General features: G+C 66.0%; 38 protein-coding genes (1 of these 38 cut by a window edge). 22 read left to right on the forward strand and 16 right to left on the reverse strand.

Annotated features, from left to right (window positions below):
• The 5 genes in view from sbnB to sbnA are tightly spaced (at most 11 nt apart) and all read right to left on the reverse strand, a layout consistent with a single transcriptional unit that may run on beyond the window.
• Positions 1-985, reverse strand: the 5' portion of a protein-coding gene (gene sbnB / locus ACMX2H_RS09225) for a 2,3-diaminopropionate biosynthesis protein SbnB (RefSeq protein ID WP_414960201.1). 83 nt of this gene lie to the left of the window's left edge; the window shows 985 of its 1,068 coding nt (coding positions 1-985); the start codon lies at positions 983-985; its stop codon lies off the left edge, out of view.
• Between the two features lie 11 nt (positions 986-996).
• Positions 997-1,989, reverse strand: coding sequence for a TauD/TfdA family dioxygenase (locus tag ACMX2H_RS09230; RefSeq protein WP_414960202.1), 993 nt, complete (start codon positions 1,987-1,989; stop codon positions 997-999).
• Entirely contained in the window at positions 1,989-4,604 is a 2,616-nt protein-coding gene (locus ACMX2H_RS09235; protein WP_414960203.1) for a non-ribosomal peptide synthetase, read from the reverse strand. Before ACMX2H_RS09235 ends, ACMX2H_RS09230 begins: the two co-directional genes overlap by 1 nt.
• On the reverse strand, positions 4,601-7,486 hold the full coding sequence (locus ACMX2H_RS09240) for a Pls/PosA family non-ribosomal peptide synthetase (RefSeq protein ID WP_414960204.1): 2,886 nt from the start codon (positions 7,484-7,486) through the stop codon (positions 4,601-4,603). Before ACMX2H_RS09240 ends, ACMX2H_RS09235 begins: the two co-directional genes overlap by 4 nt.
• The gene (gene sbnA, locus ACMX2H_RS09245) at positions 7,483-8,556 is read right to left on the reverse strand and encodes a 2,3-diaminopropionate biosynthesis protein SbnA (RefSeq protein ID WP_414960205.1); all 1,074 of its coding nucleotides are present in this window, start codon (positions 8,554-8,556) and stop codon (positions 7,483-7,485) included. The genes ACMX2H_RS09240 and sbnA overlap by 4 nt, the downstream gene beginning before the upstream one ends.
• Positions 8,557-8,913: 357 nt before the next feature.
• Between sbnA and ACMX2H_RS09250 the strand changes: the two genes are divergently transcribed.
• Positions 8,914-9,228 carry a PRC-barrel domain containing protein gene (locus ACMX2H_RS09250; protein ID WP_414960206.1) on the forward strand — a complete coding sequence of 105 codons (315 nt, stop codon included), beginning with the start codon at positions 8,914-8,916 and terminating at the stop codon, positions 9,226-9,228.
• 45 nt (positions 9,229-9,273) lie between these two features.
• Here ACMX2H_RS09250 and ACMX2H_RS09255 read toward each other — a convergent pair whose 3' ends face one another.
• Positions 9,274-10,389, reverse strand: a complete 1,116-nt coding sequence (locus ACMX2H_RS09255; protein WP_414960232.1) for a class I SAM-dependent methyltransferase — start codon at positions 10,387-10,389, stop codon at positions 9,274-9,276.
• A gap of 55 nt (positions 10,390-10,444) precedes the next feature.
• Positions 10,445-11,128 carry an IMPACT family protein gene (locus ACMX2H_RS09260; RefSeq protein WP_414960233.1) on the reverse strand — a complete coding sequence of 228 codons (684 nt, stop codon included), beginning with the start codon at positions 11,126-11,128 and terminating at the stop codon, positions 10,445-10,447.
• A 177-nt stretch (positions 11,129-11,305) separates the two neighbouring features.
• Between ACMX2H_RS09260 and ACMX2H_RS09265 the strand changes: the two genes are divergently transcribed.
• The gene (locus tag ACMX2H_RS09265) at positions 11,306-11,536 is read left to right on the forward strand and encodes a DUF6480 family protein (RefSeq protein WP_414960207.1); all 231 of its coding nucleotides are present in this window, start codon (positions 11,306-11,308) and stop codon (positions 11,534-11,536) included.
• Positions 11,537-11,782: 246 nt separating this feature from the next.
• Positions 11,783-12,994, forward strand: coding sequence for a dephospho-CoA kinase (coaE, locus tag ACMX2H_RS09270; protein ID WP_414960208.1), 1,212 nt, complete (start codon positions 11,783-11,785; stop codon positions 12,992-12,994).
• A gap of 16 nt (positions 12,995-13,010) precedes the next feature.
• Here the strand turns inward: coaE and ACMX2H_RS09275 are convergent, their stop codons facing one another.
• Positions 13,011-13,868 carry a VOC family protein gene (locus tag ACMX2H_RS09275; RefSeq protein WP_414960209.1) on the reverse strand — a complete coding sequence of 286 codons (858 nt, stop codon included), beginning with the start codon at positions 13,866-13,868 and terminating at the stop codon, positions 13,011-13,013.
• A gap of 161 nt (positions 13,869-14,029) precedes the next feature.
• Here ACMX2H_RS09275 and uvrB point away from each other — a divergent pair, with 161 nt between their 5' ends.
• The 3 genes from uvrB to ACMX2H_RS09290 all read left to right on the forward strand — a co-directional run bounded on the left by uvrB (position 14,030) and on the right by ACMX2H_RS09290 (position 18,834).
• Positions 14,030-16,126, forward strand: a complete 2,097-nt coding sequence (uvrB, locus tag ACMX2H_RS09280; RefSeq protein ID WP_414960210.1) for an excinuclease ABC subunit UvrB — start codon at positions 14,030-14,032, stop codon at positions 16,124-16,126.
• A 257-nt stretch (positions 16,127-16,383) separates the two neighbouring features.
• Positions 16,384-17,478 (forward strand): TerC family protein, encoded by a 1,095-nt coding sequence (locus tag ACMX2H_RS09285; RefSeq protein ID WP_414960211.1) that lies wholly within the window; start codon positions 16,384-16,386, stop codon positions 17,476-17,478.
• 39 nt (positions 17,479-17,517) lie between these two features.
• Positions 17,518-18,834, forward strand: coding sequence for an MFS transporter (locus ACMX2H_RS09290; protein ID WP_414960212.1), 1,317 nt, complete (start codon positions 17,518-17,520; stop codon positions 18,832-18,834).
• On the opposite strand, the gene ACMX2H_RS09295 is transcribed toward ACMX2H_RS09290, so the two are convergent.
• The 5 genes from ACMX2H_RS09295 to ACMX2H_RS09315 form a co-directional block, all read right to left on the reverse strand.
• Positions 18,831-20,087, reverse strand: coding sequence for an alpha/beta fold hydrolase (locus ACMX2H_RS09295; protein WP_414960234.1), 1,257 nt, complete (start codon positions 20,085-20,087; stop codon positions 18,831-18,833). The genes ACMX2H_RS09290 and ACMX2H_RS09295 overlap by 4 nt on opposite strands.
• A gap of 44 nt (positions 20,088-20,131) precedes the next feature.
• Positions 20,132-20,623: a GNAT family N-acetyltransferase gene (locus ACMX2H_RS09300; RefSeq protein ID WP_414960213.1), complete on the reverse strand. Its 492-nt coding sequence runs from the start codon at positions 20,621-20,623 to the stop codon at positions 20,132-20,134.
• A 58-nt stretch (positions 20,624-20,681) separates the two neighbouring features.
• Positions 20,682-21,860: a zinc-dependent alcohol dehydrogenase gene (locus tag ACMX2H_RS09305; RefSeq protein WP_414960214.1), complete on the reverse strand. Its 1,179-nt coding sequence runs from the start codon at positions 21,858-21,860 to the stop codon at positions 20,682-20,684.
• A gap of 47 nt (positions 21,861-21,907) precedes the next feature.
• Entirely contained in the window at positions 21,908-24,127 is a 2,220-nt protein-coding gene (locus ACMX2H_RS09310) for a catalase (protein WP_414960215.1), read from the reverse strand.
• Positions 24,128-24,314: 187 nt separating this feature from the next.
• The gene (locus ACMX2H_RS09315; protein ID WP_414960216.1) at positions 24,315-26,867 is read right to left on the reverse strand and encodes a DEAD/DEAH box helicase; all 2,553 of its coding nucleotides are present in this window, start codon (positions 26,865-26,867) and stop codon (positions 24,315-24,317) included.
• A 79-nt stretch (positions 26,868-26,946) separates the two neighbouring features.
• Here ACMX2H_RS09315 and ACMX2H_RS09320 point away from each other — a divergent pair, with 79 nt between their 5' ends.
• A complete protein-coding gene (locus ACMX2H_RS09320) occupies positions 26,947-27,723 on the forward strand; it encodes a trans-aconitate 2-methyltransferase (protein WP_414960217.1) in 777 nt (258 codons plus the stop codon).
• A 3-nt stretch (positions 27,724-27,726) separates the two neighbouring features.
• Here the strand turns inward: ACMX2H_RS09320 and ACMX2H_RS09325 are convergent, their stop codons facing one another.
• Together ACMX2H_RS09325 and ACMX2H_RS09330 are read right to left on the reverse strand one after the other, a co-directional pair.
• Positions 27,727-27,960 (reverse strand): hypothetical protein, encoded by a 234-nt coding sequence (locus ACMX2H_RS09325; RefSeq protein WP_414960218.1) that lies wholly within the window; start codon positions 27,958-27,960, stop codon positions 27,727-27,729.
• A 109-nt stretch (positions 27,961-28,069) separates the two neighbouring features.
• Complete coding sequence (locus ACMX2H_RS09330) at positions 28,070-28,966, reverse strand: glucose 1-dehydrogenase (RefSeq protein ID WP_136785251.1); 897 nt, start codon at positions 28,964-28,966, stop codon at positions 28,070-28,072.
• Positions 28,967-29,166: 200 nt separating this feature from the next.
• On the opposite strand from ACMX2H_RS09330, the gene ACMX2H_RS09335 reads away from it, so the two are divergent.
• From ACMX2H_RS09335 to ACMX2H_RS09365, 7 genes are all read left to right on the forward strand, one after another.
• On the forward strand, positions 29,167-29,877 hold the full coding sequence (locus tag ACMX2H_RS09335) for a PIG-L deacetylase family protein (RefSeq protein WP_414960219.1): 711 nt from the start codon (positions 29,167-29,169) through the stop codon (positions 29,875-29,877).
• Positions 29,878-29,996: 119 nt separating this feature from the next.
• Positions 29,997-30,215 (forward strand): CsbD family protein, encoded by a 219-nt coding sequence (locus ACMX2H_RS09340; protein WP_414960220.1) that lies wholly within the window; start codon positions 29,997-29,999, stop codon positions 30,213-30,215.
• Between the two features lie 278 nt (positions 30,216-30,493).
• Complete coding sequence (locus tag ACMX2H_RS09345; RefSeq protein WP_414960221.1) at positions 30,494-30,907, forward strand: CBS domain-containing protein; 414 nt, start codon at positions 30,494-30,496, stop codon at positions 30,905-30,907.
• A 12-nt stretch (positions 30,908-30,919) separates the two neighbouring features.
• A complete protein-coding gene (locus ACMX2H_RS09350) occupies positions 30,920-31,129 on the forward strand; it encodes a hypothetical protein (protein WP_414960222.1) in 210 nt (69 codons plus the stop codon).
• Positions 31,130-31,377: 248 nt separating this feature from the next.
• Complete coding sequence (locus ACMX2H_RS09355) at positions 31,378-31,668, forward strand: hypothetical protein (protein WP_414960223.1); 291 nt, start codon at positions 31,378-31,380, stop codon at positions 31,666-31,668.
• 246 nt (positions 31,669-31,914) lie between these two features.
• A complete protein-coding gene (locus tag ACMX2H_RS09360; RefSeq protein WP_414960224.1) occupies positions 31,915-32,358 on the forward strand; it encodes a hypothetical protein in 444 nt (147 codons plus the stop codon).
• A gap of 32 nt (positions 32,359-32,390) precedes the next feature.
• The gene (locus tag ACMX2H_RS09365) at positions 32,391-33,332 is read left to right on the forward strand and encodes a DNA topoisomerase IB (RefSeq protein WP_414960235.1); all 942 of its coding nucleotides are present in this window, start codon (positions 32,391-32,393) and stop codon (positions 33,330-33,332) included.
• A 79-nt stretch (positions 33,333-33,411) separates the two neighbouring features.
• Here the strand turns inward: ACMX2H_RS09365 and ACMX2H_RS09370 are convergent, their stop codons facing one another.
• On the reverse strand, positions 33,412-34,056 hold the full coding sequence (locus ACMX2H_RS09370; RefSeq protein ID WP_414960225.1) for an MBL fold metallo-hydrolase: 645 nt from the start codon (positions 34,054-34,056) through the stop codon (positions 33,412-33,414).
• Positions 34,057-34,155: 99 nt separating this feature from the next.
• Between ACMX2H_RS09370 and ACMX2H_RS09375 the strand changes: the two genes are divergently transcribed.
• The 8 genes from ACMX2H_RS09375 (at position 34,156) to whiA (ending at position 44,352) form a co-directional block, all read left to right on the forward strand.
• Entirely contained in the window at positions 34,156-34,539 is a 384-nt protein-coding gene (locus tag ACMX2H_RS09375; RefSeq protein ID WP_136785258.1) for a GntR family transcriptional regulator, read from the forward strand.
• A 277-nt stretch (positions 34,540-34,816) separates the two neighbouring features.
• Complete coding sequence (gene uvrA / locus ACMX2H_RS09380) at positions 34,817-37,663, forward strand: excinuclease ABC subunit UvrA (RefSeq protein ID WP_414960236.1); 2,847 nt, start codon at positions 34,817-34,819, stop codon at positions 37,661-37,663.
• 74 nt (positions 37,664-37,737) lie between these two features.
• A complete protein-coding gene (locus tag ACMX2H_RS09385) occupies positions 37,738-38,454 on the forward strand; it encodes an HAD hydrolase-like protein (protein ID WP_414960226.1) in 717 nt (238 codons plus the stop codon).
• On the forward strand, positions 38,451-39,116 hold the full coding sequence (locus ACMX2H_RS09390) for a lysophospholipid acyltransferase family protein (RefSeq protein WP_414960227.1): 666 nt from the start codon (positions 38,451-38,453) through the stop codon (positions 39,114-39,116). Before ACMX2H_RS09385 ends, ACMX2H_RS09390 begins: the two co-directional genes overlap by 4 nt.
• A 49-nt stretch (positions 39,117-39,165) precedes the next feature.
• Positions 39,166-41,364, forward strand: a complete 2,199-nt coding sequence (gene uvrC, locus ACMX2H_RS09395) for an excinuclease ABC subunit UvrC (protein ID WP_414960228.1) — start codon at positions 39,166-39,168, stop codon at positions 41,362-41,364.
• Positions 41,365-41,416: 52 nt separating this feature from the next.
• Positions 41,417-42,316: an RNase adapter RapZ gene (gene rapZ / locus ACMX2H_RS09400; RefSeq protein ID WP_414960237.1), complete on the forward strand. Its 900-nt coding sequence runs from the start codon at positions 41,417-41,419 to the stop codon at positions 42,314-42,316.
• Positions 42,316-43,356 (forward strand): gluconeogenesis factor YvcK family protein, encoded by a 1,041-nt coding sequence (locus ACMX2H_RS09405; RefSeq protein ID WP_414960229.1) that lies wholly within the window; start codon positions 42,316-42,318, stop codon positions 43,354-43,356. Before rapZ ends, ACMX2H_RS09405 begins: the two co-directional genes overlap by 1 nt.
• Positions 43,357-43,371: 15 nt before the next feature.
• Positions 43,372-44,352 carry a DNA-binding protein WhiA gene (gene whiA, locus ACMX2H_RS09410; RefSeq protein ID WP_136785264.1) on the forward strand — a complete coding sequence of 327 codons (981 nt, stop codon included), beginning with the start codon at positions 43,372-43,374 and terminating at the stop codon, positions 44,350-44,352.
• Positions 44,353-44,500: the final 148 nt, after the last annotated feature.

A 44,500-nucleotide genomic window follows, 5' to 3' on the forward strand; every position in this document is an offset into this window, starting at 1 on the left:
TGCCCACCGCCAGGTCCAGCACGCCCAATCCGAACGGAGAGAACACCACTGGGCGGTCGTCCGGCAGCGAGACTTTTCCATCCATGACGTCGGCCAGGGTCCCGTCCACGAAATCCCGGTTGCCGACTGCCTGCTCCGCGAGGTGGGCCGACGTCCCGGCCTTGAGGCAATGGTCCACGTCGTCGAGGATGTTGGTCGACGCCAGCAGGATCTCCGGCGCCAGATCACGCAGGGATACGTGAAGCACCAGCGGATTGTGCGCGAACCACGTGGTGTCGTGCACGTGCGGCTCCCCGGCCACAGTGGCGAACACGACAAGGTCGCTGTTTCTGATCAGCTGTTCGGGGCCCTCATGCACGGTCACCCGGGCCTGGGCGCCGCTGCGTTCAAGATACCCTTTGAAACCCTCCGCGCTTTCGCCCAAGAGGTCGAACACCCCGATCTCGTCGAAGGACCAGTCGGTCGCGTTCAGGAAGGTGTGGATGTACCGGGCGATGAGGCCGACGCCGAAGAAGCCGATGCGGCGGGGGCGCCCGCGTTCCCGGCTGAGCCAGTCCGCAGCGGCGGCAGCCGAAGCAGCCGTCCTGGAGGCGCTGATGATGGAGCTTTCCATGCATGCGAACGGGTATCCCGTTGCCCGATCGTTCAGGATGAGTACCGCCGAGGCACGTGGAATCCCCGATGCCACGTTGTCCGGGAAGCTGGAAACCCACTTGATGCCGTCAACCTCCACCTGACCGCCAACGGACGCGGGCAGGGCGATGATGCGGGAGGTGGGTCGGTCGGCGAAGCGCAGGAAGTAGGAGGGCGGGTTTACCGAGTCACCGGCAGCATGCACCCGATAGGTTTGCTCGACCAGCTCGACGACCTGTTTCTCCCGGCCCTGCAGCACCTGTTGCACCTGGGCGCCGGCAATGACCGCGAATGACGGCACGGTCTTCGGCTCTGCGGCCGCTGCGGCTGGGGGAGTAGCGATTTCTGTCATCGTGCACCGTCCTAGGTGTGGGTATCAAGATCGAATACGTTGCGCGGCTCGGCCATGCCGACCAGGATCTCACGCGGTCCCTCGTACGCCTCGCGGCTGTGGGCCATGCGGATGTTATCGACCAGCATCAGGTCCCCCGGTTCCCAGGGGGTGCGAAGGGTGTGGGCCTCGTAGATCTCGTTCAGCAGGGCGACGATGTCCTCGCCAATCGGGTCGCCGTTGCCAAACCGGGTGTTGAACGGCAGACCGTCTGGACCGTAGACGTCCACCAGGTATTCCCGCACCTCGGGCGCAATCGTCCATTCGTTCAGGAACGCGACCTGATTGAACCAACAGCGTTGGCCGGTCGCCGGGTGCCGGACCACTGCAGGGCGCCGTTGCCGGGTGCGCAGCTCCCCGTCTGGCTGCCACTCGAACTCGATCTCGTGCGCGCGGCAGTAGCTCTCGACGTCGGCGCGGTCGGAGACGCCGAACGCCTCCTCGTAGGTGGCTCCGATGTCCTCGTTGTAGCTGCGGGCGAGCAGCCACCCCTCGTCTTCGAAGCGCCGGACGATGTCCGGAGGGATGGCGTCGAGCACGGCGCTGGCGTCCGCCACGCCGGTCACCCCACCGACGCTGGGTGCCCGGAGGCAGGCGAAGAGCATCAGACCGGGGAACTCGAGCGCATAGCTGAGCTCCTGGTGCATGCACATCGGCTGGTTTGAGGGCCAGGTGAGGGATGAGTACACGCCATCCAGGTAGGGCTGCCGGGTGGCGAAAGCCTCCCGGTCCGGCATGAGGCCGCCAGATACCAGCCGCTGGAAGGCGCCGGCCACTTCAGCTGGATCACGCAGGCCCAGGCCGCGGACCAGTACTGCGCCGTGATCATCCACCGCTGCGCGCAGCGCCTCACGGTTCTGTTCGGCCCACAGCACGGGGTCGTGGCCGTAATCGACGGTGAGCATCGGAGTCCGGCCGGCCTGGCGTTCCACGTCGAACTGGATCCTGGGTGTTTGAGACGACATCAGAGGTCCTTTCCTTTCACGGGTAGCGGGTGGGAATGGCCAACCGGTCCTCCCACCGGGGCCGTTGGGTCTGGCTCCGCGGCGGCTCCTGCCGGCCGCGGGTCGGGCGAAACGGCAGCGTCCGTCAGGGATGAGGCCTCGAGCAGGGCCGCCATGTCGGACAGGACGGGCGACTGCATGATGTCCTTGATCGACACTGCGCGCTTGAGCAGGACGGCCAGCTTCACCGCGGACAGCGAGGTCCCGCCCAGGGCAAAGAACGAGTCCTGCGCGCCGATCCGTCCCGCCGGTAGGCCGAGCACCGTCGCCCATGCATCGGCGAGCCGCTGCTCGGTGGCCGAGAGGGCCTGCGCCGCGGTGCCGGCTTCGGGCACGACCTCCCGAGCCATCCGGGTCAAGGCCTTCCGGTCGATCTTTCCGTTGCCGGTCAGCGGCAGGCTCTCCTGCCACCGGAACGCCGACGGAACCATGTAGCCCGGGACCCGCGCGGCCAGCTCGCTGCGCATTTCATCGACCTCGAGCTGCCCGTTGCCGGAGTAGAACGCCACCAGGAACTTGGACTGTCCGGCGCCCTCACCGACGACGACGGCGCCGTCGCGGACGCCGGGAACCCGCAGCAGCGCGTTCTCGATGTCGCCGATCTCGATGCGGAACCCGGAAATCTTGACCTGGTTGTCCCGCCGGCCCAGATACTCCAGCTTTCCCTCCGGGGACCAGCGGCCGTAGTCGCCCGCCCGGTAGAGCCGCGCACCGTCCACGTAGGGGTCGGTGGAGTAGGCCAGGGCCGTTCGTTCCGGATCGTTGATGTAGCCGCGGCCCACGCACACTCCGGAGAAGGCGATCTCGCCCGGCGCTCCGAGCGGCACGAGCCGTTGCCGCTCGTCGAGGATGTGGATCCTGACGTTCGAAATCGGTGGACCCAGTGGCACTGAACTGCCCGCAGGCGCTGCGCTCATCACCTCGTGGTTGGTGTCGTCCGAGGTCTCCGTGAGTCCGTAGGCGTTGACCAGTTTGACGTCCGGCATCACGTCGAACCAGCGGCGGACCAGTTCACGTTTCAGGGCCTCCCCGGTCGCCGAGACGCAGCGGAGGTTCGGCAGGGCGCGGGGGTTGCCGGCCAAGTAGGCCACCACCGCGTCCAAATACGAGGGAACGACCTGGAAGACCGCGACCGCGCCCTGTTCCACCGTGTCGATGAACCGCTCGACGTCGAGGATGCGGTCCTGCGCGACAATGTGTGTGCGACCGCCCACGAGCAGTGCCGAGACCAGTTGCCACAGCGAGATGTCGAAGCATTGGGGGGCGCTCTGGGCGACGACGTCGCCGGCGCCGATCCCGAGGTCTTCGATTTTGGCGTACAGGTGGTTCACCATCCCGTCGTGCTCGCACATCGCGCCCTTCGGCTCCCCGGTGGATCCCGAGGTGAAATAGACGTAGGCGAGCTGGTCGGGACGAACCTCCAGGCCGGGGTCGTCGTTGGAGTGCCCCTCGGACTCGATGGTGTCGAAGAGAAGCCTGGTAACCGAGGGCAGTCCGCCGAGTGCTTGATCCAGCGTGCCGGTGCTGCCCTCCTCGGTCAGCACCATCCGGCTTCCGGCCCGGGTGAGTGTTCTGGCGATCCGGTCGGCAGGGAAGTGCGGTTCGATCGGCAGGTACGCGCCGCCGGCCTTGAAGACGCCGATGACGGCGGCCATCCACTCCAGATCCCGCTCGGCGACGACCGCCACAACGTCCTCCGCCTGCAGTCCGCGTGCCTGCAGGGCGTGGGCGATGTGGTTGGCCCGGGTGTTCAGCTCCGAGTATGTCCATTCGCGTGCGTCCTGGACAGCCGCAATGCGATCAGGATGTTGCCGGACGCGTTCCTCGAACAACTCATGGAAGCGCTGCCGGGGCCGGGGGCGTTCGGGCCCGGCGAGCTGCCCAAGCTGGAAGCGCTGCTCGTGGGCATCAACCACATCGGCATCGAAGGGATCCGCCTCCGGGTTTGCCACCAGGTGGCGGACCGCGGCGAGGTGGTAGCCGGCGATCCGGAGGGCCGCATCCTCGTTGATGACGTCGCGCCGATAGCGCAGGCGCAAGGTTGCGCCGCCTTCGGTATCGCGGAGTGAAATGCCCAAGACAATGCTCTCCGGCAGGTCGGGATCGTTGTCCCGGAGGGCATCGAATACCACCTCGTAGCCCGGGGTGGCCGCGTCATGGCCGGCCTGCCCGGGGCCGGTCTGCTCTGCCCCGGCCTGGATCTGCCGGCTGTGCGCCGCGGAGACAAGCGCCAGCCATGATCCTTGGCCCGGCTCCAGCTCGCACGGCCAGGTCCCTGAGGTGTCCCTCCAGCCGGTGGTGACCTCTGCCTCGCCGGACAGCGCCTGAAGCACCCTGGCGTGAGCCGCCAGCCAGATCGCCGCAGGGGTCACATCCAGCTCGCGGGACAGGGTCCGCACGGACTGGTGCAGGTCCTCGGGAACCGCCACCTCGATCCTTGCCTGACCCGGCTGGCGGTCCTGGGTCCACCGGGGAATCGCCGTCGGGACGGCACCAGCGGCAGCAGTCCGGTCGACATTCGGGGCCGGAGCCTGGCCAGCGGCGGTGCGGCAGGTCTGCGCAGTGGTGATGGTCATGAAACGGGCCTTTCCAGTGCGATGGGGGAGATGGCGGGGGTAGGGGCCTCTTCGGCCGGGTTGCCGCCCCACAAAGTGCCCCGAGGAAGCGTGGTCCCCTTCATCACGAAGGAGTCGGCAGCCACGACGGCACCGTCCTCAACGGTCACGCCGTAGTGGATAAAAGCTGCCACACCCAGCGTGACGTCGTCCCCGACCACGTTGTAGTCGGACTTGAACATCCCGTCCTCCTGGGAATGGGACTGGATGGTGGTGCCGTTGTTGAACGTGCAGCGGGAGCCGATCGTCACCAGGGACCGTTCGATGACCGCGAGGCCGTCGTCGTAGACCCGGGAGCCGATCCGTACGCCCAGCAGACGCCAGATCAGCGGCTTGAACGGCGTTCCGTTGAAGACAGCCAAGTACCGGCTCTGGGCCTGCAGCTTCCAGTACCGCTCGTGCCACCAGAAGTAGGGGTTGTAGATGGAGCACAACTGGGGCCGGAGCCCCCGGAACCCGGTCGCGAGATGTTGGAGGCCGATCGGGACCAGCACGCCGAGCACGAGCAGCACCACGAAGGACGCGCTGAGCGCCAGGAAACCGTATTGGTCGGTCAACTCGAGGCCGGCGAACATCACCAGCAGGGCCACCGAGGCGTTGAACCACCGTGCCAGCATCAGGAGCGCCATGGTGCGCAGGTTGTGACCGTTCTTGGCCGCTAAGTCGCGGCGGAGATCGGTGCGGCTCCTCTGCTCTTCGGGGAGGGTGTCCCGCAGCACAGAGCGGGGGATCTCGAACGCCGGCGATCCGAGCAGACCCACGTCTTGGCGCACCGGCCCGTCGACCGGGATCATGACTTTGGTCGCGAGCAGACAGTTGTCGCCGGTCTTGGCTTCGGCGGGGTACAGGACGGCGTTGCCCAGGAAGTTGCGGGCACCGATCGCCACCCCACTGAGCTTGAACGACGTCGCCGAGTATTCCGCGTTCATGAATGACACCCCGTCGGCGATCATCGTGCCGGAGCCGATGGTTGAAAGGAACGGGTTGTCGTGCTTAAACCCGGTACCAAAATTCGAGCCGGTCTGTTGCACCTGCGGCTGGCGGTACCCGATGGCCCGCACGTAGTTCACGACGTAGGAGCTGTCGCCGAACAACTGCCCGAGCATGGGACTGTTGGTCATTTTTGACACCGTCCGTGCTGCCGCGTCACGCAGGCCGAACAGCGGATAGACCCTGTTGGGCTTCAACACGAGTTGGAGCAGTTGCGGCAGGGTAGTGATGAGGACCAGCGCCACGATCGTTCCACCGATGACGCCCAGGCCGGCATAGGCGACGGCGTCTGCGTAGAAGATCCAGCCGCCGAACGCCCAGTCGTGCGTTCCTAGCAGCGCCGCCACGTTCGGGTCCGCCAGGATTACCAGCGTGATCACCAGTCCCCACATCGTCCGACCCAGCCCGATGGTGCCCACGAGTTGGGAGGCCGCGAACCATCCCCGGCGCCACGGCCGGTAGGGCGTCGGCTCAACGGTGGCGTAGTCCGCAGCCCCCGGCCGGCCCGGCGAACCGTGCCATCGCTCGCCGTCGGGCACGGATTGGCCGGTGTAGAGCGTGGACCGGTGGCCCAGTTGCGAGTGGTCGCCCATGGCCGTGTCGATGTCCAAGACGCTCCCCTCGCCGATGATCACGTCCTTGCCCAGCGTGACCCCGCCCACTTGGATGACGCCCCCGTGGGCACGGTATCCATTGAGCAAGGCGTCCTTGCGGATCACGGTCCCTTCGCCGATCGTCAGCAGGTCGGTGCAGATCGGCAGCCGGTTGGTCATGATCATCACGTTGCGGCCGACCTTCGCCCCCATGGCCCTTAGGTAGAAGGTGGTGAGCGGCGACCCGGCCATCAGCGAGAGCGGGGAGGTGCGCATCAGCGCCTTGACCAGCCAGAACCGGAAGTAGGCCAGGCTCCAGATGCGGATCTCCTTGGGCCGGAACCGCCCGATGAAAATCCACTTGGCAGCCACCGGCAGGATGCACATCACGACGAACGTGGCAGCGGTATAGGCGATTGAGCGCAGGTAAAGCTCCCAGAAGGGCGTTCCATGGCTTACCCAATCGTGGTTACCTGCCGCCGCGTCCGGGAACAACCATAGGTATCCGACGACCATGATGAAGCCGGCCAGCACACAATAGCCAAGGTAGACAAGCACCTGCAGGGCGCCGCAGGCGACATATTCCCAGGTCCGTGCGTCCATGGGAGGTGGTATCTCCGGCGCGGGGGCCAGGGTCGGCGGGGGCAGCGCCTCCTTGTCCTGCTGCGGGGGCACATGGAGTGCCATGGCCAGTGCGGAGATATTGGGGTTGCTGTAGATCTCCTTCATGGATATTGGCGGCAGGTCCGGCTGCTTGCGCACGCGGGCGCAGAACCGGGCCATGACCATCGAGTCGGCACCCAGGTCGTGGAAGAAGTCGGCGTCGGCCGGCACCTGCTCGATCTCCAGCACGCCGGCGAGGACCTCGGACAGCTGTTCCTGCAGTTGTGCCGCCGCTGACGTTTCTTCCGCCGGTGCCAGGGCTGCCGCCAGCGCCGAGATCGTTGGGTTCTGGTAGATGTCCTTGATCGAGACAGCCGGCAGGTCCGGCTGTTTGCGCACCCGGGCGCAGAACTGCGCCATCACCAAGGAGTCGGCGCCCAATTCGTAGAAGAAGTTGTGGTCCAGGGAAACATCGTCCTTCTTCACCACCGATGCGAGAAGATCCGCCAGCCGGCGCTCCAAAGCAGCACGCGCCACCTTGGCAGGCGCGGCTGCAGGACCGTTGTCCGCCGGCGCCTCGGGCGCCTCAGGAGCCGGGGGCTTCGTCGGAGGTCTGGAACGTGGAGCCCCCTGCAGGTCATGGACGGGCAGTTTCACTGCACAAAGCTCCTTAGTGAGGCGGTGGCAACGGGATCGGCCACGGGGGCCGGTGCCGTGAGCTGTGAACCTGACACAGAGCCGGACAATGGGTCCGGGGCCACCGACGCGTCAGCGGAGGCCAGCGCTTCGGCGCCGAAGTGGTCGAGCACCCAGTCGGGGTTGTAGACGGTTTCCAAGTACGGACGGCCCAGATCTGGCGAGATGGCCACGGCGGTGGCGTCCTGGGCGTTGTGGTCGGCGAGCCAGGACAGGGCGCCGTGGACCACGGTCCCGGTGGAGCCACCCAGCATGAATCCGCAGGCGGCGAGGCGGTGGCAGGCACGCACGGTGTCCGGCTCTTCGACGATCACCACGTCATCGATCAGAGACTCGTCGAGCTGCGGCGGACGTACGCTCATTCCGAGCCCCGGGATCAGGCGGGTCGCGGGCTCGCCGCCGAAGGAAACCGATCCTGCGGCGTCCACCGCGACAACCCGGACGTCGGGCCGGTGCTCGCGGAAGTACCGCGCGCAGCCCATCAGTGTTCCCGTGGTCCCGGCTCCCACAAACAGCACGTCCAGTTCGGGGAACTGCTGGGAAATCTCGGGGGCGGTCCACCGGTAGTGCGCGCCCCAGTTGCCGGGATTGGTGTACTGGTTGAGCCAGATGTACCGCTCGTCGGACGCGCAGAGGTCCCGGACGTGGTTGAGCCGGGCTCCGAGGAAGCCGTCAACGGGATCCGGTTCGGTGACCAGGTCCACCTGCGCCCCGAGCGACTCCATGACTTGCCGGGTCGCCGGATTGCAGCGTGGATCGATCACGCACACGAAGCGGTATCCCTTGCTGGCCGCGATCATGCTGAGCGCAACGCCGAGGTTTCCCGAGGACGACTCCACCAAGATGGAGTCTGGGCCGATTGAGCCCTCCCGCTCGGCGCGCTCGACCATTTCCCGCGCGGGCTTGAGCTTGATCGAGCCGGCGAAGTTGAACCCCTCGATCTTCAGGTAGAGGCGGCGGCCGAGCACCCCTTCAAGGTCGACGAACAGGCTCTGCTCATTGAACAGATGCGGATCCTTGATGATCGGCATGATATCCCTCGTTCTCCTGCCAGGAGCTTGATCACAAGGGTCGCCAGGGAATGGCGGGTCGGATTAGTGAGCATCGCTGTTCTCCCCAAGAACCCCATGAAGCTGCGTTTGCAATGCGCTTAAAGTGAACCGCCGGCCCCGTTATCGCGCCGTTATTGCGCCGTTATTGGTCTTGGGAAAAAGTTGCCTGATCAGTGGTACGCAGACCGTACGCTGAAGGTGACGTGGCGGCTCTCCTGACATCCGAGACTCGTCACTGGACGAGCCGTCGGACAGCCCGCATCCAAAACTGAAGACACTGCGCTAGGGTGTGGGAAACGCACTCCAGGGCAGGCCATTGGCCAGGACGGAGAGAACATGCCGGACGAAGTAGACATCCACGCCCTTCAGCAAGCCACGGTGTGGGACGACTCGGAACGGAAACTGGGGGTGGTGGGCCAAGTCCACGAGGACCCGGTCACCGGGGCCATCACCTGGATCACGGTGGGACTGGGCCTGGCGGACAGCCGTGAAAAGTTCGTGCCGATCGCCGGCGCGCGGATAGAGCCCCACGATGTGTTCGTCGCCTACAGCCACGACACCATCAAAGACTCGCCCTCGCCGGCGGCCTCCGAAGGCCTGACCCCGGAAGAAGAAGCCGAGCTTCGCCGCTACTACGGCACCGAAGCCTGACGTCGAGTTAGGCTCTGGTGCTCACCGCCGAAGCCTGACGCCGCGTCAGGCCCTGATGCTCACCGTGACCGTGAACTTGGGATTCCTCGCCACCTGGCGGGTAGGTCCTACCAAGCGGTTCAATGAAGGCTTGTAGGCCAAATGGCTGTTCCACACCGTCCACAGTTCACCCCCGGGGGTCAGGACTCGGCCGGCGTCGGCGAAGAGCTTTAGGGCAATGCCGGCATGGACGGCGTTGCCGATATGGAACGGCGGATTCAGGACGATCAGTTGCTCGGAAGCATCAGGCAGCGAGGACAGTGCATCGTCCCGACGGACCTCTACCCGGTCCGCCACCGCGTTGGCCTCGGCGGTGGCGCGCGCTGATCTGACCGCGGAGGCGGACTGGTCCATAGCCAGCACCCGCAGTCCGCCGCGGGCCAGAGCCAGATAGGCGGCGATCGTTCCGTTGCCGCATCCAAGGTCCACCGCCCGGCCGGCCTCCCGGGCACCGGCGAGCAGGGGGAGCAGGAACCGGGTTCCCGGGTCCAGTTTGGGCCCGCCAAAGGTGCCGCCAAAGGCGACCAGTCGCAGTGGAACCGGGAGACCGGCGTCGTGCTCTTCGGTGCGTGGGAAGCGTGCGCCGACCGAAGGCAGCGGACCAGAAGCGGTCAGGATCCGTGCTTTTTGCCGCGCCAGACCCGCCGTCACGGAGGAGAACGATGTTGCCAGTACGGAGTTCATCGCGGTGCTCATGTGCTTGACCCGGCCGCCCGCCAGCATCGTCACGTCTGGAGCCGCCGCCGCGGCGACGTAACCGGCGATCTCCTCCAGCGCATCGAGCGAGCGCGGCAACTGAAGGAGTACCAGCCGGACGCCGTCAAAGGCGGCCGGCTCCAGCGGGCGGTGGTTGTAGCCCGATAATCCAAGCCGGGAGGCGTTGTTGTCCAGCGCGTGCTCCGAGCTGAGGGCGTCCTGCAGCACGCGGATTCGCTGTTTGCCGGCAGCAGCCAGGGCCAGGGTGATCGCCCCGTAATGGTCATTGACCACCGCGATCCGGCTTCCCGCCAGACCGCCGATCAGAGGTTCGGCGGTGTCCAGCAGTAGCTTGTCGGCGGCGTCGTACGCGAACAGGTTGTCCGCTTCCACGTCCGGCCACCGCCGGAGCGCGGCAAAGTCCAGGCCGGGTCGGAGGGTCCGGGCGGTGTCCCCGGAGTCCCCGGCTACGGCGCGATGGTCAGCCAAGGTCTACCCACTCCGTCCCCAGTTCAACGGGAGCCGGCCCGCCCGAGGTCAAGGCTGCCAATTGTTCCTTGAAGCGTTCGATCACTTCCGGCGTGTCTTCCAGAGCCAGCCGGATCCGCACATCAGTTGCACCATAGTCGGTGCCCAGCACGACGGTTCCGGTGGCCCGCAGGTCATTTTCCAGCCGGCCGGCGTCCGCGTGCAAGGTGGGGGCCGCGAACAACAGCATCCTGCGCCGCTGGACCAGGTCAGCGGTGGAAACGGCCTCCGACACCGATTCTGAATAAGCCCGCACCAGCCCGCCAGCGCCCAGCAGGATCCCGCCGAAGTAACGCACGACGACGGCGGCGACGTCGCTCAGGTCCGTCACCCCCGGTGCGGTCTCACGTTTGAGCAGGGCCTCCAGCATGGGGATGCCGGCCGTGCCGGAGGGCTCGCCGTCGTCATTGGAGCGCTGGACCGCGCGATCGGGACCAAGCACGAAGGCGCTGCAGTGGTGCCTGGCATCATGGAACTCACGGCGCAGGTCCGACACCAGGTTGCGGGCCTCGTCCTCGGTCTCCGCACGGCGCATTACGGTGATGAATCGCGAACGCTTGATCTCGATCTCATGGCGGTGTTCGCCGGCAACGGTGGTGTAACTGCTGGCGGTGGACGGTTGAAGCACATCTTCCAGCCTAATCGTCTTTGCATCGGGGGCTGGAGCCGGGGCGCCGGATTGTCCCGTTGTCCATGCGCTCCTGCCCGCAACTGGCCGAGAGGCCCCTTGTCCGGCCGGGAGGACCGTGCCTAGTGTGGCGGTAAGTGGCCGTCCGGTAGCGGTGCGGCCGACCCGGCAACGAACGGTGGAGCCATGGCGAAGTATCAGCCCGAATTCGATCGGCGCATCCAGGACGAACAGGACCAGGGGCCGGACTCGGAGACGACGAGTGCGGAAAGGGTGTCGGCTCAACAGGGCGACTCGGCCAATCCGGATCCGCAAGAACAGAACGTCACCGGGCTGGAACCCGGCGGTGGGGTTCCGCCCGGCGAAACCCCACCGGCCGAGGACCAGATGAGCGCAGACCAAGGACACGAGGAGTAACCGGCCCACAACAGCCGCTGCCTCGGCGGTCGGCGTGCAGACCACGACGACGGTGTGGTGCGGTTCCGCCGCGGGCCGCATTCGCGGTCGGCGTGCAGACCACGACGACGGTGTGGTGCGGTTCCGCCGCGGGCCCTTGGCGCGGGCGTTGTTGTTCCGGTCCCGGCTGCCGCGCAGCCGGGTCGGCTTTCCGCCGGACCGAGTATGTGGCACGGTGTCAGCTGGCCTGCTGGCTAGACTGAGGCCGTGTTGAGAATCGGACTGACAGGTGGAATCGCGGCCGGAAAATCGCTTGCCGCCCGGCGACTGGCGGAGCTGGGCGCAACCCTGGTCGACGCCGATGCCATCGCCCGGGAAGTAGTAGAGCCCGGCACCGATGGCCTGCTCGCGGTTGTCGAAGCCTTCGGCCCGGAGGTCCTGGATGCCGAGGGTCGGCTGAACCGCCCGGCGCTGGGCGCCTTGGTGTTCAATGATCCGGCCCAGCGCGAGCGCCTGAACACGATTGTGCATCCGCTGGTCCGCGCACGTGCAGCCGAAAGGGTGGCTGCGGCCGGCGAGGGTGGAATCCTTGTCCAGGACATCCCACTGCTGGTGGAAACCGGGCAGAGCCCTTCCTTCCACTTGGTCTTGGTGATCGACGCTCCCAGCGAAGAGCGGCTGCGGCGCATGGTTGAAGACCGTGGCATGACCGAGGCGGACGCCCGCTCCCGGATGGCTGCCCAGGCCTCGTCGGCAGAACGCAGGGCCTCCGCCGACGTGGTGCTGAACAACACCGGGACACGCGAGCAGTTGTTGGCCGCACTGGATGCCCTCTGGGAGGAGCGGCTGGTGCCCTTCAACCAGAACCTGCTGGCCGGGCGGCTGGCTCCGCGCCTGGGGCCGCCGGTGCTGGTGGATCCGCAACCGCAGTGGCCCGCGCAGGCAGCCTTGCTGGCGGAGCGGATCAGGCGCTCCGACCCGCGGATCATGGCCGTCGATCACATTGGGTCAACGGCCGTCCCGGGCCTGCCGGCCAAGGACGTGCTGGACCTGCAGGTCACGGTGGCCAGCATGGCGGATGCCGATTCGGCCGCCGAGGCGCTGGCCGCGGCCGGTTTCCCGCGGTGGCCCGGCAGTTGGCGCGACACCGCGAAACCGCAGCATCCGGAGCCGGGCGACTGGGCCAAGCGGCTGCACGGCAACGCCGATCCGGGCCGGGCCGTCAATGTGCACGTCCGGGCAGCGGGTTCACCGGGTTGGCGTTTTGCCTTGTTGTTCCGCGATTGGCTGCGGGCAGATCAGGGCGCAGCCGAAGCGTATGTGGCCGAGAAGCGGCGGCTGGCAGCACTGCATGCCGCGGACCCATCCGCCGGCCGCTACGCCCGGGCCAAGGAAGACTGGTTCAGCCAAACGGCAGACCCGCAGATGAATCGGTGGGCCGAGGACACAGGCTGGAAACCGCCCGCTCTCGGCGGCTAGCGTCGGCGCGGGTTTCTCAGCCGGAGGGAGGGGTGAACTGGCTGGCGGTGAAGACTGCTCCCCACGGGTCCCTGATCACCGCATCCCGGGTCCAGTCCGTGTCGGTCCGGTCGAGCACCTCTCCGCCCAACCGCTCGGCATCGGCCGCCGTCGCATCGCGGTCGGCGACGGTGAAGGCTACGTGCCAGTGTGGTGCCTCCCCGGGCTGCACCTCTGAGAGCCACCCGATGGCGTCCGCGAAGCCCGGGGGAGCAGCGATACCAGACTGGCGCTCGTGGATCTCCGGGTCACTGGTCGACTGCAAGTGGTCGCCATAGCCGGGGACGCGAATCATGCTGCCGAACCCGAGGTCGTCGAACTGCCAGCCGAACACCCGGCCGTAGAATTCCCTGGCCGCGGCAGGATCCGCGGCGTGGAGGTCGCTGAAGTTCCACGCCCCCGGCACATTGACCGCCTGGGCACCCGGGCGGCGCCGCGCCTGCCAGAGCCGGAATACGACACCGGCCGGATCGGCGCACACCGTTGACCGGCCGCCTTCCCCGGCAGCCTGCGGACCGGAGAGCACCCGGCCGCCCGCGGAGCGGATCCTGTCCAGGGCAACCTCGGAATCATCGACCGCCACGTACGTGTTCCAGGCCGGCCCGCCGCCGGCGGCTGTGCCCACGCCGCCTCCGGCTGGGCCTTCGCCGAGTCCGGCGGCATCGCGGCCGTCGAGTTGGGCGATCACGTAGCGCGGAGAGGCGCCCGGCGGCGTTGCGTCGGCGAACGTCCAGCCGAACAGGCCACCGTAGAAGTCCTTTGCCTGCTCAATGTCCCGGTGTTCGACGTCGATCCACGATGTCACGCCCTCGGGATAGGTCCGGATCTGGTCCATGATGTGCCTGCCGTTCGTCGTCGGGTGCACGGACAGATCTACCGCACACTACTGCGCCGAGGCAACGGTGTATGGAGGCGGCAGGGGAAGCGCAGCCGCCGATTTTTGCCCAGAGCGATTCAGGACCCACACTGACCGGAATCGGGTCTACGGTTAACGGCATGAGTCTTGCGCAGGACATCAAACGCGTTGTAGCGCCCTTCGAAGTCGTCAGCGAGTTCCAGCCCGCGGGCGACCAGCCGACAGCCATCGCCGAACTGACGGAAAGGATCCAGGCCGGAGAGAAAGACGTGGTGCTGCTCGGCGCTACCGGTACCGGCAAATCCGCCACCACCGCCTGGCTGGTGGAACAGGTACAGCGGCCCACCCTGGTGCTGGTGCAGAACAAAACTTTGGCGGCCCAGCTGGCCAACGAGTTCCGCGAATTGCTGCCGAACAACGCCGTGGAGTACTTCGTTTCGTACTACGACTACTACCAGCCGGAAGCCTACGTCCCGCAGACGGACACTTTCATTGAGAAAGACTCCTCCATCAATGAGGAAGTCGAACGCCTGCGCCACTCGGCCACCAACGCGCTGCTGACCCGGCGCGACGTCATCGTGGTGGCCACCGTGTCCTGCATCTACGGCCTGGGCACGCCGGAAGAGTACATCGCCGGAATGGTGACGCTGCGCAAGGGCGCCGAAATGAACCGCGACGACATGTTGCGCCGGTTCGTCGCCATGCAATACGCCCGCAATGACATCGACTTCCACCGTGGCACCTTCCGGGTTCGCGGCGACACGGTGGAGATCATTCCGATGTACGAGGAGCTGGCGGTCCGGATCGAGTTCTTCGGCGACGAGATCGAACAGATCCAGACACTGCACCCGGTCACCGGCGAGATCATCCGCGAAGAGACGGAGATGTATGTCTTCCCGGCCTCGCACTACGTGGCCGGCGAGGACCGGATGAGCCGCGCGGTCAAGGAAATAGAGGACGAACTGCGCGACCGGCTGCAGGTGCTCGAGTCGCAGAACAAGCTGGTGGAAGCGCAGCGGCTCCGGATGCGCACCACCTATGACCTGGAAATGATGCAGCAGATGGGGTTCTGCAACGGCATCGAAAACTACTCCCGGCACATCGATGGCCGCGGTCCGGGCACGGCGCCGCACTGCCTGCTGGATTACTTCCCGGACGACTTCCTGCTGGTGATCGACGAATCGCATGTGACCGTGCCGCAGATCGGCGCGATGTACGAGGGCGACATGTCCCGCAAACGGACCCTGGTGGACCACGGTTTCCGGCTGCCGTCCGCGATGGACAACCGGCCGCTGAAGTGGGACGAGTTCCTGGAGCGGATCGGGCAGACCGTCTACCTCTCCGCCACGCCGGGCAAGTACGAGCTGTCCAAGTCAGACGGGTATGTGCAGCAGATCATCCGGCCCACGGGCCTGGTGGACCCGGAGGTCATCGTCAAGCCGACCAAGGGCCAGATCGACGACCTGCTGGGCGAGATCAACGCGCGGGTGGAGCGGAACGAACGCGTCCTGGTCACCACGCTGACCAAGCGGATGGCCGAGGACCTTACCGACTACCTGAACGAGCACGGGGTCAAGGTACAGTACCTGCACTCCGACGTGGACACGCTGCGCCGCGTGGAGCTTCTCCGTGAGCTGCGGATGGGCGCCTTCGACGTGCTGGTGGGCATCAACCTGCTCCGCGAGGGCCTGGACCTGCCCGAAGTCTCGCTGGTCGCGATCCTGGATGCGGACAAAGAGGGCTTCCTGCGCAGCAGCACGTCGCTGATCCAGACCATCGGCCGTGCCGCCCGCAACGTCTCCGGCCAGGTGCACATGTACGCGGACAAGATCACCGACTCGATGGCCAATGCCATCGAGGAAACCAACCGGCGCCGTGAGATCCAGATTGCCCACAACAAGCAGCACGGCGTGGATCCGCAGCCGCTGCGCAAGCGGATTGCGGACATCACGGACCAGTTGGCCCGCGAAGACGCCGACACCCAGCAGCTGCTGAAGGACTTTGACTACGGCAAGGGCAAGCGCGGATTTTCCGCGGCAGTGTCCAAGGACAAGGTTCGCCGCGACGGGCTGACTGCTGCGCCGGCCGAGGACCTGGGCGAGCTGATCGCGCAGATGACCGAGCAAATGCACGCCGCTGCGGCGGAACTGCAATTCGAGCTGGCCGCCCGGCTGCGCGACGAGGTCTCCGACCTGAAGAAGGACCTGCGGCAGATGCGCGCCGCCGGCCACGCCTGACACGTGCGTCGCCTGCCTTGCCAGCCGTATGGTGGGGATCACGACGGCGGTGCGCACCGCCGTCGTGATCCCTGCCTGCGCTACACTTGACCGAGCGTAGGGGAGTATCCCGAACACTGTGAACGTCAGCACGCGGGGCATCGAAGCCCCGCCGGGCGCAGTGGCCTGGCCGGTCAGGGCAGGCGGAGAGACTTGCGGCGAACACTCGCACCCGCGCACCGCACACGCGCGGCATCTTCTGTGAAAGGCAAGGTTCCGTGTCGGACCAATTAACGCTGCCCTTTGAGATCATCTCGTTTGTGGTCCTGGGCATCATCCTGCTGTTTGACCTGCTCTACGTGGTCAAGCGGCCACACGAGCCGTCCATGAAGGAAGCCGGGCTCTGGGTAGGCTTCTACGTCACCTTGGCCCTGATCTTCGCCGGCCTGCTCTTCTGGCAGGCAGGCCCGGACTACGGCCAGGAGTTCGTGGCGGGCTGGATCACCGAGTACAGCCTCAGCGTAGACAACCTGTTTGTCTTCATCATCATCATGGCCAGGTTCTCCGTCCCGCGGAAGTACCAGCAGGAAGTGCTGATGTTCGGCATCATCATCGCGCTGGTCCTGCGCGGTATCTTCATCCTGCTGGGCGCTACCGTGATTGCCCACTTCAGCTGGGTCTTCTACATCTTCGGTGCCTTCCTGCTCTGGACCGCCTGGAAGCAGGCCACCGACTCCGGTGAAGACGAGGAAGAAGGGTCCGAGTCCGGGCTGGTGGCCCGGCTGACCAAGAAGCTGCCGGTAAGCGAGCACTACGACGGCAACAAGCTGCGCACCACGGTGGACGGGAAGCGCTTGTTCACCCCGATGGTCTTGGTCTTCATCACCATCGGCATGACCGACCTTCTGTTCGCGGTTGACTCCATCCCGGCGATCTTCGGCCTGACCCAGAGCGCCTTCATCGTGTTCACCGCGAACATCTTCGCGCTGATGGGTCTGCGCCAGCTCTACTTCCTGCTGGGCGGCCTGATGGACCGACTGGTCTACCTGAAGCATGGCCTGTCCGTGATTCTGGCCTTCATCGGCGTGAAGCTGATTTTCCACGCCCTGCACGAGAACGAGTTGCCGTTCATCAACGGCGGCCAGCACATCGAGTGGATCCCGGAGATCAGCACCGGGTTGAGCTTGGCCGTGATCATCGGCACCCTGGTGGTCGCCACGGTGGCCAGCCTGCTCAGCCCGGCCGGGCGTCAGGCCGCCATCGACGCGCGGCTGGCCCAGGACGCTGAACGGGCCAAGTCCGACACTGAACCGGCAAAAGACACGGAACCGGCCAACTCCGACGCCGAACGGGCCAAGTCCGACACTGAGTAACACCGGTACAACCGGTCGTCCGTCGGCTAGGCTCGGCGTGTGAAAGAACTGAGCAACGCGGCGCTGAACGCAGACCCTCGCACGAGGGCCGTTCAGCGCCGCGTTGTCATTTCCCTGTCCATGGCGCAGCTGTTCAGCGGCCTGGGCCATGGTGCGGGTCTCGCCATCGGCTCGCTGCTGGCGGTAGAGCTCACCGGCAGCGAGGCGCTGGCCGGAACGTCCACCATGGCGATTTCGTTGGCCGCCGCGCTGGCCGCCCTGCCGTTGGCGGGGACCGCCGCCCGGTCCGGACGCCGGCGGGCGTTGGTCACCGGCCTGCTGCTGGCCCTGCTGGGATCCGCACTGATGGCGCTTGCACCCGTCACGGGGTCCTTTGCCGTGCTGCTGGCCGGTTCGGCCTTGCTGGGTGTAGGTAACGCGGCCAACCTGCAGGCGCGCTTCGCCGCGGTGGACCTGGCCGTGCCCCAGCATCGGGGCCGGGACCTGGCTTTCGTCGTCTGGTCCATCACCGTGGGTGCCGTCGCCGGACCGAACCTGATCCGGCCGGGTGCCGAACTGGGCGCTGCGCTCGGGCTGCCGGAATCGTCCGGGCCCTTCCTGTTCTCGATGGCCGGGATGGCCATCGGCGCCGCCCTGCTGCTGGTGGGGCTGCGGCCCGATCCGCTGCGCTACGCACGTTCGCTCGGCACTGGCGCAGGCGACCTCCGCCCGCTCCAACGCCGCGGAACGCTGCGCACCGGTGTGGCCGCGGTGCGCCAGCATCCGATGGCCATGCTCGCGCTGGCTGCGGTGATCGGCGCCCATCTGGTCATGGTGGCAGTCATGTCCATGACCCCGGTCCACCTGCAAGCGCTGGACCATGCGGGCGGACATCAGCACAGCCAGACCGACACCTTCGCAATCATCGGCTTCACCATTTCACTGCACATGGCCGGCATGTATGCGCTCTCGCCGCTGATGGGCTGGCTGACCGACCGGCTCGGCCGAGTCGGCACCATCGTGCTGGGACAGCTGATGCTGCTGACCGCTACAGCCCTTGCCGGCGCGGGCCAGCAGGATACCTGGCTGGTGGGGGCCGGACTGATGCTGCTGGGCCTGGGCTGGTCCGCCTCGGTGATCGCCGGATCCACGCTGTTGGCCGAGTCGGTCCCGGAGGCGGAACGCGTTCCCGCTCAAGGCTTGTCGGACACGCTCATGGGCGCGGCCGGGGCAATGGGTGCCGCGTTCTCCGGTCCGGTGCTGGCCGCCATGGGGTTCGCCGGCCTCAACGCGACGGCGGGCATCGTCGCCGGGGTCCTGCTCGGCGCCGCTGCCACTGCCTGGCGACGGGGCGCCCGTACAGGAGTTGCCGGCTAGTTCCGAACCATGCCGAGCAGCCGGGCGAAGATGGCCTCGCCGTCGTCGGCAATGCCGTCATGATGGAACTGGTCGGTTTCCCAGACCTGGAGCCCGTTGACCTGGCCAGCCGTCTCCAGCGACAGTCCGCGCTCCACATAAATGTCGTCGCGGTACACAGCGGCTGCCACCGGGACGGTGTTCCCGGCCAGGCGGTCTCGGTCGTAGAGCGCGGGCCAGTCGGACTTGGCGGCCAGCAGCTCGGCGACCTCGCGGAGCGGCACCAGGCCAGGGTCCTGTTCGAAGTACCACGGGTAGATCATCTCGCCGGTCAGCAGCGGTTCCGCGGCCTCGGGAGAAAACTGCGGGAAGTCGCGGAGGACCCGCCATGCCGCCCAGCCGGTCGCTGCGTGCTGGGCATAGATCGACTCGTGCATCAGCGCGTACAGCGGGTTGGCGGCCCGGCTAACCAGAGCGGCCAGCTGTTCCAGGAAGGAGTCGGAGAGCCGCTGGCCGGCCGGAGTCTGGACGAACGCCTCCTCCAGCAGGTAGTGCAGGGCGTCGATCCGGGTGTTGCCGCCCAGGAACGACCCGGCCATCTGGAACCGGCCGGTCGTCAGCCGCTCACCGGAGGGCAGGTACTCGGGAACCGTGTCCAGATGCCGCGCGACGGCGGTGACCCGCGCACGGTCCTGCGGGTAGCGCTCGAAATACTCCCGGTTGCGGGCCTCCACCCGGGGGAAAGTGGCCCGGTAGACCCGGTCGGCGTCGCCGGCCAGCGGAGCCAGGCCGCCGGTGATCAGGACTTCCTGCAGCCCTTCCGGTGCGAGTGAGAGGTAGGTCAGCGAGCAGAAACCGCCGTAGCTTTGGCCGAAGATGCTCCACGGCCCGCTCTCGAGTTGCCGCCGGATCAGTTCGGCGTCGTGCACAATGGAATCCGCGCGGAAATGGGTCAGGTAGTCCGCCTGTTCCGCGGCGCCGCCGCGCAGCGGCAACGTCTGCCGGTTCACCGGGGCGGACAAGCCGGTGCCCCGCTGGTCCAGCATCAGGATCCGGAAGGACTTGGCCGCTTCTTTCATCCAGCCGCCCAGCGAGGTCACCCGGTTGCCGCGTCCGCCGGGGCCGCCCTGCAGGAACAGCAGCCAGGGCAGGCGGGCGGCGGCGTCGTCGTCGTGCTCAGTGGAGGAGTATTCCCGGGCAAAGATCTCCAGAGATTCGCCGCCAGGGTCGGAATGGTCCAGTGGAACGGTGAAGAAATGCTCCGCTATCCGCATCCCGCGCTGGCGGTAGGCTCCGGCCACCCGGTGCGGCTGCCCGGTCACAGGGAGACCCGATCCACCGTCCCGAAAGCGGACAGGGCGTCGCCGGTCAGCCGGAACGTCGACCATTCCTCCTGCGGACGGGCGCCCAGGCTGCGGTAGAAATCGATGGACGGACTGTTCCAGTTCAGCACCGCCCACTCCACCCGGGCATAGCCGGAGGCCACCGCATGGCTGGCCAGAGTCTGCAGCAGGGCCTTGCCGTAGCCGCGGCCGCGGGCCTCGGGCCGCACGTAGAGGTCCTCCAGATAGATGCCGTGGACGCCTTCCCAGGTGGAGAAATTCCGGAACCAGAGGGCGAATCCCTGCACGCCGCCGTCGTCTTCGGCGATGTGCGCGAACACCGATGGCTGCGCGGAGAACAATGCTTCCCGCAGCTGGTCCGGCGTGGTCTTGACCGCGTCGGGTTCTTTCTCATACACGGCAAGATCGCGGATCAATTCGAGGATGACGGGGACATCGGCTTCTTCGGCAGGGCGGATCATAGACATGATGAGAGCCTATCGTCCGAAGCAGGCCGCGTTGGTACCGTGTCTGCCGTTGCGGCCGCTAGGGCTTGAGCACCACCTTGATGCAGCCGTCGTCCTTCTTCTGAAACTTCTCGTACATCGCCGGGGCGTCGCGGAGTGGCGCCGTGTGCGTCACCAGGTCGCCGATCCCCAGCGGATCGGACGAGTCGGCGGCCAGCGGTACCAGGTCGTCGATCCAGCGGCGGACGTTGCACTGTCCCATCCGTAGCGTGACCTGTTTGTCGAACAGTGTCAGCATCGGCATGGGGTCGGCTTCGCCTGCGTAGACCCCTGACAAGGAGATGGTGCCGCCGCGGGCCACGGCGTCGATCGCGGTGTGCAGGACCGAAAGGCGGTCCAGGCCCGCAGTGGACATCAACTTCTTGGCCACCGCGTCGGGCAACAGGCCGACCGCGAACTGCGCCGTGGCCGCTGCCGGTGCCCCGTGCGCTTCCATCCCGACGGCGTCAATCACAGACTCGGGACCGCGGCCCTGGGTAGCGTCGCGCAGCTCGTCGGCGACCGTGGGCCCCCACGCCAAGGTTTCGATGCCGTGCCTGCGGGCCATGTCCAGCCGCTCGGGCACCAGGTCGACACCGATCACGCGGTGGCCCAGGTGGCGGCCGATCCGGGCGGCGAACTGGCCCACGGGGCCCAGCCCGAAGACGGCCAGCGTGCCGCCGTCCGGGATCTGGGCGTAGTCCACTGCCTGCCACGCTGTCGGCAGGATGTCCGAGAGGAACAGATACTGCTCATCCGGCGCTTGGCTGTCCTCGATTTTGATCGGCCCGTAATCCGCATGCGGAACGCGCAGGAACTCTGCCTGACCGCCGGGGACGGAGCCGTACAGTTCGGTGTAGCCGAACAATGCGGCGCCCGAGCCCTTGTCTTTGACCTGCGTGGTTTCGCACTGGGACTGCAGGCCGCGATTGCACATATGGCAGCGTCCGCAGGAGATGTTGAACGGCACCACCACCCTGTCGCCGGGCTTAAGCCCCGGGACCGCGCTTCCGGTTTCCTCGACAATGCCCATCGGTTCATGGCCCAGGACATCACCGGGTGCCAGAAAGGGGCCAAACAATTCGTAGAGGTGCAGGTCCGAGCCGCAGATCGCGGTGGAGGTAACCCTGATGATGGCGTCGGTCGGTTCTTGCAGGACCGGGTCCGGCACCTCCTCCACGCTGAGCTTCCGTTTGCCTTGCCAAGTCAGTGCTTTCATCGGTGCGCTCCCGTCGTTTCCGTGCGTCGTGCTGTGTGCCGTGGTGGTCAGGCCGGCGTGGGGAACCTCTCCCACACCCGATGTTTGGCCAGCAGGTTGACGAGTGAGTCCACCACTTCGTCAGGGCCGCCGCGGATGATCCCAGGGGCGTCGGGGTCGACCCCGGCGGCGGTCAGCACGTCGCCGCCCGCACCGCAGATTCCCACGGCTTTGGCGTGGCGGTAGGCTTCCGAGGCCATCAGGACGAGCCGGGGATCCGCTGCTCCGGAAACCGGGGGAGCGGCGGTCTTCGCGTCCGTGCCCGGCGTATCCGACGCGCCGGATCCCGCCCCGGTGCAGAAAACGATGGCGTCGAACTCGGTGGACCGGGCGGTGAGGTAGCTGCGCTGGGACGGGAGACCGCCGTCGACCACGCCGCCTGTGGGCGCCACAATGAGCGGCAGCATGCCGGCAGCGGTCACCGCGTCCTTCAACCCGGCCACCAGTTGGCCATCGCTGCCCGCATCGACGACGATGCCGATCATCCGGCCGTCAACCGGCCACGTCTTGCCGATTTGGGAAACGGCCGGGCTGGCCATCTGATCGGCCGGCGGCTGGTCGGCTTCCGGCGCGGGGAGGCCCAGCCCGGCAGCCACGCCGGCGCAGAGCGAGGCATCGATGTTGGCCAGGGCCTTTAGTTGGCGTTCGCGGACCGCCGTTTCATAGCACTTACCCAGTTCGAAGGTGTAGGCGCCGATGACATGTTCCTGCTCTACCGGACTCAAACTGCGGTAGAACAGCGTGGCTTGGCTGAAGTGGTCGTCGAAGGATGCCGGTTGCTCGCGGACCTTGGCGCCGGCGGGCAGGGCCTGCGGGATATCGATGAACGCGCCCGCGTCGGCCCCGGCGTGGAAGGGGCAGCCGCCGTCCAGTGAGTTTGGCCGGTAGGGTGCCACCCCGGCATGGTCTGCGGTCTGGTGCATGCCGTCGCGGAACATGTCGTTGAGCGGTGCATGCGGCCGGTTGATCGGCAGTTGAGCGAAGTTGGGGCCGCCCAACCGGCTGATCTGGGTGTCCAGATAGGAGAACAGCCGGGCCTGCAGCAGAGCATCGTTGGTGACGTCGATGCCGGAGACCAAATGCCCGGGGTGGAAGGCCACCTGCTCCGTCTCGGCGAAGTAGTTCCGCGGATTGGCGTTCAGCGTCATCCGACCAATGGGCTGTACCGGAGCCAGCTCTTCGGGGACCATCTTGGTGGGGTCCAGCAGGTCGATTCCTTCGAACGTCTCGTCCTCGGTGTCCGGGAAAACCTGTACGCCGAGTTCCCACTCGGGAAAGTGGCCGGCCTCAATGGCATCGGCCAGATCGCGGCGGTGGAAGTCTGGGTCCATGCCGTTGATCAGCTGGGCCTCCTCCCACACCAGCGAGTGGACGCCCAGTTTCGGCTTCCAATGGAATTTGACCAGAACGGTGCTTCCCTCGGCGTTGATCAGCCGGAAGGTGTGGACCCCGAAGCCTTCCATCATGCGGTAGGAGCGCGGGATGCCGCGGTCGGCCATGAACCAGATGGTGTGCGCCTGGGCCTCGGTATGCAGCGAAACGAAGTCCCAGAACGTGTCGTGGGCGCTCTGTGCTTGAGGTATTTCCCGGTCCGGGTGGGGCTTGACCGCGTGCACCACGTCGGGGAATTTGATTCCGTCCTGGATGAAGAAGACCGGGATGTTGTTGGCGACCAGATCGAAGGTGCCGTCCTCGGTGTAAAACTTGGTGGCAAATCCTCGCGTGTCCCGGACCGTGTCCGCGGATCCGCGCGATCCGACCACCGTGGAGAACCTGACAAACACCGGTGTCTTGACGCCGGGCGCCAGGAAACCGGCCCGCGTGATATCGGCTGCCGTTCCATAAGACTCGAAGATTCCGTGGGCGCCTGCACCGCGGGCGTGCACTACTCGTTCGGGAATACGCTCATGGTCAAAATGGGTGATTTTCTCGCGCAGGTGGTGGTCCTGCAGCAGGGTGGGGCCGCGGCGGCCGGCCTTCAGCGAGTGGTCCGTGTCGCTCAAGCGTGCACCCTGGGCCGTGGTCAGGTAGCTGCCGGCCTGCGTCCGCGATTCCTCGTCGGCGCCGGTCGGTCTGCCGGTCGGCGAGACCTGGTCCGCGCCACGCTGGTCGGGCTTGGGTGGCAGAGGCCCGCGCGGGACTGTGGGCTCCTGGACCTCGGGGGGCACCGGGCCGGGGGCGCCGGGCGTGCGGTCGCTGGGGTTCGGGCGGTCGGCGGGATCAGGCACAGTTGCTCCTCTGGGTGCGGCTGCCGCCCCTGGGGGCAAGCGCCGGCTCGAAATAAGGTAAGTGTGCTTATCACCCTAGGGAGGGTCGTGGGGGCCCGCAAGGGGCGGAGCGGCTCGGGCCCCCTGCAGGGCGACGAATCGTTCTCCGTCCTGCAGGGGCCCGGGCGCAGCCGGTCAGCCGTCCGGCTCAGGACCCGCCGACGGGGCCGACGTCGATAATCCGGACGGCCGCGGCACCGGTTTCGTTGCTGGCAGCCAGGTCAACCTCGGCGCTGATGCCCCAGTCGCGGTTGCCGGCCGGGTCGTCGAAGATCTGCCGTAGCTTCCAGACCGCGGGCTGCTCCTCGATGATCAGCAGCGCGGGCCCCCGGGCGTCGGGCCCGGTTCCGATATCGTCGTACTCCTCGAAATAGGCGTCCATTGCCTCGGCCCAGCGGTCGGCATCCCAGCCTGCCTCGGCGTCCAGGACGCCCAGCTCTTCTTCCTGTTCGTCGGCAAACAGTTCCACCCGTCGGAACAGCTCGTTCCGCACCATTACCCGGAAGGCCCGGATGTTGTCGGTCAGTTTCGGCGGCTCCTTGGTGAGTACCGATTCCGCGGCGTGTTCGGCGGCCAGGTCGGCTGCGCCCTTGCCGGCGGCCAGTTCTTCCCATTCGTCCAGCAGGCTGGAGTCCACCTGGCGCACCAGTTCGCCCAGCCACGCAATGATGTCTGCCAGGTCCTCGCGCAGCGCATCGGCCGGCACCGTTTGTCGCAGGGCCTTGTACCCGTCGGTCAGGTAGCGGAGCACGATGCCTTCGCTGCGGGCCAGGCCGTAGAACTGCACGAACTCGGCAAAGTTCATGGCCCGCTCGTACATGTCCCGGATGACCGATTTCGGCGCCAGTTCGAAATCACCCAGCCACGGGGCTCCGCGACGGTAGGTCTCGAAGGCGGCCTCCAGCAACTCGGCGAGCGGCCGCGGATAGGTGACTTCGTCCAGCAACGCCATCCGCTGGTCGTATTCGATGCCATCGGCCTTCATGGCGGCCACGGCCTCGCCGCGGGCTTTCTTCTCCTGGGCGGAGAGGATCTGGCGGGGTTTCTCGAGGGTGGCCTCGATGACCGACACCACGTCCAGCGCGTAGCTGCCGCCCTCGGCGTCCAGCAGTTCCAGGCTGGCCACGGCGAACGGGGACAACGGCTGGTTCAAGGCGAAGTTCGGCTGCAGGTCCACCTTCAACCGGACACGGTGGCCGTACTCGTCCGGGGCATCCAGCCGTTCCACCAGTCCGGACACCACCAATTCCCGGTAAATGCCCAGTGCCTTCCGGATCAGCTTCAGCTGCGAAGCACGTGTTTCGTGGTTGCGAGTCAACAGGCGCTTGGCCGCGGTGAACGGGTCGCCGGGGCGCTCCAGAACGTTCAGCAACATCGCATGGCTGATCGTGAAGCTGGATGTCAGCGGTTCCGGGTCGCTTTCCACCAATTTCTGGAAGGTCGGTTCACCCCAACTCACAAAGCCGGTTGGCGGCTTCTTCTTGACCACTTGGCGCAGCTTTTTCTGATCGTCGCCAAATTTTGCGACAGCCTTCGCCATCGCCTTGGTGTTCTCCACCACGTGTTCCGGGGCCTGTACGACGACGGTGCCTGCCGTGTCGTACCCGGCTCGCCCTGCGCGTCCAGCGATCTGGTGGAATTCACGGGCGTTGAGCAGCCGGGTGCGCACGCCGTCGTACTTGCTTAGCGCGGTGAGCAGCACGGTGCGGATGGGTACGTTGATGCCCACCCCCAACGTGTCCGTCCCGCAGATGACCTTAAGCAACCCGGCCTGGGCCAGCTGCTCCACCAGCCGACGGTATTTGGGCAGCATGCCGGCGTGGTGGACGCCGATACCGTGCCGGACCAGCCGGTTGAGCGTCTTGCCGAAGCCGGCAGCGAAGCGGAAGCCGGAGATCAGCTCGGCGATGCGGTCCTTTTCCTCGCGGGTGCAGACGTTGACGCTCATCAGGTTCTGGGCGCGCTCGATTGCCTCCAGCTGGCTGAAGTGGACCACATAAACCGGTACCTGCTTGGTGGACAGCAGTTCTTCCAACGATTCCTGCACACTGGTCTGCACGTAGTAGTAGTGCAGCGGAATCGGCCGCTCCGCGGAACTCACGGTGACCGTCGTCCGATCGGTGAGCTCGGTGAGTTCCTTCTCGAACCGGGTGACGTCGCCCAGAGTGGCGGACATCAGCAGGAACTGCGCCTGCGGCAGTTCGAGCAGCGGCACCTGCCACGCCCAGCCACGCTGCGGATCGGAGTAGTAGTGGAACTCGTCCATGATTACCGTGCCAAGATCCGCCGCGGAGCCCTCACGCAGCGCGATGTTGGCCAAAATTTCGGCGGTGCAGCAGATAATCGGAGCATCCTGGTTCACCGCGGAGTCGCCGGTGACCATGCCGACGTTCTCGGGGCCGAAGATGTCGCACAGGGCGAAGAACTTTTCCGACACCAGCGCCTTGATCGGGGCCGTGTAGTAGCTGACAGCCCCGGTGGCCATGGCATGGAAGTGGGCGGCGATTGCCACCATCGACTTTCCGGACCCGGTGGGGGTGGCCAGGATGACGTTGTTTCCGGTCACCAGCTCCATCACGGCTTCGTCCTGGGCAGGGTAGAGCGACATGCCGCGGGAATCGACCCACTCGGTGAACCAGGTATAAACGTCGTCGGGATCTGGGGCGGTGCCGGTGTCCGGCAGGAGTTGGAGAAGGTTCATGTTCCCTCCAGCTTAGGCGCTGCCGTAGCGGGACGGCGCGGGAGCCGGCTGGCATCATCCGTGGCGTAACGTACTTTCCATGCACTGGGACCCGCACAAGTACGCAGAGTACGCCGACTACCGGAACCGTCCGTTCTTTGACCTCACCGGCCGCATTGCAGCCGCCGACCCGGCCGTGGTGGTGGATCTGGGCTGCGGCCCCGGCGGTCTGACGGGGGCGCTCGCCGAGCGTTGGCCGGGGGCCGCGGTTACCGGCGTGGATTCTTCAGCGGAGATGATCCGCCAAGCAAAGCAGCGGAACAACCCGGGCAACCTGGAGTTTGCTTCCGGGGATATCCGTGACTGGACGCCGCCGGCGGATCTGGATGTGCTGGTCTCCAACGCTGCACTCCAGTGGGTTCCAGGTCACCAGGACCTGATGCGCTCGTGGCTGCGCGCCATGAAGCCCGGCGCGTGGCTGGCCGTCCAGGTGCCGGGAAACTTTGCCGCGCCATCGCATGCGCTGATGAGGGAGCTGGCCGGGTCGCCGCACTGGCACCGGCGGCTGGGCGGCGTGCTTCGGCATGAAGACGCCGTGTCCGAACCGCAGGACTACCTGGAGCTGCTGTTGGGCGAAGGCTGCGACGCCGACGTCTGGGAAACCACCTACCAGCAGCTGCTGCACGGACAGGACCCGGTGCTGGAATGGGTTCGGGGGACAGGCCTCCGCCCGGTACTTGCGGCCCTGCCGGCCGCCGAAGCGGCCAAGTTCGAATCCGAATACGCCACGCTGCTGCGCGATGCGTACCCGGAATCCGAACATGGCACCGTCTTCGGCTTCCGCAGAATCTTTGCGGTGGGACGCAAACTCGGTTGAGCCCTACTGCTCGCTGGATTCCTCCGCCACGCTGTCTTCCGTCCCGCCCGTTCCGCCCTGATCGTCCCGCAGCGGAGCGGCCTGGACCTCTTCGGAGTCGGTGTCGTCGGTGAACGGTTCGCTTTGCCTGAACTCCTCCAGATGGCTCGGCTTGATGCCCTGGACGCCGCTCTGGGCCTCCTGTTTCATCTGCTCGTCGAGTTCGGGGCCGTGCTTGTCGCTGCCGCGTTCGGCCATGGCAATCTCTCCTCTCTTTTCTTTCCCTGCGGGCCGGGCAATTTCCGTCCCGTGTGGCGCAGCGTTGCATCCGCTCAGGCTGAAGGAAGCCTGGCTTTTGCCGCATTGGCTATGGCGTGGGGGTTCCGCCGTTGACGTTGAGGGTCTCGCCTGACACATAGCTGGATTCGGGCGAGGCGAGGTAGACGTAGGCCGGGGCCAGTTCGGTGGGTTGTCCGGCACGGCCAAGCGGCACGTTTTTGCCGAACTCGGGCAGCTTGTCCTTGGGCTGGCCTTCACTGACCTGCAGTGGAGTCCAGAAGGGGCCGGGGGCCACAGCGTTGACCCGGATACCGCGGCTGGCCAACTGCTGGGCCAGGCCCTTGGTGAAGTTGTTGATGGCAGCCTTGGTGGAGGCATAATCCAGCAGGAAGGGAGACGGGTTGTAGGCCTGCACCGATGTGGTGTTGATGATCGTCGAACCGGGCTGCATGTGCGGCACCGCGGCCTTGGTAATCCAGAAAATGGCGAAGATGTTCGTGCGGAAGGTGTCCTCGAACTGCTCGTCGCTGATGTCTTCGATCTGTTCAACAGCGATCTGCCGTCCGGCGTTGTTGACCAGAATGTCCAGACCGCCCAACTGCTCGACCGCCTTGGCTACCAGATCCCGGGACGCGGCGGCGTCCGAAATATCACCCGGCAGCAATACCGCTTTCCTGCCGTCTTTCTCGATCACGGAGGCGATGTGCTGGGCATCTGATTCTTCCGCCGGCAGGTAGGAAAGGGCCACGTCGGCACCTTCCCGGGCGAAGCCGATGGCAACCGCAGCCCCGATGCCGGAATCTGCTCCGGTGATGAGCGCCTTGCGGCCGGTGAGCCTGCCGGTCCCGCGGTATGACTCTTCGCCCCGGTCGGTTTTCGGTTCAAGCTCCTTGTCCAGCCCGGGTTCCGGTTGGCTTTGCTTTGGCGGCGAAATGCTGGGGTAACGGTCAACAGGGTTCTGGAAGGTGTACTGATCCGACGTCATATCTGGCTCCTTCTTGCGGTCGGTTCCGGCGGCGCCCGGCAGCAATGGCTGCGCTGGAAGGGAGTGGCAGGGCCTGCCGGAATATGGTCAGTATGCTGATCGTAACGCCACCCTACGCTGTGGCGCCGGGGTCGTACAGCCCGTCCGGCCGTAGCGGAAGGTGCGGCGGCCGGATCGCAATCACCTGAAAGGAAGCCGGCATGGCACCGGATCACCTGGAGTTACTTCCCGACGACTGGGACCGGGCATTGGTCCTGATGGCGCATCCCGATGACCCCGAGTACGGCATAGCGGCGGCTGTCGCCGAGTGGACGGGACACGGTAAGGAGGTGGCCTACGTCTTGGCCACCAGGGGAGAGGCAGGCATCGCCGGAATGCCTCCCCGCGAGGCCGGACCGCTGCGCGAACAGGAGCAGCGGTCCGCCTGCCGGGCGGTGGGGGTCAAAGAGGTGTCGTTCCTGGACTATCCGGACGGCCGGCTGGAGGAAACGCTCCAACTGCGCCGCGATCTTGCGCGGGAGATCCGTACCTTTCGACCGCAGGTGGTGGTGACACTGAACCACCGGGACACCTGGGGGCCGGGAGCATGGAATTCGCAGGATCATCAGGTCATGGGCCGGTCGGTCCTCAACGCCGTGGTCGACGCCGCCAACGAATGGATCTTTCCGGAGTTGGCAGAGCGAGGGTACCGGCCGCACAGCGTTTCGTGGACGGCCGTCGCCTCCACGCAACCCACGCATTACGTCGACGTCGGGCCGCGGGCGCTGGACTGTGCGCTGCGTTCGCTGGCAGCGCACCGCCGTTACCTGGAAGCGCTCAGTGACCGGCCGGTTGAGGAGCAGGCCGCGGAACAGCTCGCGCTGGTGACCGGCGGCCGGCCCCGCATCAGCTTCGAATTATTCAGAATGTAGGCGGTGATGTAGGTTTTCTGCCGCGAAACGCGGAAAAGGTCAGCAAGCTTTCTACTTGGCGTTTCGCGATGTAGTCTGACTGCACCTGTTGGAAATCCTGAACCGAAAGAGGTGCTGTCATGGGTATTGGCGACAAGTTCGATGCTGCGAAAGACAAGGTGACGGGCAAGGTCAACGAGGCCGTCGGCGATGCGACCGACGACAGGTCTCGCGAGATGAAGGGCAAGGCCCAGCAGGTCGAGGGCGAAGCCAAAGACAAGCTGGCCGACGCCAAGGCCCACCTGAACGAGGATGCCAACCGGGCCACCGACGACACCGAGGGTGGCGGTCTGCGCTAATCGTTTTGCCAAATTTGGAAGCCTCCGTGGACCACTGGTCCGCGGAGGCTTTCGGTGTCACGCCCTTGAGGCGGGCCGCTGGTCGGCGGAGAGGCGCTGCCGGAAGCCCGGCCGGCCATAAGTTCCTGCTGTGCCCACCAAGAACGGACCAAGACTCTTCAAATCCGCCGCGGCCTGTGGTAATCCTAAGTAACCTTATAAACCTGCCTGTGCGTTCGTCGCTGTCTGCAGGGCGGAGCGCGCGAACCGGCTCGAACAATCTGAAGGGACTGATGTCCGTGACTACCGCAAGGGAAATCATGACCGGTGGCGCTGAATGCATCGGAGAGAACGAGACGCTAGAGCTGGCCGCCCGGAAGATGAAGGATCTCGACGTCGGGTCGCTTCCCATCTGCGGCGAGGACAACAGGCTGAAGGGCATGGTCACCGACCGCGACATCGTCATTAAGGTCCTGGCAGGCGGTCGCGACCCCCGCGAGGTGAAGGCCGGTGAGCTGGGCGAAGGCAAGCCGGTCACCATCGGCGCCGACGACAGTGTCGAAGAGGCCATCAAGACCATGCAGAGCCACCAAGTGCGTCGACTGCCGGTCATTGATGGGCATGAGCTGATCGGCATGCTCAGCCAGGCCGACGTCGCTCGGAACTATCCTGAGGACCGTGTGGGTGAACTTGTTGAGTTCATTTCCTACTGACCAGGAGGCGACATGATGGCGGAGCAGTTGCCTGAGGGGTACGTCAGATATCTGGCAGGGCTTGAGGAGAAACAGGCGGACGCCATACTGCCTGTGCTCAAGCAGTCGGTCGCGGATGGGACGCGCGGGGTGCTGGTCCGGTTCCTTCCCGACGAAGTCCAAGCCGTGGCGTCCGAGGATGTCCAGTTCGGAACCATCAGGGAAGAACGTTACGACGAGTGACGCCCGGCTTTGGTCCGGCGTTATGTGCCCGGGGCGCCCTGCACCCCGGGCTTCAGCCTGTCAAGATGCCGACGACGCAAGAAGGGCGCTGCGGTGATGTTTCCGTGATTCATTGCCGGAGAGGTGCAGCGCTTGTAAGCTCGCAGCAGTAGGGGCCGAATCGGCTCCCGGGCTATCTGGAGGCTGTGCATGGACGTGTTGAATGCCGGTCGGGCCGGAGCGCTGCATATGGGTTCGGGGGGAACCTGATGCGGCATCGTCACTTGCCACCAGCGGACGCTTTTCCGCTGGAGCTGGCCCTCCTCGCCGACCCCGAGCTCCTGGCGCTGTACGGCAGGGCCATGCGGCAACTGGAGCGGGAGAGTATCCAATTCGGGGCCGCGGACCCAGAGACCGAATTCCGGCTGGAGGAACTCCGTGTCGAACTGGACCGGCGGGACAGCAGGGACGCGCTGAAGGCCAGCAAGCGTCGAATCCGCGGGCTCTACGGGCAAGCCGGGAGCGAGCCGCCGGACTCTCTTTATGCGGGGGATTACTAGGCCCGGTCGGCCCGCCCCTCCGTGCCGCTGTGAAGGGCGGAGTGCGAACAGCAGGACATGGGCCCGTGTACTTTGTGGCCCCGCTCAACGCTGAGGCTTTCTGCGGTTGACGGTGTCCGTACCAATGGCGACGTTGCCCATGCCCTGAAGCGTTACATCCGGCCCACGTGGCGCTGCCCTTCTTTCGGTATAGTTATAGACAGTAGCCTTACCAATATTGATGTTGATTCGAAAGGGCAGACGATTATGATCGCCAACGACAGTTCACGTGCCCAATCCGGCGAGCACAAATTCGGGCAATCCGACGTCGCGTTTCCCGACCCGTGGTGCTCCGCCTGTAACAGCGACGAATACCTGGTGTTCGACGCTGTCACGCTGCTTCCGCCCGGGCCAGGTGCTCCTGCGCTGCCGCGGTGGGACGTGAGCTACTGGTGCAGTCACTGCGACGGCTATTACGGACATCAAACCCTCAAGGTTCCCGCGTCGGAAACCGAAACTGTAGGGATTGATTTCGGTGCCGACGGCTACATGCACTGCGGGGAACCGATGCAGCCGGTGGAGCGGGTCGATCAAGCGATCCTGGATCCGGTGGACACCAGTTCGCCGGAGACCGGCCCGCTGCCGACCGTGCGGGTGAACGTTGAAGTTCTCCGCTGCCGCTGCGGCTTCAAGATGGAGGTGCCCGTCTGAGGCTGCGACGGAGCAACCTCCGTGCCCCCGGTATAACCCGGCGTCGGCATGGCACAGGATTCTCCTACCGCCATCCCGACGGTTCGAAGCTGTCCGGCGACGAGCTTCGCAGAGTCAAGGCGCTCGCGGTCCCGCCGGCGTGGTCCGACGTGTGGATCGCGCCGGCGGAGAACGGGCATATCCAAGCAGCGGGTACGGACGACGCCGGTCGGCGGCAGTACATCTACCATCCCCGTTGGCGGGAACTCAGGGACCGGGAGAAGTTCGACCGGGCGCTGGATTTCGGCCGAACCCTGACAGCCGCACGGCGCAAGGTGACGATGCTTCTCCGGTCGGGGGAGGCGACCCGGGAAGTGGCCTGCGCCGCGGCGTTCCGGTTGCTTGACAGTGCATCATTGCGGATCGGCTCCGAGGTCTATGCCGAAGACAACGGCTCCTACGGTGTCACCACCCTGTTGGTGCGCCACGTGCAGGTGCAGGGGGACACCATTCGGCTGGACTTCCCGGGCAAGAGCGGGCTGCGGTGGGACGTGGAACTGAAAGACCCTGATCTTGCCGACTGGCTGTCTGTGGCAAGAGGGAAGGACCCGGATGACCCCGCCATTGGTTATCGCAGTGACGACGGCACCTGGTCCGGGCTGGCGGCTTCCGAGCTCAACGACTTCATTCACGCCCTCTGCGGGCCGAGCTTCAGTGCCAAGGATTTCCGAACATGGCAGGGAACCGTCGCGGCTGCGGTAGAACTGGCGCGCTATGACGGCAAGCCGGGCATCACGGCCCGCCGCAAAGCAGTCGTGGCGGCCATCAAAGCCGTAGCGGAGCGGCTTGGCAACACGCCCGCCGTTGCCCGTTCCTCGTACGTCGACCCGCGGTTGGTCGACCGCTTCATGGACGGGCAGGTTCCCGACGCCGTTACCTATTCGGCGGCCGAGCGCAGCGTGCCGTCTTTCCTTGGCAGCGAGGAACAGAAATAGCCCACGGGGCTAGAATGAGAGAGCCCCGGCAGGCGGGATTCCCCCCAACGTCCACGTCTGTCGGGGTTGTTGACGCTTGCTACCAGCCGCGGGATTTCCAGTCGTCCAAATGTGGCCGTTCCGCTCCCAGCGTGGTTCCCTTGCCGTGGCCGGGATGGATCACCGTGTCGTCCGGCAGGTAGCCGAACAGTCGGTCCTGGACATCGTTGAAGAGTGAAGCGAAGCGCGCCGGATCCTTCTGGGTATTGCCCACCCCTCCGGGGAACAGTGAGTCCCCGGTAAAAACATGCGCGGGACCGGCCGGAGCGCGGTAGACCAGCGCCACCGAGCCCGGGGTGTGTCCCCGGAGTTTGATGGATTCCAGCGAGAATCCATCAAACCGGCCGACGTCCTGATGCTCCAGGGAAACGTCGGTCGGCACCTCGATCGCGGGAATATCCTCCGTGCCCGCAGCAGTCTTGGCTCCGGTGGCGGCCACCACGTCCGGCAAGGCGCGGACGTGGTCCCAGTGGCTGTGCGTGGTGATGATCAACGCGACTTTGGCAGGTGCGGACGCATCTGCGGCTCCATCGCGGAGGAGTTGCTGGATGGCCGGAAAGTCGTCGGCAGCATCAATCAGTACCTGGACGCCTGATTTTTTGGCGGTTAGCAGATAAACGTTATTGTCCATGTCGGAAACCGAAATGGCGCGGATCGTGACTGCAGGATCTTCGTGAAGCAACATGTGGTCCAGCCTACCGACAGTCGACCGGGACGGCTCCGGATGTCATTCTGGTTGTAGCAGTCGACATGCTGCGGACACGACGAGGAGCGGGCACGGGCGATGGAAGCGAGTGGTTTTGACTGGCGGATGAACCGCGACAGCGCCGTGCCGCTGTTCGAGCAGTTGAGGCTGCGGATCATTGAAGCGGCAGATGCCGGAGAGTTGCCGGTGGGCACCAAGCTGCCGCCGGTCCGGCGGTTGGCCGATCATCTGGGTGTGGTGCCGAATACCGTGGCCCGCGCCTATCGGGAGCTGGAAACCGCGGGTCGGGTGGAGACGCACGGCCGCGCCGGCACTGTCGTCAGCGCCGGCGCCGGCAAAGCCCGGCAGCAACTGGGCGACGCCGCCGAAGCGTTCGCAGTGGCAGTTCACGGCCAAGGAATCAGCACCAAGGAAGCCCTGGCCGCCGCCAAGGCCGCCATGGAACGCCACGGCATCAAGTAGCGCGAGACGAGTCGGCGGACCACGGCCCAGCGGACGTTCAGGCGAGCCGGGAGGCACTGACGCCGGCCGAAGAACCATGCCGAGCTGCGCCGTCGTACTGCGCTCCCGGCGGTGGGAAATGCGGACGCTGGTTGTCCGCAGTAGCAGTGACCGTGACCGATCTAATACAAGTTCGAACGAATTTTCGATTAGAGTAGATACCGTGCTAAAAGCAAGCGAAACGTCCGTCCCGGCGACCGATTCGGAGTCCGCCACCCCCGTTTCCCGCTCCGCGGATATGTCACGCTTGGTCGTCAAGGGCGCCCGCGAGCATAACCTCCAGAACGTCAGCGTAGATCTTCCCCGCGACTCCATGATCGTTTTCACGGGCCTGTCCGGCTCCGGGAAGTCTTCCTTGGCCTTCGACACGATCTTCGCCGAGGGCCAGCGCCGGTACGTGGAGTCACTGTCTTCGTACGCGCGGATGTTCCTGGGCCAAGTTGACAAGCCGGATGTGGATTTCATCGAGGGACTGTCGCCCGCGGTGTCGATCGACCAGAAATCCACCAGCCGCAACCCGCGCTCCACCGTGGGAACCATCACGGAGATCTACGACTACTTGCGCCTGCTATGGGCCCGCGTGGGGCGCCCGTTCTGCCCGCAGTGTGGCGAACCTGTGGAGAAGCAGACCCCGCAGCAGATTGTCGATCAGTTGCAGGAGCTGCCCGAGGGGACGCGTTTCCAGGTCTTGGCGCCGGTGGTGCGTGGCCGCAAGGGCGAGTTTGTCGACCTGTTCAAGGAACTGACCGCCAAAGGATTTTCCCGCGCCAAGGTGGACGGCAAGCAGGTGCAGCTGTCCGAACCGCCCAAGCTCGGCAAGCAGTACAAGCACACCATCGAGGTAGTGGTGGACCGCTTGGTGGCCAAGGAAGGTATCCACCAGCGCCTGACCGACTCAGTGGAAACGGCCTTGGCGTTGGCCGAGGGCAGGGTTCTGGCTGACTTCGTGGACCTCGACGAAGACGACCCGGGCCGTACGCGTGCCTTCTCCGAACATCTGGCCTGCCCCAACGAGCACCCGTTGGCCATCGATGAAATCGAACCGCGCTCGTTCTCCTTCAACAATCCGTTCGGCGCCTGCCCTGCCTGCACCGGCATTGGCAGCAAGCTCGAAGTGGATGTGGACTTGGTGGTCCCGGACCCGGACCTCAGCCTGGCCGACGGCGCCATCGCCCCATGGTCGCTCGGCAAGGCCACTCAGGAGTACTGGACCCGGCTGCTCGAGGGTCTCTCCCACGAGCTGGGATTCTCCATGGATGAGCCGTGGAAGAACCTGCCGAAGAAGGTCCGCGACGCGGTGCTGCTCGGCAAGGATTTCAAAGTGGTGGTGCAGTACCGCAACCGCTTTGGACGGGAGCGCAAGTACTCCACCGGCTTCGAAGGCGCCTTCCAGTACATCCACCGCAAGCATGAGGAAACCGAGTCCGAAATGGCCCGGGACCGCTACAAGGAGTACATGCGGGAAGTGCCTTGCCCGGAGTGTAACGGTGCTCGGTTGAACCCTGCCTCGCTGTCCGTGCTGATCAACGGCAAGTCCATTGCGGACGTCTCCGCCTTGCCGCTGCGCGAGGCCAGCACGTTCCTGGACACCCTGGATCTGACTGCCCGCGAAGCGCAGATTGGCCACCAGGTACTCATCGAGATTCAAGCGAGGCTTCGCTTCCTGCTGGATGTGGGCCTGGAGTATCTGAACCTGGAGCGGGCGGCCGGCACGTTGTCCGGCGGCGAGGCCCAGCGCATCCGGCTGGCCACCCAGATCGGCTCGGGTTTGGTCGGCGTGCTGTACGTCTTGGACGAGCCATCGATCGGGCTGCATCAGCGGGATAACCGGCGGCTGATCGAGACCCTGACCCGATTGCGCGACCTGGGGAACACCCTGATTGTGGTTGAGCACGACGAGGACACCATCGCCGAGGCGGACTGGATCGTCGACATCGGGCCGGGCGCCGGTGAACACGGCGGCGAGGTAGTCCATTCCGGCTCGCTGCAGGAACTGCTGGAAAACACGCGTTCCATCACCGGCGACTACTTGTCCGGGCGCCGCCGGATCGAGCTTCCGGCCAAGCGCAGGAAGGTTGACAAGAAGCGCCAGTTGAAGGTGGTCGGTGCCCGCGAGAACAATCTCCGCGGCATCGATGCGCAGTTCCCGCTGGGCGTTTTCACCGCCGTGACCGGCGTCAGCGGTTCCGGCAAGTCGACGTTGGTCAACGACATCCTCTACAAGGTGCTGGCCAACAAGCTCAACGGGGCCAAGCACGTGGCCGGCCGGCATACCCGGGTGGAAGGGCTGGACCAGTTGGACAAGGTCATCCACGTGGACCAGAGCCCGATCGGACGCACCCCACGGTCCAACCCGGCTACCTATACGGGCGTCTTCGACAACATCCGCAAACTCTTCGCCGAAACCAACGAGGCAAAGCTGCGCGGCTACCTGCCCGGCAGGTTCTCATTCAACGTGAAGGGCGGCCGCTGCGAAGCATGCTCGGGCGACGGCACGCTGAAGATCGAAATGAATTTCCTGCCGGACGTCTACGTCCCGTGCGAGGTTTGCCACGGCGCGCGGTACAACCGGGAGACCCTGGAAGTCCACTACAAGGGCAAGACCATCGCCGAGGTGTTGGACATGCCCATCGAAGAAGCGGCGGATTTCTTCGCCGCCTTCACCCCGATTGCCCGCCACTTGCGGACGTTGGTCGACGTCGGACTGGGCTACGTCCGGCTCGGCCAGCCCGCCACCACGCTGTCCGGCGGTGAGGCGCAGCGCGTCAAGCTGGCCAGCGAACTGCAGCGGCGGTCGAACGGACGCAGCATCTACGTATTGGACGAACCCACCACCGGCCTGCATTTCGAAGACATCCGCAAGCTGTTGCAGGTGTTGCAGGGCTTGGTGGACAAGGGCAACACGGTGATCACCATCGAACACAACCTGGACGTGATCAAGAGCGCGGACTGGATCGTGGATATGGGGCCCGAGGGCGGGTCCGGCGGCGGCCAGATTATTGCCAGCGGTACTCCCGAGCAGGTTGCCGCAGTCGAGGGGAGCCACACCGGCCGGTTCCTGGCGGAGGCACTCGAGCGCCAGTGAACCGCGACGGGATGACATATTCCGCCGCAGGAATGGGCTCCGGCCGATCCGCGGATTTGTGGGAAAATACCCGGGTGACTCAATTGCCTGCGCTGGTCTTGTTCGACCTTGACGGAACCCTTGTTGACCCCGCGGGCGCTATCACCAGCGGCATCGCCGGTGCGCTCGAGGCTGCCGGACTGCCGGTGCCGCCGGAGCACACACTGGGGACCCTGGTGGGGCCGCCGCTAGGTGATTCATTGCGCGGCGCCGGCGTTCCGGAGCATCGGCTCGGCGAAGTGATCGCCCTCTACCGGGCCGGCTACCGCGAGCACGGCATGGCAGCAAGCCGCGTCTACCCCGGCATCGCCGAGGTCCTGGAGCGGCTCCTGGCGGCGGGCATGATGTTGGGGGTGGCCACGCAGAAACCCACCGGCCTGGCCCGCGACCTCCTCCGCCTGAAGGGGCTGGACACGTTCTTCGACAACATCCACGGAGCCGAGGGCGACGATCCCGCTCCGAGCGCCCCGGGACTGGGCAAGGTACCCATCCTGCAGGCCGCCCTGGAGGCTGCGGACGGTTTCGGACCGGTGGTGATGGTGGGCGACCGGCTGTACGACATGGCTGCTGCGCAGCATCTGGGTATCCCGGGCATCGGGGTGAGCTGGGGATTCGCAGCTGACGGCGAGTTGGAAGCCGCCGGTGCCTCCGCCGTCGTGCATTCCATGCCGGAACTTGAAGCGGCCATCGGACGGCTGGCGGTTGGACAGCAGGAGGCCGCCTCGGCCGGGGCGCCGGGCCCGGCCGCATGAAGACGTTTGAACTGACCCGTGCCTCGTTCCGCGCCGCCCTGCGGGGGAGTTGCCGGCCGACCATCGAGGGCATTGAGAATTTTCCTGACGCCGGCCCGGTGATTGTCGCGCCGAATCACCTCTCCTTTCTGGACAGCATCATCATCCAGGCCATGATGCCGCGGAAAGTGGCGTTTTTTGCCAAAGCGGAGTACTTCACGGCGAAGGGACCCAAGGGTGCGGCCATGCGCTGGTTCTTCAGCAGCGTGGGCTCGATTCCGGTGGAACGGGGCGAGCAGGCGGCCAGCGTGGCAGCCCTGCGGACCGCACTTGACGTGCTGGAGCGCAATGAGGCTTTCGGGATCTATCCTGAAGGAACACGGTCCCGTGACGGCAAGCTCTACCGCGGACGAACCGGTGTGGGGTGGCTGGCCCTGACCACTGGAGCGCCGGTGCTGCCGGTAGGGCTGATCGGCACCGAGCTGCTGCAGCCGGCCGGGAAGATGATGGTACGGCCGAAACACTTCACCGTCCGGATCGGCAAACCGCTCTACTTCGAGCGGACCGGACCGGAGCATTCACTCCCGGCACGCCGATCCGCGACGGACCAGATCATGGACGCGATCGCCGACCTCACCGGCCAGGACCGCTCACATAGCTACAACAAGGCGCCGTCGGACTGACTGTCCCGGCGGCAGATCAATAACGAGACGACGAAGGGAGTGACCGACAATGGCTGATCCGGCATCTTACCGTCCGCGGACGGGGGAGATCCCCACCAATCCCGGCGTCTACCGCTTCCGAGACGAGCACGGCCGCGTCATATACGTGGGCAAAGCGAAGAACCTGCGCTCACGGCTCAACAACTACTTCGCCAGTCCCAAAAACCTGCTGCCCAAGACCTACGCGATGGTGCATACGGCGGCTTCGGTGGAATGGACGATCGTCGGCAGCGAACTGGAAGCCATCCAGCTGGAGTACACGTGGATTAAGGAGTTCACGCCGCGCTTCAACATCATGTTCCGGGACGACAAGTCCTACCCCTACCTGGCCGTGACGATGGGGGAAAAGTTCCCGCGGGTCCAGGTGATGCGCGGGGAGCGGCGCAAGGGCGTGAAGTACTTTGGCCCGTACTACCCGGCCAAAGCGATCCGTGAGACCGTCGACACGCTGCTGCGGGTATTCCCCGTGCGCAGCTGCAGCACCGGTGTGTTCAACCGCGCCCAGCGCACCGGCCGGCCGTGCCTGCTGGGTTACATCGACAAGTGCTCCGCGCCCTGTGTGGGGCGAATTTCGCCCGAGGACCACAAGGCGCTGGCCGCCGAGTTCTGTGCGTTCATGGGCGGGGAAGCCGACCGTTTTATCCGCGCGCTGGAGAAGAAGATGGCGGCAGCGGTGGCGGAACTCGACTATGAGTCGGCGGCACGGTACCGCGACGACATCGCCGCGCTGCGCCGCGTCTTCGAACGCAATGCCGTGGTGCTCAGCGAAGACACCGACGCCGATGTGTTCGCGCTGGCGCAGGACGAGTTGGAGGCAGCGGTCCAGGTGTTCCACGTGCGCGGCGGCCGGATCCGCGGCCAGCGCGGCTGGGTGGTGGAAAAGGTCGAGGACCAAAGCACAGCCGACTTGGCCGAGCACCTGCTGCAGCAGGTGTACGGCGACGCTGACGGCCCGGACAGGATCCCGCGCCAGGTGATGCTGCCGCAGGAGCCGGAGAACGCTGCAGAGCTGCAGGCCTGGCTGAGCGCACTGCGCGGCAGCAAGGTCCAGATCCACGTGCCGAAACGCGGCGACAAGGCCGCGCTGGTCTCTACTGTTCGGGAAAATGCCGAGCAGGCGCTGGCGCTGCACAAGAGCAGGCGGGCCGGCGACATCACTACGCGCTCGGCCGGCCTCCAGCAGTTGCAGGAGGCGCTGGACCTTCCGGTAGCGCTGCTGCGGATCGAGTGCTACGACATTTCGCATGTCCAGGGCACCAACGTGGTGGCCTCCATGGTGGTGGTGGAGGACGGGCTGCCGAAGAAGTCCGACTACCGCCGCTTCGCGATTACCGGTGACGCCGCCCGCGACGACACATCCGCGATGTACGACGTGATCAGCCGGCGGTTCCGCAACTATTTGCTGGACCAGGGACGCCTGGCGGCTCCTGAAGCCGCCGCCGCCACCGACGCCCCTGACGCCAGCGAGGCACCGGCAGCTGTCGCCAGCGCTACCGGGGTCACCGAGGCCAAGGAGGCCACCGAAGCCACCGCACGCGGCGCCGCCGACGCGCCCGCTGCCGCCACCGAGCAGGCGGCGCAGCCTCTCGCGCAAGGCGGGGACACCGCCGTCGTGCTGGAACAAACGGCACCTGAAGAGACGGCGCCTGAGAACACCGTGGCTGAAGAGACCGTGCTGGAAGCGACTTTGACGCCGGCGCCGAAAACCAAGTTCGCCTACCCGCCGAATCTGGTGGTGGTCGACGGCGGCCCGCCGCAGGTGGCCGCCGCCTCCCGGGCGCTGGCTGACCTGGGCATCACCGACGTGTTCGTGGTGGGCCTGGCCAAACGGCTGGAAGAGGTGTGGCTGCCCGACGACGATTTCCCGGTGATCCTGCCGCGCTCGTCCGAGGGGCTGTTCCTGCTGCAGCGCATCCGCGACGAGGCGCACCGCTTTGCGATCGCCTACCATCGGCAAAAGCGCGGCAAAGCCATGACGGTGTCCGTGCTGGACGGCGTGCAGGGCCTGGGACCGGCCAAGCGGAAGGCTCTGATGAAACATTTTGGTTCGGCCAAGAAGCTCAAGGCGGCCAGTGTCGAAGAGCTGCAGCAGGTGCCCGGCATCGGCCCCGCGATGGCGGCGTCGTTGAAGCGGCAGCTGGCGCCCGGGGCTGCGGACGAGGCCGCGCCGGCAGTGAATATGGCTACCGGCGAAATCATCGAATCTTAGTTAGGCTAGAGCTGAAATCGAGGGGTGTGTGGTCGGGATGGATGGTATGACGATGACGGCGGACGAGGAGCTGACGCCGGAGAAGCCGGTGGAATCCGAACTTCTGGTGGTCACCGGCATGTCAGGTGCAGGCCGCACCACTGCAGCCCACGCGCTGGAAGACCATGGTTGGTACGTGGTGGACAACCTGCCGCCGCAAATGCTCGGAACGTTGGCCGAACTGGTTTCGCGGATGCCGCAGTCGCTGCCCAAGCTGGCCGTGGTGGTGGACGTGCGCAGCCAGAGCCTGTTCCGCGATATCCGCGAGGCGCTGCACGCGCTTGCCGCCAGCGGGGTCCACTACCGGGTGCTCTTCCTCGACGCTTCGGACGACGTCCTGGTCCGCCGCTTCGAACAGGGCCGTCGACCGCACCCGCTGCAGGGCGATGGCCGGATTTCCGACGGCATCACCGCCGAACGTGAACTGCTGAGCAGCCTGAAGGACTCGTCCGACTTGGTGGTCGAAACCACCGAGATGAACGTGCACGCCCTCGCCACGGCGATCACCGAACTCTTTACCGACTCCGGCCCGATCGTGCTACGCATCAATGTGATCAGCTTCGGCTTCAAATACGGGCTGCCGGTGGACGCGAACTTCGTCGCCGACGTCCGCTTCATTCCGAACCCGCATTGGGTTCCCGCGCTGCGTCCCTACACCGGGCTCGACGAGAATGTGCGTGACTACGTGTTGGTGGATTCCGGCGCCGAGGAGTTCGTCAATCGGTATGTGGAGGCGCTGGAGCCGGTGCTGGAAGGCTACCGCCGGGAAAACAAGCACTACGGCACCATTGCCGTTGGATGTACCGGCGGGAAGCACCGGTCGGTTGCGGTCGCCGAGGAAATCGGCAAGCGGCTGGCCCAGCTGCCCAGCGTCAAGGTGACCGTGCAGCATCGGGACCTGGGGCGCGAATAGTGGCAATCCTGACCGGACCGTTGCCGCTGGTGCCGGTCCCGGGCACCTCCCGCAGCAGGAACGGGAAGAGCGGGGCACCGCCGTCCGTCGTAGCGCTGGGCGGCGGGCACGGGCTGTCCGCTTCGTTGGGCGCGCTGCGCCTGCTCACCACCGAGCTCACCGCCATCGTCACGGTAGCCGACGACGGCGGATCCTCCGGCCGGCTGCGCGACGAGTTCGGCGTGCTTCCACCCGGGGACCTGCGGATGGCTCTGGCGGCGCTGTGCGACGACACCGACTGGGGCCGGACCTGGCGCGACGTGATGCAGCACCGCTTCAAGTCCTCCCCGGGATCTGAGCAGTCACTGGACAACCACGCCCTGGGCAACCTGCTGATTGTCACGTTGTGGGAGTTGCTCGGGGATCCGGTGGCGGGCCTCAAGTGGGCCGGAGCCCTGCTGGGAGCACGCGGCGAGGTGCTGCCCATGGCCACCGTACCGCTGACCATCGAGGGCGATGTGCTGGTGGAGGACGAGGACGGGCGTTTGCGCAGCGCGCTGATCTCCGGCCAGTCCCGCCTGGCCGCGGCCGGACGGAACAGCCATGTCAATGACGTGCGACTGCTCCCCGACGACGCGCCGGCCTGCGTCGAAGCACTCAACGCCATCGAGTACGCCGACTGGGTGATCCTGGGTCCCGGGTCCTGGTACACCTCCGTGCTGCCGCATCTGATGCTGACAGAGATGCGTGAGGCGCTGTGCAACACCCAAGCACGCCGATGCCTGACGATGAACCTCTCGGTGGATACCAAGGAAACGTCCGGGATGACGGCGGCGGACCATCTGGCTGCCGTTAAGCGCTGCGCGCCCGGCATGCGTTTTGATGTGGTGCTGGCCGATCTGCGGGTGATCGACAACACTGAACGTTTTGAGGAGGCCGCCGGAGAACTCGGTGCGCGCGTGGTCTTCGGTAGAGTAGGAAGCTCAGGCGGACGCCCCGTACACGATCCGTTGAGACTGGCGAGTGCCTACCACGACATTTTCGAAGGCCACAAGGATTAGGTAAGGACAAGGTGCATGGCGCTGACCGCAGCAGTCAAGGATGAGCTTGCTCGCCTCGACATCAAGAAGTCCCAGGTCCGGAAGGCGGAGGTCTCCGCGACGCTCCGATTCGCCGGCGGACTTCACATCATTTCCGGCCGCATTGTGATCGAGGCCGAAGTTGATCTGGCTGCGACGGCGCGGCGTCTGCGCACCGCCATTTCGGAAGTGTACGGCCACAGCGGGGACATCATCGTGGTCTCCGGCGGCGCCCTGCGCCGGGGGAACCGCTACGTAGTCCGGGTTGTCAGGGACGGAGAGTCCTTGGCCCGGCAAACCGGGCTGTTGGATGGCCGCGGCCGTCCGGTCCGGGGACTTCCGTCCGTGGTGGTCAACGGCTCGGCCGCCGACGCCGAAGCTGTGTGGCGGGGTGCCTTCCTGGCGCACGGCTCGCTGACCGAGCCCGGACGCTCCTCTGCACTGGAAGTCACCTGCCCCGGTCCGGAAGCGGCGCTGGCGCTGGTCGGCGCGGCCCGCCGGCTGGGCATCGCCGCCAAAGCACGCGAGGTCAGGGGCGTGGACCGGGTGGTGATTCGGGACGGGGACAGCATCGCCGCACTCTTGACCCGGATGGGCGCCCATGATGCGCTGATGGTGTGGGAAGAACGCCGGATGCGGAAGGAAGTGCGGGCCACCGCCAACCGGTTGGCCAATTTCGACGACGCCAACCTGCGGCGTTCGGCCCAGGCCGCGGTGGCCGCGGGTGCCCGCGTCGAACGGGCGCTGGAGATCCTCGGTGAAGACGTACCCGAGCACCTGCGCTACGCCGGGGAACTGCGGGTGGCGCACAAGCAAGCCTCGCTGGACGAACTGGGCCGCCTGGCGGACCCGGCGATGACCAAGGACGCCATTGCCGGCCGGATCCGCCGACTGCTGGCCATGGCCGACAAGCGGGCGGCCGAGCTTCGGATACCCGGGACCGAAGCCAATGTCACGCCGGAGATGCTGGACGACTAGATAGGGATGGGCAGCCTGCCGGGCAGTACCGGCGGCACGGTCAACGAAGACCGGTTTGAGAGCTACCGGACGGAAACCTCCGTCCGGTTGGACAATCCGACCCAGCCGCGGACCGCGGCCGGGAGAAGACGGAGGAAACCATGAGCAC

Source organism: Arthrobacter sulfonylureivorans (assembly GCF_047607445.1).
In the GTDB taxonomy this organism is placed as follows: Bacteria; Actinomycetota; Actinomycetes; order Actinomycetales; family Micrococcaceae; genus Crystallibacter; species Crystallibacter sulfonylureivorans_A.

Coding starts and splice junctions, on each gene's coding strand:
- ACMX2H_RS09230 (WP_414960202.1), bottom strand. CDS start 1,989: ATGTCGTCTCAAACACCCAGGATCCAGTTCGACGTGGAACGCCAGGCC.
- ACMX2H_RS09235 (WP_414960203.1), bottom strand. CDS start 4,604: ATGACCATCACCACTGCGCAGACCTGCCGCACCGCCGCTGGCCAGGCT.
- sbnA (WP_414960205.1), bottom strand. CDS start 8,556: ATGCCGATCATCAAGGATCCGCATCTGTTCAATGAGCAGAGCCTGTTC.
- ACMX2H_RS09250 (WP_414960206.1), top strand. CDS start 8,914: ATGCCGGACGAAGTAGACATCCACGCCCTTCAGCAAGCCACGGTGTGG.
- ACMX2H_RS09265 (WP_414960207.1), top strand. CDS start 11,306: ATGGCGAAGTATCAGCCCGAATTCGATCGGCGCATCCAGGACGAACAG.
- ACMX2H_RS09275 (WP_414960209.1), bottom strand. CDS start 13,868: ATGGACCAGATCCGGACCTATCCCGAGGGCGTGACATCGTGGATCGAC.
- uvrB (WP_414960210.1), top strand. CDS start 14,030: ATGAGTCTTGCGCAGGACATCAAACGCGTTGTAGCGCCCTTCGAAGTC.
- ACMX2H_RS09295 (WP_414960234.1), bottom strand. CDS start 20,087: ATGCGGATAGCGGAGCATTTCTTCACCGTTCCACTGGACCATTCCGAC.
- ACMX2H_RS09300 (WP_414960213.1), bottom strand. CDS start 20,623: ATGTCTATGATCCGCCCTGCCGAAGAAGCCGATGTCCCCGTCATCCTC.
- ACMX2H_RS09305 (WP_414960214.1), bottom strand. CDS start 21,860: ATGAAAGCACTGACTTGGCAAGGCAAACGGAAGCTCAGCGTGGAGGAG.
- ACMX2H_RS09315 (WP_414960216.1), bottom strand. CDS start 26,867: ATGAACCTTCTCCAACTCCTGCCGGACACCGGCACCGCCCCAGATCCC.
- ACMX2H_RS09320 (WP_414960217.1), top strand. CDS start 26,947: ATGCACTGGGACCCGCACAAGTACGCAGAGTACGCCGACTACCGGAAC.
- ACMX2H_RS09325 (WP_414960218.1), bottom strand. CDS start 27,960: ATGGCCGAACGCGGCAGCGACAAGCACGGCCCCGAACTCGACGAGCAG.
- ACMX2H_RS09330 (WP_136785251.1), bottom strand. CDS start 28,966: ATGACGTCGGATCAGTACACCTTCCAGAACCCTGTTGACCGTTACCCC.
- ACMX2H_RS09335 (WP_414960219.1), top strand. CDS start 29,167: ATGGCACCGGATCACCTGGAGTTACTTCCCGACGACTGGGACCGGGCA.
- ACMX2H_RS09340 (WP_414960220.1), top strand. CDS start 29,997: ATGGGTATTGGCGACAAGTTCGATGCTGCGAAAGACAAGGTGACGGGC.
- ACMX2H_RS09350 (WP_414960222.1), top strand. CDS start 30,920: ATGATGGCGGAGCAGTTGCCTGAGGGGTACGTCAGATATCTGGCAGGG.
- ACMX2H_RS09355 (WP_414960223.1), top strand. CDS start 31,378: ATGCGGCATCGTCACTTGCCACCAGCGGACGCTTTTCCGCTGGAGCTG.
- ACMX2H_RS09360 (WP_414960224.1), top strand. CDS start 31,915: ATGATCGCCAACGACAGTTCACGTGCCCAATCCGGCGAGCACAAATTC.
- ACMX2H_RS09370 (WP_414960225.1), bottom strand. CDS start 34,056: ATGTTGCTTCACGAAGATCCTGCAGTCACGATCCGCGCCATTTCGGTT.
- ACMX2H_RS09375 (WP_136785258.1), top strand. CDS start 34,156: ATGGAAGCGAGTGGTTTTGACTGGCGGATGAACCGCGACAGCGCCGTG.
- uvrA (WP_414960236.1), top strand. CDS start 34,817: ATGTCACGCTTGGTCGTCAAGGGCGCCCGCGAGCATAACCTCCAGAAC.
- ACMX2H_RS09390 (WP_414960227.1), top strand. CDS start 38,451: ATGAAGACGTTTGAACTGACCCGTGCCTCGTTCCGCGCCGCCCTGCGG.
- uvrC (WP_414960228.1), top strand. CDS start 39,166: ATGGCTGATCCGGCATCTTACCGTCCGCGGACGGGGGAGATCCCCACC.
- rapZ (WP_414960237.1), top strand. CDS start 41,417: ATGACGGCGGACGAGGAGCTGACGCCGGAGAAGCCGGTGGAATCCGAA.
- whiA (WP_136785264.1), top strand. CDS start 43,372: ATGGCGCTGACCGCAGCAGTCAAGGATGAGCTTGCTCGCCTCGACATC.